The organism is Phenylobacterium sp., assembly GCF_019636135.1.
Taxonomy (GTDB): Bacteria; Pseudomonadota; Alphaproteobacteria; order Caulobacterales; family Caulobacteraceae; genus Phenylobacterium.
Genome location: NZ_JAHBYD010000014.1, coordinates 56,924 through 112,723, shown reverse-complemented (window position 1 = coordinate 112,723; position 55,800 = coordinate 56,924). Strand labels below are relative to the sequence as shown.

Genomic DNA, 55,800 nt, shown 5'->3' with positions numbered 1-55,800 from the left:
TCGGCGGCCTGGGCGGCGTCGTGGACGCCGGTGCGGCCCATGCCGACGTCGACGTCGATCAGGACCTGGACCGGCGTGGCGGCGGCCGCGGCGAGCTCGGCGGCGCCGTCGGGATGGTCGACGACGATGCGGAAGTCCGGAAGGTCGGCGGCCAGGCGCGCGGCGCGGGCGGCGCTGGCGGCGCCGGCGATGGGCGAGGTGACCAGGATCGCGCCGATCCCCTGGGCGGCCAGGGCCTCGGCCTCGGCCAGCTTGGCGCAGCAGACGCCCACCGCGCCGGCGTCGAGCTGGCGGCGGACGAGGGCGGCGCACTTGTGCGACTTGGCGTGCGGGCGGAGCGCGAGGCCGGCCTGGGCGGCGCGGCCGGCCATTCGGGCGACGTTGCGGTCGAACGCGTCGAGGTCGATCACGGCGGCGGGCGTCGGGATCGTGAGGGCCGACCCCGGCCGGCCCAGCGCTGCGAGGGCCGCGGCGATGTGCGGACGCGCTGCGAGGGGCCCGAGGCGCTCTGCGACGGCCTCGGCCGTCACGCGGCGGCCGGATGGCGCGACATGTCTCCGCGGCCCGCGAGGATGCCCTCGACGGAGATGTCTTCGTCGAGCGCCTCCCAGTGCAGGCCCTTGCCGGTTGCGCTGAGCCGGCCGGCGCTACGCTGCTCGGGGGTGGCGTTCAGCAGACGCGGGAACCAAGCGAGCGGAACACCCACGGTGCGACCGTCCTGTAGATCGACCCACAGGGTGTTGTCATCGAAATGGAAGGCCTTAGCCGAAGTACTCATGCCAACGTCTCTCGATCAGGTCCCGGTTCTGCAGGACGACGCCGATAAGCTCTCCCAGGGTGCGCCGATCGAATCCATAGCTGTCGGCCACCGTCACGTCCGGGCGAAGCCAGAACTTGGCTTCGGCGTCGCCGAGTTGCGCGTGAATATGAACCGGTTCCCGCGGGTTCCCTTCGTTCGAATAGAAGAAGTAGCGAACCCCATTGTAGCGGAAAACAACGGGCATCGCGCCTAGTCCCCCATGAACGCCGGCATCCAGCCTTCGTGGGCGGTGCGGAGGTCGGCGAGGGGCAGGTCGAGGGCGCCGTCGACGCGGATGGCGTCGCCGCCGGCCTGGCCGAGGATCGCGACGGGGATGTCGGCGGCGCGGGCGGCCTGGATCACGGGGGTCGGGTCCTTGAGCGCCACGAGGTAGCGGGCCTGGTCCTCGGCGAAGAGGGCGACCCAGGCCACGCTCGCCAGGCGGATGTCGCAGCCGACGCCGGAGGCGAGGCACATCTCGGCGAGCGCCGCGATCAGGCCGCCGTCGGAGAGGTCGTGGACGGTCTTCAGCGTGCCGGCTTCGATCAGGCCGCGGACGAGGTCGCCGGCCTTCCTTTCCAGCGCCAGGTCGACGGGCGGCGGGGCGCCGTCTTCGCGGCCGGCGATCTCGCGCAGGTACATCGAGGCGCCGAGTTCGCCCCGGGTCTCGCCGACCAGGACGAGGGTGTCGCCGGCCCGGAGGTTGGAGAAGTCGGCGCGCTTCGTGGAGTCGGCCAGCAGGCCCACGCCGCCCACGGCCGGGGTCGGCGGGATGGCGGCGCCGTTGGTCTCGTTGTAGAGGCTGACGTTGCCGCTCACGACCGGGAAGTCGAGCGCGCGGCAGGCCTCGGCCATGCCGTCGATGGCGCGCACGATCTGGCCCATGATCTCGGGCCGCTCGGGATTGCCGAAGTTGAGGTTGTCGGTGATGGCGACGGGCGTGGCGCCCACGGCGGTCAGGTTGCGCCAGGCCTCGGCGACGGCCTGCTTGCCGCCCTCGAACGGATCGGCCTGGACGTAGCGCGGCGTGACGTCGGAGGTGACGGCCAGCGCCTTTTTCGTGCCGTGGACGCGGACCACGCCGGCGTCGGCGCCGGTCGCGCTGTCCTCCAGGGTGTCGGCCATGACGTGGCGGTCGTACTGCTCCCAGAGCCAGCGCTTGGAGGCCATGTCGGGGGCGCTCATCAGCTTCAGGACGGCGGCCTTCAGGTCGCCGGGCTCATTGACGTCGGCGATCGTCAGGCGGGCCTGCGGCGTGGGCTCCGTCCAGGGCCGGTCGTAGAGCGGGGCGTCGTCGAAGAGCGGGGCCAGCGGCACGTCGCAGACCACCTCGCCCTTGTGTTTCAGGACCAGGTGGCCGGTGTCGGTGGTCGTGCCGATGACGGCGGCGTCCAGGCCCCACTTCTCGAAGATGGCGTGGCCATCCCTTTCACGCCCCGGCTTCAGGACCGCCAGCATGCGCTCCTGGCTTTCGCTCAGCATCATCTCGTAGGCGGTCATGCCCTCTTCGCGCTGGGGCACGTCGTCGAGGACGAGCTCGATGCCGACGCCGCCCTTGCCGGCCATCTCGACCGACGAGGAGGTGAGGCCGGCGGCGCCCATGTCCTGGATGGCGGCGACGGCGCCCGAGGCCATCAGCTCCAGGGTCGCCTCGATCAGCAGCTTCTCGGCGAAGGGGTCGCCGACCTGCACGGTCGGGCGCTTCTCCTCGGCGTCCTCGCTGAATTCGGCCGAGGCCATGGTGGCGCCGTGGATGCCGTCGCGGCCGGTCTTGGAGCCGAAGTAGACGACGCTGAAGCCGGCGGCCGGGGCGGCCGAGTAGAAGATCTTGTCCGCGTCGGCCAGGCCCACGCACATGGCGTTGACCAGGATGTTGCCGTCGTAGCCGCGGTGGAAGTTGGTCTCGCCGGCCACGGTGGGCACGCCCACGCAGTTGCCGTAGCCGCCGATGCCGGCGACGACGCCGGAGACGAGGCGCCGGGTCTTCGGGTGCGAGGGATCGCCGAAACGGAGCGCGTTCAGCAGCGCGACCGGCCGCGCGCCCATCGTGAAGACGTCGCGCATGATGCCGCCGACGCCGGTGGCCGCGCCCTGGTAGGGCTCGATGTAGGAGGGGTGGTTGTGGCTCTCCATCTTGAAGATGCAGGCCTGCCCGTCCCCGATGTCGATGACGCCCGCGTTCTCGCCGGGGCCGCAGATCACCTTGGGGCCCGAGGTCGGGAACTTCACCAGGTGCTTCTTCGACGACTTGTACGAGCAGTGCTCGGACCACATCACCGAGAAGACGCCCAGTTCGACGTCGTTCGGCTCGCGGTTCAGGCGGCGCACGATGAGGTCGTATTCGTCCGGCTTCAGGCCGTATTCGGCGGCCTTCTCGGCCATGGTCTTCGAGGGCTGGGCGCTCATGCGCGCGGGCTATAGCGGGACTCTCCCAGGCGCGATAGGCGGCGCGGAGGAAGTTGGGCGCGCCCGGGATTTTCGGCTATCCCGGACCGCGGACGGCTCAGGAGGCAGGTATGCGGATTCGGTTGGCGGCAGGTGTGGCGGTCGTGGCGGCGTCGATGGCGTTGGCGTCGACGGCGCAGCAACAACAGCCCGCGCCCGCGCCGGCGCCCGCCACGGCGCTCCCGCCTGGCGGATACCTGCCCAGGGGCGCGGCGCCGAACAGCCTGGCGATGATTCCGCCGCCGCCCGCGCCGGACTCGGCGGCGCAGGCCAGGGACGATGCGGCGGCCAGGGCGGCGCAGGCGCAGCAGAGCGGGCCGCGCTGGGACGTCGCCACGCTGGACGCGGACCTGGTGACGCCCGAGTCGGTGCGGGCGTTCTCGTGCGCCGCCGACGTGGACATCAGCCCCGCCACGACGCCGAAGCTCTACGCGATGATGCGCAAGACCCTGATCGACGTGGGGCTCTCGCCCTATCCGACCAAGACGAAGTACCAGCGGCAGCGGCCGTTCATGACGACATCGGTGACGACCATCTGTTCGCCGGCCTACGAGGCGCTGCTGAGGAAGGACGGCTCGTACCCGTCGGGCCACAGCGCGATCGGCTGGGGCTGGGCCCTGATCCTGGCCGAGGCCGTGCCCGACCGGATCGACCCCATCCTGGCGCGCGGGCGGGCCTTCGGGCAGAGCCGCGTGGTCTGCAACGTCCACTGGCTGAGCGACACCGAGGAGGGACGGGTGATCGCTGCGGCGACGGTGGCGAAGCTGCACACCGTGCCCGAGTTCGAGTCCGACCTGGCGGCCGTGCGCACGGAGATCGCCGCGGCCCGGGCGGAGGGCAAGCGGCCGACGCGCGACTGCGCCGCCGAGGCCGGGGCGCTGGCGGACGGCTAGGGGCAGCCCCAGACCTCCGCTCATCCCGGCATTCGCCGGGATGAGCGGAGTTGATTTCGGGCCGCGTCCATGGCCGGTTGACGCCTTCCAGAGGTGGGGAGGCGTGATGCTCAGGACGATTCTGGCGACGGCGGCGGCGGTCTCGATCATGGCGGCGGCGCCGGCCACGGCCGCGCCTTCCGCGGCGAAGCTGAAGGCCGAGGCGGCGGCCAAGGTCGAGGCGAACGCCAAGCTGGGGCAGGTGATCGTCGACACGGTCTTCAGCTTCGGCGAGCTGGCCTACCAGGAGGTCGAGACCTCCCGCTACCTGAGCGACCTGCTGGAGAAGAACGGCTTCAAGGTCGAGCGCGGCGTCTCGGGCATGCCGACGGCGTGGACGGTGACGTGGACGCAAGGAAGCGGCGGGCCGGTGATCGCCTTCGGCAGCGACATCGACGGCATCCCCAAGGCCAGCCAGACGCCGGGCGTCGGCTACCGCAAGCCGATGATCGAGGGCGCGCCGGGGCACGGCGAGGGCCACAACTCGGGCCAGGCGGTGAACATCCTGGCGGCGCTGGCGCTGAAGGACATCATGGCGCGGGACAAGATCCCGGGCACCCTGATGCTGTGGCCGGGCGTGGCCGAGGAGCTGGTGGGCGCCAAGGCCTGGTTCGTCCGCGACGGCATGTTCAGGGGCGTGGACGCGGCGATCTTCACCCACGTGGGCGACAATCTTCAAACGGGTTGGGGGCGGCCCCTCGGCACGGGCCTGGTGTCGGTGGAGTACACCTTCACCGGCGAGTCCGCGCACTCGGCCATGGCGCCGTGGCGCGGGCGCAGCGCGCTGGACGCGGTCGAGCTGATGAACATGGGCTGGAACATGCGCCGCGAGCACCTGCGGCCGCTGCAGCGCTCGCACTACGTGATCTCGGACGGCGGCGACCAGCCCAACGTGGTGCCGTCGAAGGCCAGCGTCTGGTACTTCTTCCGCGAGATCGACTTCGACAACATCGCCAGGAACTTCGCCACCGGGAACCGGATCGCCGACGCGGCGGCGCAGATGACCGACACGACCGTGACGCGCCGGATCGTGGGGACCGCGGCGCCGCGCCACTTCAACAGGCCGATGGCGGAGGCGATGAAGGCCAACATCGACAAGGTGGGCCTCCCGGCCTGGTCGCCCGACGAGCAGGCGTTCGCCAAGACGGTGCAGAAGCTGGTGGGCGGCGACCAGGACGGGCTGGCGATGAAGCTGAAGCCGCTGGGCGCGCCCACCGACCCGCCGGTCAGCGGCGGCTCGGACGACATCGGCGACATCTCCTGGACCGTGCCGACGGTGGTGCTGAACTATCCGTCGAACATCCCGAACCTGCCGGGCCACAACTGGGCGAACGCCATGTCGATGGCGACGCCGATCGCGCACAAGGGCGTGGTGGCCGGCGGCAAGGTGGTGGCGATGACGGCGCTGGACCTGTTGCTCGACCCGAAGCTGCTGCCGGCGGCGAAGGGCTACTTCACGACCGAGCAGCCGAAGGAGGGCAAATACGAGCCGGTGATCGGGCCGAACGACCAGCCGGTCATCGAGCGCAACGCCGACATCATGGCGCAGTTCCGGCCGCAGATGCGGGCGCTGTACTACGACGCGTCGAAGTACCCGACGTACCTGGACCAGCTCGGCGTCAAGTTCCCGGAATTGGCGCCGAAGTAGCCCGCGCTCCCTCAACCCTCGTCATCCCGTGGACAAGCCGTGGGATGACGATCGAAGGGTGAGGCGGAAAGTTACCGCGTCTGGCCGCCATCCACCGGGACCACGGCGCCCGTGACGAAGATGGCCTTGTCCTTCAGGCCCGGATCCATGGCGTTCCCTCCCTCGCCTTTCCTCTCAGAACGTCATGGCCGGGCTTGTCCCGGCCATCCAGACACACGGGCGCGTCCGGGTTGGTCACAGCGTCGCCAGCGCGATCTCTCGGCGCGCTCGGCGTTTATGGGTGGCCGGGACAAGCCCGGCCATGACGTTCTGGGGGAAGGGTGAGGGCTATTCCCGGCCCTCCAGGATGGCGAGGGCCTGTTCGGCGAGGGCGGGGCAGCCGTTGACGGCTTCGCTTTCGCGGGCGGAGTTGCCGGAGAGGATGCGGCGGTAGACGCCCTGGCCGATCGAGGCGAGGCGGAAGATCGAGAAGGCCATCAGGAACGGCCAGTCGGGCATCGGGCCGCGGCCCATGCGCTCGCAGTACGTCGCCACGTACTCGGCCTCGGTGGGGATGCCGCTGGCGGCGAAGTCGACGCCGTCGAGGCTGCCCCAGGCGGCGCCGTGGCTGCGCCAGAGGAAGGCGTTGTAGGCGATGTCGGCCCAGGGATGGCCGATGGTGGAGAGCTCCCAGTCCAGCACCGCGACGATGCGGTTCTCGGTGGCGTGGAACATGACGTTCTCGAGCCGGTAGTCGCCGTGCGCGATCGAGACCGACTGGTCGGCGGGGATGCGCGCCGGCAGCTTCTCGATGAGCGCGTCCATGGCCGGGATCTCTTCGGTCTTGGCGTCCTGGTACTGGCGGGTCCAGCGGGCGACCTGCCGCTCGAAGTAGTTGCCGGGCCGGCCGTAGTCGCCGAGGCCCACGGCTTCGAAATCGACCTTGTGCAGCCTGGCGAGCGTCGCGTTGAGCTCGTCGTAGATCTCGGCGCGGTCCTTGGGGGCGAGGCCGGGCAGGGCCGCGTCGCGGAAGATGCGGCCCTGCAGGAAATCCATCACGTAGAAGGTCGCGCCGATGACCTCGGGGTCCTCGCAGAGGGCGCGCATCTTCGGGACCGGGATATGGCCGTCGAGCGCCTTCATGGCGCGGTATTCGCGGTCGACCTGGTGGGCGGAGGAGAGCAACTGGCCCGGCGGCTTCTTGCGCAGGACGTAGCGGCGGCCCTCGCCGTCGGTGAGCAGGAAGGTCGGGTTGGACGCGCCGCCCTGGAACTGGCGCACCGTGAGCGTGTCGCCGATCTCCGGAAGCTGGGCGCGCAGCCAGGCATGCAGCCTGGCCTCGTCGAAGCGGTGCTGCGGCAGGACTTCGCGGACGGGGAGGTCCTGGCCGGGGACGGGGTCTGTCATGGGCCGACATGCTGGCCCTCACGCTGCGGCGGTCAACCACGACGCCACGGAAGGGGCGGTTGACCTCTCCCTGCGGAAGGGGCGGAGTCTTCGCGGAAAGCCGCCGTGAGCGCGGGCCGGGAGGACGGCGATGTATACGCTGCCGCATCACTTCGAGTTCCTGTCCGACGCCTGGATCGACGAGGCGCGGGCCTGGTTCGCGCAGCGCCGCGACCGGCTGGGCGCGCCGTTTTCGGTGAGCGAGCGGATGACGGATGCGCCGCCGCACCTCGGCCTGGCCGGCGGCGTGGCGAGCTGGACCGTGCGCTGGGACGGGTCGGAGGCGAGCGTCGCGCGGGGGTTCGACGCCGGCGCCGACGCGACATGCGAGGGCGACTACCAGGCGGCGCTGATGGCGGCGCAGTGGGTGGGGCTGCTGGCGCCGGGCGCGGTCGAGGCGATGCTGCGCGAGGTGCGGGCGCTCTTCGGGGCCGACGCGATCCGGTTCGGCGGCCGGGGCCTGCCCGAAGGGACCGTCGAGCTGATGGCCCATTTCCACGACCACATGGGCCGCAAGACCGTCGAGAACCCCGACCTGGCGCACCGGGCGCGGCGCCTGGGCCTGACGCGGCACGTCCGCGAGATGGAGGACCAGGGCTACACCATCGTCGAGCGGGCGATTTCGGACGGCTTCGCCGACGAGGTGCGCGAGGCGACGATCCGGGCGCTCAGCGAGAACCAGGCCGGCGCGGCGCTGAACTGGATGACGTACCAGGGGCGCGAGTTCGAGCGGCTGGTGCAGAACCCGCTCCTGATGACCCTGATCGACGCCTCGCTGGGGCGCGGGGCGGTGATCGCCTCGATCTCGGCGATCAAGCGGGGGCCGGGGCCGGGCTTCATCCCGATGCACACCGACTACGCCCACGTGCCCGAGCCCTATCCGGAGTTCTCGCTGACCGGCGTCGGCGTCTGGGCGCTGGAGGACTGGACGGTGGCGAGCGGGCCGACGTGGATCGTGCCGGGCAGCCACAGGCATCGCCGGCCGCCGCGCGAGGGCGAGGGCCATAACCAGGGCGTGCCGGTCGAGATGCCGAAGGGCAGCGTCGTCTACTTCCACCACGGCGTCTGGCACTGGCAGGGCGACCGCACCGAGGCGGGCGAGCGGGTGACCATCCACAGCCACTTCAACCGCGGCATCCTGCGCAGCCTGGAGCCGAAGAAGACCGACGTGCAGATGCTGCACCGCAACCCGCCGCGCCTGGGCGAGATGCTGGGCGAGGACGACTGGTTCGACAAGATGAGCGCCCACGGCCGCGACTACGGCCGCTTCGCCTACATGGAGCGCCTGCTGCGCTTCAACGAGGCCGGCAGGCGCGAGATCCTCGGCGAGGCGGAGCCGCCGCGCGGCCAGGACCTGGCGGCGCTGGTGAGTTAGCGCCCGATCCCCTGGAAGAGCTGGAGCAGCAGCGAGGGCTGCTGGTTGGCGATGCGCATCGCCACGATGGCGAGCTGCTGGCGCACCTGCAGGGCCTGCAGGCGGGCGGACTCCTTGGCGAGGTCGGCGTCGACGAGGTTGCCGATGCCCGCTTCGATCGTGTCCTGCAGCTTGCCGATGAAGGTGAGGTGGCGGTCGAGGCCCTTCGACCCCGTGCCCAGCCGCGACAGGGCCGCGTTCGCGCCGCTGATGGCGGCGGTGAGGTCGGCGACGCCGGTCGGCCCGAGGCCGCCCAGCAGGTCGGCGGGCATGCCGCCCAGGATGGCGCCGCCGACCGAAAGGTCCTCGCCCCCCACGTCGACGGTCTGGGTGGCCGAGGTGTTGGCCAGCGCCCGCACCTGGCCGCCTGCCAGCAGGTTCGTGCCGTTGAAGTCGGCGTTGCGGACGGCCAGGTCGATCTGGCGCTTGAGCGACTGGTAGTTGTCGTTGATGGCGATGCGCGCCGGGTCGGTGACGGCGTAGTCCTGGGCCGAGACGGCCAGCGCCTTCATGTCGTTCAGGAGGTCGGCGATCTGTTCGGCCGCGCTCATCGCGACGCTGACCACCGACTGGCCGCGGCTGATCGAGGACTTCACGGCGTCGAGCGCGCCGAGCTCGCCGCGCTGGTTCTGGGCGATGGCCCAGATGGCGGGGTTGTCCTTGGCGCTGTTGACCTTCTTGCCGGTCGTGATGCGCATCTGCACCACGTCCATCTCGGCGTTGATCGCGTTGAACGTCGCGATCGCCTGCATCGCGGCGACGTTCGTGTTGATGCTGTTGAACGCCATACGCTTGACCCAACCCATCGCGGGACGGCCGATCTGGCCGCAGGGACGTTCTGCCCCCACGACCACCTTGCTCGCTCAGCCTTAGCCAAGCGTTACCTCGGAGGAATTTCCCGTAACGCGTTCGCCGGTGTCAGCTCGCCGGCACGACGGGAAGCTCGATGGAACTGGCGGTGTCGCCGGTGAGGTAGATGCGTTGCGTGGCCTTGCGGTAGTCCGACGGCTTCGCGGTGAAGATGTTGGGCGTGAAGGTCTGCGGGTTGCGGTCGTAGAGCGGGAACCAGGTGGACTGGACCTGCACCATGATCCGGTGGCCCGGCAGGAAGACGTGGTTCGCCGGCGGCAGGTCGAAGCGGTACTTCTGGACCTTATTCGGCGGGATGGCCGTGGGCTTTTCGAAGGAGTCCCGATACCGGCCGCGGAAGATGTCCATGCCGACGCCGAGCTGGTAGCCCGCCATCTGCGGATCGGAGGGTACGGCGTCGGGATAGACGTCGATCAGCTTCACGACCCAGTCGGAATCCGTGCCCGAGGTGGAGGCGTAGAGGTTCACCACCGGCTCGCCGGCGATCTTCAGAGGCGCCTTCAGGGGCTCGGTGACGAAGGTGACGACGTCGGGGCGGCCGTCGACATGGCGCTGGTCGGAGACCAGCCAGTAGCGCCACTGGTCGGCGTCGTCCAAGCGGACCGGGCGGCGGACGTAGGGCACGGGCTTGGCGGGGTCGGAGACGTACTCCTCGTAGGCCGCGCCCGAGGTCGCCCGCGTGAAGGCGAGGCCGAGGCCGGGCGTGAGGTAGATGGGCTTCATCTTCACGTCGCACTCGGCGCAGGCCTGGGGCCACCTGTCGTACCGCCGCCAGCGCATCGTGCCGGTCTCGAAGATGGTCACCGGCGGCGTCGCGGCCTTCGGCGCGCCCGTCTTCAGGTGGCTGTCGAGGAAGGGTTTCAGCACCGTCAGGCGGAACTCGGTGGCGGTGTCGCCGGGGAGCTTGAGGGCCGGCCCGAGCTGGCGCTGCTCGTAGTTGGTTCCCGAATGACGCCAGGGGCCTAGCGCCAGGAAGTTCATGTCGTTGCGGACGTCCTTGGGCTCGACGGCCAGGTAGGCGTGGATCGCGCCCCACATGTCCTCCTGGTCCCACAGCGCGCCCATCCAGAGGGTGGGGACCTTCAGCGGCCGCTTCGCCAATATCCGGTCCAGCGCCTGCTCCTGCCAGAACCCGTCGTAGGCGGGGTGCTCGCGGATCTTGCGGTAGGCGGCGATCTGCTCCAGGCCCGCGGCGCGGGCGAAGTCGTCGAACGAGCCGGCGCGCAGGAAATTCTCATAGTCGTCAGAGGTTTCGCGCGGGATATTGTCGCCGGCGCCCTTCCGGGTCATCTGGCTGGTGAACCAGTCCACGTTGCGGGCGCGGAAGGCGCCGTAGTGGAACCAGTCGTCGCCCATCCAGCCGTCGATCATCGGGCTCTGCGGCACGGCGGCCTTCAGCGCGGGGTGCGGGTCGACCAGCGCCATGGCGGTGGTGAAGCCCGGATAGGACGAGCCGATCATGCCGACGCGGCCGTTGCTCTCGGGCGTGTTCTTCACCAGCCAGTCGATGGTGTCCCAGGCGTCGGTGGAGTGGTCGACCCTGCTGTCGTTGAGCGGCCCGACCAGCGGCCGGGTCAGCACATAGTCGCCCTCGGATTCGTACTTGCCGCGGACGTCCTGGTAGACGCGGATGTAGCCGTCCTCCAGGAAGGGCTCGTCCATCTGCGCGCCGGTGGCGGCGGCGTACTGCGAGATGCTCCGCTCGGCCGAGCGCTTGGCGTTGTAGGGCGTGCGCGTCAGCAGGATCGGCGCGTCCTTCGCCCCCTTCGGGACGATCAGCACAGTGTAGAGCTTCACCCCGTCGCGCATGGGGATCATGACCGTGCGCTTGACGTAGTCGTAGCGCCCGGTCGGCCACTTGAAGTCCTTGGCGATGTCGGGGGTCAGCGGCGGGGTCTGTGCGGCGGATGCGGCCGGGACGAGGGCGAGGAGGGCGGCGCAGCACGCGGCCGCTAGCGGAAGTTGCGGATTCATGCTCCGACCCTAGCAAACGGGCCGCGGTCGGCGACAGTGCCTGGAGGGGCGTGGGATGATGCGCGCAGTGCTGCTGGCGGGCCTGGCGGCCGTCGTGGTCGGGCTCGCGGGGCCGGCGTCCACCGCGCCGGCGGACGCGAGGTTGCCGGCGGACGCCCGGTTCAAGGCGCTCTACGAGAAGGAATGGGCCTGGCGGCAGGCCGAGCTCGCGCGCAGCGACAGCCCCGAGGACGACACCCTGGACCCGCACCTGCCGCACGTGGACGCCGCCAGCCAGGCGCGGCGGCTGGCCTACTGGCAGGACGTGAGGAGGCAACTGGACGGCATCCGCGAGGCCGACCTCTCGCCCGACGCGCGGGTGAACTATCAGGTCTACCGCGACCAGATCGACGTGCTGGTGAACCAGCAGCGGTTCCGCGAGTACGAGAAGCCGTTCAACTCCGACAGCTCGTTCTGGTCGAACTTCAACTACAAGGCCCGCCGCACCTTCATCGGCGCGCAGGACTACCGGAACTACCTGTCGCAACTCAGCGAGATTCCACGCTATTTCGACGAGCAGAAGGTCAACATGCGCGCCGGCCTGAAGCGCGGGTTCACGCCGCCCAAGGCGACGCTGGTGGGCCGCGAGGTTTCGGTGACGGCGACGGCGGACGCCAAGGCCGCCGAAGACACGCTGTTCTGGGAGCCCTTCAAGGCGATGCCGGCGTCGATCCCCGCGGCCGAGCAGGCGGCGCTGAAGGCGCAGGCGAAGTCGGTGATCGAGGGGCAGGTGAAGCCCGCCTACGCGAGCCTGCTGAGCTTCCTGCGCGACGAGTACATCCCGAACGCCACCGAGACCCTGGCGGCCGAGGCGCTGCCCGACGGCAAGGCCTACTACCAGGCGCAGATCAAGGAGTTCGCCACCGTCGACCTGACGCCGGAGCAGATCCACCAGCTCGGCCTCTCCGAGGTGGCGAAGATCCGGGCGCAGATGGAGGCGGTGAAGCGCGAGGCGGGCTTCGCGGGCGACCTGCCGGCCTTCTTCGCCTACCTGCGGACCGACCCGAAGTTCTATCCCAGGACGGCGCAGGAATTGCTGAACACCGGCGCCTGGATCGCCAAGCGCGTGGACGGGAAGCTGGAGGCCTACTTCGGCTGGCTGCCGCGCAGCCGCTTCACCATCGTGCCCGTGCCGCCGGACATGGCGCCCTTCTACACCTCGGCGCGGGGCGGCAGGACGCAATACCTGATCAACACCTACGACCTGCCCTCGCGGCCGCTCTACAACATGACGGCGCTGACCCTGCACGAGTCGGCGCCGGGGCATTCCCTGCAGGGCGCGCTGGCGGAGGAGCAGGAGGGGCTGCCGGACTTCCGGCGCTACGTCTACATCTCGGCCTTCGGCGAGGGCTGGGCGCTCTACTGCGAGTACCTCGGCCTGGAGATGGGGATGTACGACACCCCCTACGACCGGTTCGGCTATCTGACGTTCCAGATGTGGCGGGCCGCAAGGCTGGTGGTGGACACCGGCCTCCACCACAAGGGCTGGACGCGGGCGCAGGCCATCCAGTTCCTGCACGACAACACCGCGCTCTCGGACCACGACATCGAGATCGAGGTCGACCGCTACATCTCCTGGCCGGGGCAGGCGGTGAGCTACTACCTGGGCATGATGGCCATCAAGGAGGCGCGGGCGAAGGCCGAGGCGGCGCTGGGCCCGAAGTTCGACATCCGCGCCTTCCACGACACGGTGCTGTCGATGGGGAGCGTCCCGATCCCGGTGCTTGCCGCCCGCATCGACCGGTTCATCGCCGAGGGCGGGCGCGATCCGATGCCGGTGGACTTCCAGAAGTCGAAGACGCCGTAGCGAAGTAAGGGAACCACGGAAAACACAGAAGGCGCCTGCGGCGCCTACACGGAAGAAGCGGGGTCCTGGACAGCCTTCTGTGTAGCCGCCAGGGGCGGCTTCTGTGTTTTCTGTGGTTCGACAGCGCTTCGCGCGTCAGGCGCTGGCCAGGGCGCTCTGGAAGAGGAGGGCGCCGTCGGCGCTGCCGAGCTCGGCTTCGAAGGCGCGGTCGGGGTGGGGCATGAGGCCGAGCACGTTGCCCCGGCCGTTGACGATGCCGGCGATGTCGCGGGCGCTGCCGTTGGGGTTCTTGCGGTAGCGGAACACGACCTGGCCTTCGCCTTCGAGGCGGTCGAGCGTCTCGTCGTCGGCGAAGAAGTTGCCCTCGCCGTTGCCCACGGTCATCACCGCGCTGCGGCGGCCCTGGTAGCCGGCGGTGAAGCGGGTCTGGCTGTTGACGACCTCGAGCTCGACGGACTTGCAGACGTACTTCAGCGTCTCGTTGCGCAGCAGGGCGCCGGGCAGCAGGCGCATCTCGCAGAGGACCTGGAAGCCGTTGCAGATGCCGACGGTGGCGACGCCGCGCTCGGCCGCCGCCTTGACCTCGCCCATGATCGGCGAGAGCGAGGCCATGGCCCCGCAGCGCAGGTAGTCGCCGTAGGAGAAGCCGCCGGGGAGCACGATCAGGTCGACGCCGTCGGGGAGCGCGGTGTCGGCGTGCCAGACCATGTCGACGTGGGCGCCCGTGGACCGCTCGATGGCCACCTTGCAGTCGCGGTCGCAGTTCGAGCCCGGGAAGACGATGACGGCGGCTTTCATGGCGCGCGCGTTAGCATTGTTCGGAGGTGGAGTCAGGAGGCTGCTCTCCCCCCGGGGCGGGTCTCCGGCGCGGCCGGGTCTGTTACGGCCGTTCCACGACCCAGATGTTGCGGAAGCTGATCGGCGGGCTGGGGTCGCCGTGGGCCTGGAGCTTGATCGGCGCGGGGCCGTGGGCCTTGTAGGCGGGCTTGCCGATGTAGACGGTCTCGCCGGCGAGGACCGCGTCCTTCTGGACGAGGACGCCGTTCATGCGCGCGGTGACGCGGGCGGGGCTCTTGAGCGAGCCGTCGGCGTTGAAGGTGGGCGCGGTCCAGACGACGTCGAAGGTCTGCCACTGGCCGGGCGGCCGGGACGGGTTCGCGAGCGGCGGATGCTGCTTGTAGATCGCGCCGGCCTGGCCGTTGACGTAGGTCTCGTTCCGGTAGCTGTCGAGGATCTGCAGCTCGTAGCCGGCGTCGCCCGGGCCGGTGGAGGCCAGGAAGAGGCCGGAGTTGCCGCGGCCCTGGCCCTCGCCGGTGATGGTCTCCGGCGTCTTCCACTCGAGGTGGAGCCGGTAGTTCCGGAAGCTGCGTCTCGTCTCGATGTTGCCGGCGAGCTTGGCGACGGTCATGACGCCGTCGGCGACGACCCACTTGGCCGGGGACTTGTCGCGGACGCTGACCCACTGGTCGAGGTCGGTCCCGTCGAAGAGGACGATGGCGCCGCGGGGCGGCCTGGCGGGTTTCGCCGGGCCAGGGCCGGCGTCGACGACGGGGACCTTGGGCTCCCACTGCTCGGTGTCCTGCGGCTTGGGGGCCTGGGCCCAGCAGGCGGCGCCGGCGGCGACCGTCGCGACGGCGGCGGCGATCCAGATGCCCCTCTTGCTATGGTTGGCCCTCACAGCTCCCAGCCCTTGCGGTAGGTGCGGGTCAGATACTGGTTGGCGTCGGGGGCGTTGGTGACGCGGCCGGCGGCGCCGTCGTATTCGATGGGCCGGTCGGCCTTCAGGGCGACGATGCCCAGGATCATGGTCTCGTTCAGCGGCACGGCGTAGTCGAAGGGGCAGGAGGCCGGCTCCTCGCCGCGGATGGCGCGGACGAAGTTGGTCTCGTGGCCGGCCAGGCCGCCTTTGATGCGCGGCAGGGTCTGGCCGATCTTCTTCGCCTTCTCCTCCAGCCCGTCGCCGATGAGCACCGGCTTCTCGCCGTAGGTCTCGTGCATCAGCATGCCCTTGGCGCCCACGAAGAGGACGCCGCCGTCGGGGCTCATGGCGAGGTTCGCCGGGAAGCCGGGCGGCGTGGGCGGCAGGATGCCGCCGTCGTACCAGGTCATGCGGACCGGCCCGCCTTTCGCATTCCCGAACTCGTAGTGGGTGACGCAGGCCAGCGGGAAGCCCTCCAGCGGGCTGGGCCGCTTGGTGTCCCAGAGGCTGGCGCCGCCGGGCCAGCGGGAGTGGCGGGTCTCGACCCGGGTGGGCAGGCCCGGCTCCAGCGCCCAGACGGGGAAGTCGATCAGGTGGGCGCCCATGTCGCCCAGCGCGCCGCAGCCGAAGGGGATCCAGCCGCGCCAGTTGAAGTGGGCGTAGTCGGGGTTGTAGCCCCAGTCGACGTCGGCGGGGCCGAGCCACGTCTGCCAGTCGAGGTTGGCCGGCGTGGGGATGGGCGCGGGGCGCGCGACCCCCTGCGGCCAGACGGGCCGGTTGGTCCACACGTGGACCTCGCGGACCTTGCCGATCAGCCCGCCGCGGATCAGCTCGACCACGCGGCGGCCGTCGTCGCCGGAGTGGCCCTGGTTTCCCATCTGGGTGACGAGGCCGGGGTTGGCGCGGCTGAGCGCCAGCAGCCTTCGGCCCTCCTCGACGGTGTAGGTGAGCGGCTTCTGCACATAGACGTGGAGGCCGCGCTCCATGGCCATGCGGGCGGCGACCGCGTGGTGGTGGTCGGGCGTGGCGATGACGACGGCGTCGATGTCCTTCTGGGCGTCGAACATGCGGCGGTAGTCGGTGTAGCGGGTCGCCTTCGAATAGGCCGCCTTCAGCACCGCGCGCATCGGGTTCGGCTCGAAGTGGCTGTCCAGCATGCCGCGCGCGACGCGGTCGAAGTCGACGTCGCAGGCGGCGACGATGTTCTCGCCGGTGAGCTTGGCCATGTTGGCCGCGCCCTGGCCGCCCGCGCCGATGACGGCGAGGTTGACCTTGTCGTTGGGGCCGAGCTTGCGGGCCGCCGCGAACGCCGGGGCGGCCATGGCCGCGGCGCCGGCGCCCAGCAGGCCCCGGCGGGTGATGTGGTGAACCTGAGCCATCTGATGCGGCCTCCCTGTCGGCGCATTTGGCGCGGCGTCGGCGATCGGCGCAAGCGCGCCCGATTATCCAGGATCGTCATCCCCCGGCTTGTCCGGGGGACCCATTGGGCTGTGCTGTGGAGATTTCGCGCGGCGACGCCGCTGCGGATCACTGGGGGCTCACAGCCCAGTGGGTGGCCCGGACAAGCCGGGCCATGACGAGCAGGGGAACGTGGCGGGCGCCGGTCAGGCGCTTGCCCCCACGACGCCGGCGAGGAGGGTGGGGAGCATGGCTTCGGCGCCGGGCGGGTCGCCCTGGCGGATGACGACGAGGTCCTTCGAGGGCACGATCAGGACGGCCTGGCCGCCGGCGCCGAGGGCGGCGAAGGTGTCCGACGGCGATCCGGGGAAGCGCAGGCCCGGGGCGCCGCCGGCGGCGCTCACGCCGGGCCTGGCGTTCTCCCACCAGAGCAGGCCGTAGGCCGGGTTCAGCGCCTGGGACGGCGCGATCAGGGTGTCGAAGGCCTGGCGGCTCACGAGCTGCCTGCCCGCCCACTGGCCATGGCGCTGGGCGAACAGGCCGAAACGGCCGAGGTCGCGGGCCGAGCAGACGGCGGTGTAGTAGTTGGTGACCGGGCCGTTCGCGCCCTGGCCCTTGTTGGTGAGCCAGGTGGTGCGGGTCATGCCGAGCGGACCGAGGAGCTTGCGCTGGGCGTAGGCCTCGAACGGCTCGCCGACGGCGCTCGCCAGCACGTGGAAGCAGAGGTGGTAGACGGCGGTGTTGTAGTGCCACTTCGTGCCCGGCAGGTCCTTCTCGGGCGCGCCGGCGTTCAGGGCGTACTGGTCGCCGGCGACGTTGCGGAGCGCCAGGCCCGTATCGTCGAGGCCGGACGTCATGCTCATCAGGTGGCGGAGCGTGATGTTGGTCTTGGGACCGCCGCGCCAGGAGGGGATGAAGTCGGCAGCAGGCTGGTCGAGGCTCTTGATCCTGCCGTCGTCCATGGCCATGGCGATCAGGACGGCGACCATGCTCTTCCCGACCGAGGCCACCTCCTGCGACCTGTCCTCGCCCCAGCCCGCCGCATAGCGCTCCAGCACGATGCGGCCGCCCCGCAGCACCAGCACGCTGCGGCTGCGCGCGGCCATGGCGGCGTCGACGGCGGCCTCCAGCCTGCCGGCGTCGAGGCCGGCGGCGGCGGGGCCCAGCGTCTCCCAGGCCGTGGCCGACGGGCAGTAGGGCGCCAGCGAAGCGGCCAGCGCGGGCGTGGCGGCGAAGGCCGTCGCGGTCGCGAGGACCGTGCGGCGGGAGAGCGCGTCGTTCATCTCGATTTCCCCGGAAATCCGACCTCGCGCAGCGAGGCGGGCGCTTCGGCGGCCTGGAGGCCGTAGCCTCGCGAGATCATCAGCCGCATCACTTCGTTCTGCATGTAGTAGATAATGTTGCGTGCGCCCTCGGCCGCCAGCGCGCCGTCACGGGCGGCCAGACCGGCGCGAACCACGCGCCAGTGCTCGACCGGCCCCCGTCCATCGACGCTCTCGGCCAGCGCGAAGTAGGAATAGTGCCAGCGGGTCTTGCGCCGTATGGACTCGATCATCCGCTGGGCGTCGGCGCTGCCGACGCTGGAGAGGCGGCTGAAGATCACCTCGCTCTGACGGATCAGTTCTTCGGCCGGCTCATGACGCTCGGAGGCCGCCAGCAGGCCGTCGACCATCTGCAGGGTCTCGGCCATGAACGGCGGCGTCGCGCGGATGCAGGCGAAGCGGGCGGCGAGGCCGTAGAGCGCGGCGCGCACCTCGTAGAGGTCGAACACCTCCTGCACGCTGGTGGCCGCGACATAGGCGCCGCGGTTCTCCTCGATGATCACCAGGCCGTCGTCGGCGAGGGTGCGCAAGGCCGTGCGCGCGATGGAGCGGCCCACGCCGAACTCGGCGCAGATCCGCGCCTCGCGCAGCCAGGCGCCGGGTGACAGCACGGCGTCGGCGATCTGCTTGCGCAGCGCCACGGCCACGTCGCCAGCCGTCACGGGCGGCGGATCGGTCGCCATTCGCATCGACGACTTGGAGGGCATGGCGCGGGCGGAGACCTCTTGGTGGGACGGTGTTCGACTAGCGCGACTCTGACGGTTGAATCGAGCGGTGGGAAGTCCGCGCGGAATGTGGCGTCGACGCAGCCTAGCGCCGAATGTTCCACGAATGAAAGAATATTGTCGTACAATAAATTTGACATGATCGTGCAGTTCGTTGTGTCTAGCCCCCAATGGCGCGCCAAGCGCCCGATGGGAGGGAGTCATGCGCAACCTGTTCTGCTCCGCTGCGGCGGTGTCGCTTCTGGCCGCGGGCGCGGCCGTGGCCCAGCCCGTTTCGGCCCGCGTCGAGGCGAGCGACGCGAACACCATCGACGAGCTGATCGTCACGGCCACCCGGCGCGAGGAGAGCCTGCGCGACGTGCCGATGACCATCTCGGCAGTGACGGCCGAGCAGCTCGAGGCCACCGGGCCCATCGCCGGCACCGGCGACCTGCTGCGCACGGTGCCCGGCGTCCGGTTCAACGACCTGCAAAGCAGCAACCTGAGCGAGGTCTCGATCCGCGGTTCAGGCACCCAGCGGGCGACGGGCGCGGACTCCGGCGTCGGCCTGTTCGTCAATGGCGCCTACGTCGGATCGAGCACGCTGGGCGGCCGCAACTTCCGGCATGTGGACCACTTCGACGCCCAGCGGGTCGAGGTGCTGCAGGGGCCGCAAGGCGCGCTGTACGGCCGCAACTCGGAATACGGCGTGGTGAACATCGTCTCGGCCAGGCCGCAGTTCAACAACTCGGGCTATGTCAGCGGGACCTACACCGGCAAGCTGGAGCAGCGGAAGCTCATCGGGGTGGTGAACCAGCAGCTCAGCGACGAGGTCGCCGTGCGCATCGGCGTCCAGGGCGTCGATCAGAGCAAGGGCTTCTACTACAACCCGACCAGCGACAAATATTATGACTCCACCGAGGGCTGGATCGCACGGGCCCAGCTCCGCTTCAGGCGCGGGCCGCTGGATATCGATTTCCTGGTGGACGCCCAGGACCTCGACCTGCCGACCTTCCTGAACGCCTATGTCCTGGAGCCGGGCCGGGCCGCGGCGATCCCGCTGGGCTACAGGCACAACCGCTTCGTGATCCCGCACGACGGGCAGGACGGCGTCAACCAGAAGACCCATCGCGCCATGATCCTGGCCGACTACGACCTGGGCTGGGCGACGCTGACGTCGACCAGCATGGTCAGCAACTTCAAGTCGCGACAGGACTTCGCGTCCGCCATCGACCTCGCCACGGAAGCGGAATTCCAGCGGACCGGGCAGGTCGGCGTCTACCCGCTGGGCCAGACCTCGACGCTGGCGAAGGACCGCACCTTCTACCAGGACATCCACCTCGCCGGGACGGCCCTCGAGGGCGCCCTGGAGTGGCTGGTCGGCGGCGACTACCTGAACCAGGACGACCTGAACGGGACGTTCTCGGCCACCACGCCCTGCGTGCTGCGGGTGGGCGCAGGCATCTGCGGCGGCTCGCCCACCGCACCGGTCTGCTATCGCCTGCTCCCGACCTCGACGGCCTGTCCGACCCCGTTCCCGAACAGCTTCGGCACGGAAGCGCGCGCCACGCTGAAGAACGAGTCGGAGTCGGTGTACGGCTCGATGAAGTACCGTACCGGCCCATTCACCTTCGCCGGCGAGCTGCGCTACTCGCACGACGACAAGCAGGCGTCCCAGGTGTCGTTCCTGCTCTATACGACGACGCTGGCCGCGCCGTCGGCGGCCTACGACTTCAAGGCCAACCGGCTGAACTACACGGCGACCGTCAGCTACACCCTGCCAGGCGACCTGGGCGGCCTGGCCTACGCCAAGGTCGGGACCGGCTACCGCGCCGGCGGGGTCAACGCGCGCACCTCGTCGCCGTTCGCGCCGAATCCCTTCCGGCCCACCTACGGCAACGAGGACACGACCAGCTACGAGGTCGGCTACAAGGGCAACCTGGCGCGCAACATCTTCCTGCGCGTCGCGGCCTACGCCTCGCGGACCGAGGACGCGATCACCTCGATCACCGACGGCTGCGCGGTGACGAACGCCTGCGGACGCGGCCCGACGGTGTTCAACATCAACGGCGGCACGGTGCATGCGCGCGGCGTCGAGGCCGCCATCGACGGCCGCTTCCGGGTGGCCGACGGCACGCTGAACATCGGCCTGAACGGCTCGCGGCAGCGGGCGCGGTACGTCGACACGCCGAACAACTATTCCGGCCTGCCGTTGGTGGGCTCGTCGGTGGCGCAGATCCCCAAGTGGAACATGTCGGCCACGATCGGCTACCGACGGCCGCTGACCGACAAGGTCGATGGCTTCTTCAACGTGACCTACAACGGCCAGCGGGACGGCATCCAGGACACGGTGACGGCGGCGACCGGCCCGGTGTATCTGCAGGACGTCGACCTGACGAGCGCGCGGGTCGGGGTGAAGTACGGCAAGGTCGAAGCGGCGCTGTTCGTGACCAACCTGACCGACGAGACGATCGCGCTGCTGCAACTGCAGACCGGCGCCGCGCCGCTCTCGGTCCGCTACAATCAGCCCCGGACGGTCGGCGCCAACGTGATCTATCGCTGGTAGGGCGCCGGGCACGGAGAACGCCTTCTCCCACACGCAGGGCGTTCCGGTCGCGGTCCCCCAAAAAAAGCCGGTGCGTCCGGCGCATCCGCTTAACCACGCCGTCCGTAAGTGTGACGGGGGCTAATTGCGCGGGGAGGCGCAGGCGGCATGGGGTGGCGGAAACTCAGCGGCGCCGGTCACGCGGTGGTCGAGGTGGAGGGCTGCCTGGATTCCGCGAGCTGCCCCGAGTTCCAGGCCTTCCTGGCGGATGCGGCGGCCGACGCGGCGGCGCGCGACGAGGTGCTGGAGATCGACCTTTCGGGCCTGCGCGAGATCTCGTCGCACGGCCTGCGCGCGCTCGCGTGCGCGCAGCACGAGGCGCGGCGCATCGTGCTGACCTGCCCCGAGGGCCGGGTCCGCGAGATCCTGACGATCAGCCGGCTGGACAGCGTCTTCCGAGTCCGGGCGCCCACGATCCACTTCATGGGCGCGTCGAAGGCCGTGCCCGAGATGCCTACATCCGGTCCGGTGTCGCTATCCCAAGAAGGTCAAGCGCCAGCTCGAGCTGTCGAAGCGTAGCGGTGGCCAGGGTCAGGCGGCTGGCGCGGGTCGCCGGGTCCGCCGCCTGCAGGATCGGGCAGGCGGCCCAGACCTTCGACCAGGCCTGGGCGACGCGGTAGGTGTGCTCGGCGAGGATGTTCGGCGCCTTCTTGTCGTAGGCGTCGGCCAGGGCGGCGTCGAAGGCGTCGAGCGCCAGCACCAGATCCCGCTCCGCCGGCTCGGCGACGACGACCGGACCGGCCTCGGCGGCCTCCGCGGCGGCGCGGCGCAGCAGGCTCTTCACCCGCACCGCCTGGTAGAGCAGGTAGGGGCCGGTCTTGCCCTCGAAGCTGGAGAAGCGGTCGAGGTCGAAGATGTAGCTGGTGCCGCGGAAGTTCTGCAGGTCGGCGAACTTCAGCGCCGCGACGGCCACCTTGCCGGCGATCTCCTCGAACTCGTCGGCCGGGACGTCCTCGCCCAGCGACTGTTCGCGCAGGCGCTCGCGCGCCTTCTCGCGGGTCATCTCGATCAGATCGTTCAACTTCAAAACACCGCCGGCGCGGGTCTTGAAGGGCTTGCCGTCGGTCCCGTTCATGGTGCCGAAACCGACGTGGATCAACTGGCCCTCGGCGGCGTAGCCGGCGAGGCAGGCGGCGCGGAACACGATCTCGAAGTGGTCGGCCTGGCGCTGGTCGACGCAGTAGATGACCAGGTCGAAGTCGAAGGCCTGGCGGCGGTCGAGGATGGTGGCGAGGTCGGTCGTGCCGTACATCGCCGAGCCTTCGGACGAGACCACCAGCAGCGGGTCGGGCCAGGGCGCCTCGATCACCGTGCCGTCGGCGAGCTTCTTCGGCCGCGTCTCGCCGTCCCGGTCGACGCGGACGATGCGCGCGCCCTGGTCGTCGACCAGCAGGCCCTTGCCGTCCAGTTCGGCGACCATCGGGCCGATCAGGTCCTCGACGTCGCTCTCGCCCTTCCACCAGTCGAAGTCGACGCCGAGCGCGTGGAAGTCGCGGATCAGGGCCTCTCGGGTCACGTCGCGGAAACGCTCCCACAGCGCGTAATAGCCGGCCTTCTTCGACTGAAGCTCGGCGGTGAGCCGGCGCGCGCGGTTGCGGAACCCGACGTCGCTCTTCGCCCGCTCGGCGGCCGGCGGGTAGAGCGCGCCCAGGTCGTCGAGTCCCAGCGTGGCCAGCACGGCCAGGCGGCCCCTGTCGGCCTCGGTGACCTCGCCCTTGGCGTTCAGGTCCTCGACCAGCTCGGCGATGGCCGGATAGGTGTCGCAGACGGCGGCGATCAGCAGCCCCATCTGGAAGCCCCAGTCGCCGAAGTGGGCGTCGCCGATCACCTCGTCGCCGCGGAAGCGGTAGATGCGTTTCAGGCTCTCGCCGATGATCGAGGCGCGCAGGTGCCCAACGTGCATCTCCTTGGCCACGTTGGGGCCGCCGTAGTCGATGATGACGCGGCGAGGCCGGACGACCGTTTCGGCGCCGGCGCGCGGATCGGCGGCGACGGCGTTGGCGCGGTCGCTGAGGGCCGCGTCGGCGATCTTGAGGTTGATGAAGCCGGGGCCCGCGATCTCGACCGACGCCAGGCGCGGGTCGCCCTTCAGCCGCTCGGCGACGGCGGCGGCGATCTCGCGCGGGTTCCTGCCCACGCGCTTGGCGCCGGCCAGCGCGCCGTTCGACTGGAAGTCGGCGAGGTCGGGCCGGTCGGACGGCGTGACGCGGGCCAGGTCGGCGGGCACGCCTTCGGCGGCGAAGGCGGCGGCGACCGCTTCGCCCAAGGCGGTCTTGAGGTCGCTCATGGGTTCGGCGCGGCGCTCGCGGTCTGGCCGACGTTCACGCGGAAGCGCTTGCCCTCGCGGTTGAAGGCGGCCATCTGCGGCGTCACCTCGAAGCCGATCAGCACCTCGAAGTTCGAGCCCGAGACGGCGATGCCGGCGCGCGGGATGGTGATCGAGCCGATCTGCTCGGTGACGTAGACGCGGTCCTGGCCCTCGGGGAACGTGACCGGCAGGTCGAAGCTCTCCTTGTGGATGACCTCGCGGTTCCGGTCGGTCACGGCGATCCAGTACCTGTAGGTCTTCTGGCGGCCGGTCGACTGCGGGCCCTTGCCCATCTCGAACAGCACTTCCATGGTCACTTCGATCGGCTGGTCGTCCTTGTAGGAGCAGCCGGCCGATATGCCCTGGATCTCGCCGGTCCAGCCGACGTTCGCCGAGGCCTCGCGGTTGTCCTTGAACTCGACGTAGCGGGCGGCGTCGTAGAGCGATTTCACGAACGGGCAGGGGCCGGCGTTGCGCAACTGCGGCAGCGGCGCCTGGACGTCGCCCCACTCCTCGCGCTGCTTGCGCTTCTTGGCGGCGTCTTCCTGCTGCTTGCGCTGCTCGGCCTCGGGGTCGCGGCGCCCTTGCGCGTAGGCGGCGGCCGGAACGGCGGTGAAGGCCGCCATCAGGGCGGCGGCGAGAAGCATCTGGCGGCGCATGAACAGGCGTCCAACGGAAAGGGCCGCGGGAAGGCCGCGGCGGTCAGGGGCTAAGTACAGCGGGATGAATGCGGCGGCAACGCGACGGTTGGACATCGGCGGCGGGGAATGGGGCGCCACCCATCCCCGCTCGTCATCCCCGGCTTGTCTGGGGGATCCATTGGGCGGTGAGCCCGACGATCGAGCACGCGGCGGCGACGCTGCGATCCAACCTTCGACTCACAGCCCAATGGGTCACCCGGACAAGCCGGGTGATGGCGAACAAATATAGAACATATTGAGTGAGCGTTCTATCCTTCTTTGGCCGCGACGGGCTGGCGGTCGAGCCGTCGGCGCACTAGGTTCGCACGCCATGCCGCCGCGCCCCCCGCTCACCGTCCTGCTCGCCAGCCCGCGCGGGTTCTGCGCGGGGGTGGACCGGGCGATCCAGATCGTGGAGCGGGCGATCGCGAAGTACGGGGCGCCGGTCTATGTGCGCCACGAGATCGTCCACAACCGCCACGTGGTCGACCGGCTGAAGGCGCTGGGCGCGGTGTTCGTGGAGGAGCTGGAAGAATGCCCGGCGGACCGGCCGGTGGTGTTCTCGGCGCACGGGGTGCCGAAGTCGGTCCCGGCCGAGGCCAAGCAGCGGCAGATGCTGTACCTCGACGCCACCTGCCCGCTGGTCAGCAAGGTGCATGTGGAGGCCGGGCGCCACTTCGACGCCGGGCGCGAGATCGTGCTGATCGGCCACGCGGGCCACCCCGAGGTGGTGGGCACCATGGGGCAGTTGCCCGAGGGCGCCGTCGTGCTGGTCGAGACGGTGGAGGACGCCCGCGCGTTCCGGCCGAAGGACCCCGCCAACGTGGCGTTCGTGACCCAGACGACGCTGTCGGTGGACGACACGGCCGAGATCGTGGCGGCGCTCCGGGCCCGTTTCCCGGCCATCGCGGCGCCGCACAAGGAGGACATCTGCTACGCCACCACCAATCGCCAGGACGCGGTGAAGGCGATCGCAGCGCGCTCCGACGTGCTGCTGGTGATCGGCAGCGCCAACTCGTCGAACTCGGTGCGGCTGGCGGAGGTGGGGCGGCGCTCGGGCGCGCGGGCCTACCTCATCGACGACGCCTCGGCGCTGGACCTGGCGTGGCTGGACGGCGCGCGGACAGTGGGCGTGACGGCGGGCGCCTCGGCGCCGGAAGTGCTGGTCCAGGGCGTGATCGACAGGCTCGCCGCCGCCTTCGACGTGAGCGTCGAGGAAGCCGACGCGGCCCGCGAGACCGTGACCTTCAAGCTGCCGCGGGCGGTGGCTTAGGCGCTTCCTCTTCGATGGATCGTTCGCGAAGCCACGTCGCGAGCTGCTCGACGTCGCGTTGGCCCGCTGCGACAGCCAGCACGGCGCGCGCGGCGTCCGCCTGAGCCGCGACGAGCCTGCGCCCGTTCTTTCGGAGGAACAGACCGGCCGCCAGGAAGCCGGCCCGCTTGTTGCCGTCGATGAAGGGATGGTTGCTGACCAGCGCTACGAGGTAGGTCGCGGCCAGCTCGCAGACGTCGCCGACGCCCTCGTAGTAATGGCGGTTCTGCGGGCGCTGGAGCGCAGACTCCAGGAGCCCTTCGTCACGCAGGCCCGCCGCGCCGCCATGCAAGGCGAGGCTTCGATCATGAAGGACGAGAAGCGCTTCCTTGCTGATCCAGCCGGGCTCGCTCACTTCGCCAGCGCGCGGAAGGTGTCGCGGTAGTCGTCCATGAACTCTTCGCCGAGCGCGATCTCTTCGGCGACGCCGGGGCTGTAGGCCGAGATGCGCATGTCGCCGTCGGGTGCGTCGGTCAGGTAGAGCGTGTCGCCTTTCTGCACGCCGAGCTTTGCCAGCGCTTCCTTCGGCAGGAGCAGCCCGACGGAGTTGCCTACCTGAGTGAGCTTGAGTGTGATCATGTGCGCGTTATAACGCATATAATACGCGCGCGCCAGCATTTGCGGACCGTTCCGCCGCGCGACGCCCTTGACCGCCTCGCCGACGTGCCGCACTGCGACGCGCATGGCGGTCTACACCGACATCACCGACGAGGAGCTCGCGGGGCTGCTGGCCGATTTCGACATCGGGCAGGCGACGTCGTTCAAGGGCATCGCCGAGGGGGTGGAGAACTCCAACTTCCTGCTGGAGACGACGAAAGGCCGCTACTTCCTGACCGTCTACGAGAAGCGGGTGCGGGAGGAGGACCTGCCGTTCTTCCTGGGCCTGATGCAGTGGCTGGAGCGGCACGGGTTCCCGAGCGCCGCGCCGATCGCGGACCGGAACGGCGAGATCCTGAAGCGGATGCGGGGCAAGCCGTGCGCGCTGGTCAGCTTCCTGACCGGGCTGTCGGTGCGCAGGCCCACCGTCGCCCACTGCCGCGAGGCCGGGGAGAGCCTGGCGCGACTGCACATCGCCGGCGACGGCTTCCCGATGGCGCGGGTGAACGACCTGGGCCAGCCCTACTGGGCGCCGATGTTCGCGAACCTGACGGGCGATGCGGAGAAGTTGAAGCCGGGGCTGTCGAAGGTGATCGCAGGTGACCTCGAGCTGCTGGCGCGCAGGTGGCCGCGGGGGCTTCCGGAAGGCGTGATCCACGCCGACTATTTCCCGGACAATGTCTTCTTCACGGCCGGCAGGTTCGCCGCCGCCTTCGACTTCTACTTCGCCTGCACCGACGCGCTCGCCTACGACATCGCGGTGGCCCTGAACGCCTGGTGCTTCGAGCCGGACGGCAGCTTCAACATCACTGCGGCCCGCGCGCTGGTGGGCGGCTACGAGAGCCGCCGGAAGCTCACGGACGCCGAGCGCGCGGCGCTGCCGGTCCTGGCGCACGGGGCGGCGATGCGGTTCTTCCTGACGCGCCTGCACGACTGGCACGCGACGCCGGCCGGGGCGCTGGTGAAGCCGAAGGACCCGCTGGAGTACGAGCGCAAGCTGGCAGTGCATCGCTCATCGCCGGACCTGGTTCTCTTCGGGACCCCCGCATGATCCCGGGTGTCGTCATCTACACGGACGGCGCGTGCTCCGGGAATCCGGGGCCGGGCGGCTGGGGCGCGATCCTGATGCACGGGGCGACCGAGAAGGAGCTCTCGGGCGGCGAGCCGGCCACGACGAACAACCGCATGGAGCTGATGGCGGCGATCCAGGCGCTGGAGGCGCTGAAGAAGCCCTGCAAGGTCGAGCTGCATACCGACAGCACCTACGTGATGAAGGGCATCTCGGAGTGGATCCACGGCTGGAAGCGCAAGGGCTGGCGCACGGCCGACGGCAAGCCGGTCAAGAACGACGACCTGTGGCGGCGCCTTGACGAAGCGCGTTCGCGTCACGACGTGACGTGGAGGTGGGTGAAGGGCCACGCCGGCCACGAGCTCAACGAGCGGGCGGACATGCTCGCCCGTTCCGGGCTCAAGGCGGCGCTCGAGGCCGCGTCGGGCTGATCGTTCAATCTTGAACCATCGAGGCTGGCGGCTAGACTCCTCCCATCGGTGATTCGGAGGAGTGCTGCATGGCCGCGGTCATCGAGGAACATCCCGAGGTTCAGGTCTTCGACGAGATCAGCATGATCGAGCACGGGGTGCGCATGGCGATCACCCGCGCCCTGCCGGTCGGCCTGACCTATCCGCAGTACGAGGTGCTGAACCTGATCGCGCGGCGCGGCGACGACCTGACGCCGGCGCAGATCTCGGACGCGCTGAAGATGACGCCGGGCGCCATCACCAACACGCTGCAGCGGCTGGAATGCACGGCGCTGGTCTCGGTGGAGGCCTGCACGAAGGACCGGCGGCGCAAGCGCGTGCGCCTGACGCCCGAGGGCCGCGAGGCCTACAACCGCTCGATGGCGGCGATCCGGCCCAAGGTCGAGAAGCTGCGCGACGGCTTCACCCAGAAGGAGTTCCGCGAGGCGCTCCCGTTCCTGCGCGCGCTGCGCGTCTGGATGAGCGAGATCCGCTAGAACCTGGTTCTCGACACCGGGGGTCCGGGCAGGCTTCGATCCAAGGCGGCCCGACGGCGGGCGGAGGGTGCGATGAGGACGATCCTGCTGGCGTTGCTGGCCTCGCTCTGGGCGACGGCGGCCTGCGCCTATCCCGTCGGCGAACGCCAGGTCCAGGCGACCAACCCGACCGCCGCCCTGCGCGACGCCCAGCACAGGGACGCGCTGCGCGTCACGGTCTGGTACCCGGCGAACGACCTGGCGAACGAGCAGGACATCGTCATCGGGCCGCCCGGCGCCCCGCTGTTCTATGTCGGTGAGGCGGCGCCCGACGCTGGCTTCGCCGACGAGCGCCGCCGGCCGGTGATCCTCTTCTCCCACGGCTTCGGCGGCACGGCGCGGATGATGGGCTGGTTCGGCACGGTGATGGCGTCGCAGGGCTACATCGTCATCGCCGTCGACCACCCGGGCAACAACGGCATGGAGCCGATGACGGTGGCCGGCGCGACGCTCTTCTGGGAACGGCCGGGCGACCTGGCCGCGGCGCTCGCCCGCGTTCGCGCCGATCCCGAGCTGGGCCGCCGGCTGGACATGGCCAAGGTGGGCGTCGCCGGCTTCTCCGCGGGTGGGTTCACCAGCCTGGTGGCGGCCGGCGCGCGGGTGGACGTCGCGCGCTTCAAGGCCTTCTGCAAGGACCGGCCCGACGACGGCGTCTGCAAGCCGCAGAAGGAGCTGCCCACGTTGACGATGGACGCGGCCGTGGCCTTCCTGGAGAGCCCCGAGGCGAAGCCCGCCGTCGACCGCGCCGCAGGCGACCTCGGCCTGCCCGAGGTCCGCGCCGCCTTCGCCATCGCCCCCGCCATCGTCCAGGCGCTGGACCCCCGGAGCCTGCAAGGCCTGCGGATGCCCGTGGCCATCGTGCTCGGCGACGGCGACGACGTGGCCCCGCCCAACACCAACGGCAGCTATGCGGCGCGGCTGATCCCGGGCGCCCGGCTGAAGGTGCTGCCCGGCGTCGGCCACTACGACTTCCTGTCCCGCTGCACCCCGGCCGGCGACGCCGTGGTGAAGGACCTCTGCCCGGTGAACGCGCCGCGCAGCGGAACCCACCGCGCCGCCATCGAACAGGCCCTCATGCTCTTCGGCCGCACCTTCGGCCCGCCGCCGTAACTAAAGAACGTCATGGCCCGGCTTGTCCGGGCCACCCATTGGGCTGTGCGTTCGTGATGATCCGCGGCGGCGACGCAGTGCGCTTCCTGGACCGCACAGCCCAATGGGTCCCCCGGACAAGCCGGGGGATGACGATCGAGAAGGGGTGAGCGCCGCTACAGCTTGTGCCGCTGGCGCCACTGGTCGCGGGTCATCTCCCAGTAGACCGACCGCCGCACCGTGCCGTCCGGCCGCACGGCGTCGCGTCCGCCCATGCGCACGAAGCCCGCGCCGTCGATCCCCTTCTGCGCGCGCACATTGTCGAGCGCCGAGGTCAGGCACATGAGCTGCACGCCCAGGGTCTCGAAGATCCAGCCGAAGGTGTGCGCCATGCCGGCGCCGCCCTGGCCCCGGTTCTGCATGTCGGCGCGGACGGCGCCGGCCAGTTCCGCCGACAGGTGCTCGGGCCAGACGGTGATGCGGGAGTAGCCGGCCACCGCGCCGGCGTCGTCCAGGCTCACGATCAGCAGCGCCTCGCCCGCCAGCATCCGGGCCTGGCTCTCGGCCACCCAGCGGGTGACGCTGTCGGGGGTGATCGGGCGCGGCAGGTCGTAGATCGGGCCCGAGACGCGCGGGTCCGACAGGAGCTCGACCAGCCCGGCCACGTGCCGCAGGTCGGCCCGCTCGCGGCGCGGGCCCAGCGTCGCCACGTCCACGGTGCGGACGCGATGGCGAAGGGCCTCGGCCTGCTCCTGAGAGGCCTGGATGACGGTCTTCGGCGGCGCGCTCACGAGGCGGCCAGGCGCATCAGCGCCTCGCCGTCCAGCCGCCGCACGGTCCAGTCGGTCATCGCGCCCGCGCCCAGCGAGTCGTAGAAGGCGATCGAGGGCGCGTTCCAGTCCAGCACCGCCCACTCCAGCCGCCCCAGGTCGGCGTCCACGCACCGCTGCGCCAGCCGGCGCAGCAGCGCCTTGCCGGCGCCCAGGCCGCGCGCCTCCGGCCGCACGAACAGGTCCTCAAGGTAGATGCCGGCCCGCCCGCGGAAGGTGGAGTAGTTGTAGAACCACAGCGCGAAGCCGACGGCCGTCCCGCCCGCCTCGGCGATGTCGCAGAAGCAGCGCGGGTTCTCGCCGAACAGGTCCCGGCGCACGTCCGCCTCGGTCGCCTCCACCTCGTGCAGCAGCCGCTCGTACTCGGCCAACTCCCGGATGAACTGCAGGATCAGCGGCGTGTCGCCCATCGTCGCCACCCGAACGGTGACCGTGGCCTTCGCGCCGCTCCCGTCGCTCACAGCCGCGCTCCGGTGGTCTCTTCCGAGATCGCCCACAGCCGCCGGGCCGCCTCCGGGTCGAGCGCGTGCGGCATCACCCCTTCGAAGGGGCTCTCCTGGCTCCACGGAAGAGCCTGGTTGCAGTTCTCCAGATAGAGCCCGCCCACGCCCTCCAGCTCGTCGCCCACCGCCGCCCAGACGCTGGTGGCCGCGCCCTGCTCGGTGGACTTGAAGCGGTCGTTCAGCCTGCCGGTCTCGTCCATCCAGCCGAAGCCGATCATCTCCTCGCGGCTGAGGTGCCGCTGCAGCGGCGTCATGATCCCGCCCGGCATCACCGCATTGGCCGTCACGCCCAGGTCGGCGAAGCGCTCGGTGAAGCCCACGGCGAACAGCGAATTGGCCGTCTTCGCCTGCCCGTAGCTCTCCCACTTGTCGTAGGGCCGGTTGCGATAGTGGATGTCGTCGAACACCACGCCGCCCCGCCGGTGGCCGATGGACGACAGCGAGACCACCCGGCTCCCACGCCCTTCGTCGGCCGCGTTCATCAGCCCCCGCGCCAGCAGCATGGCGAGCAGGAAGTGGCCGAAGTGGTTCGTGCCCACCTGCATCTCCAGGTCCTGCGCCGTGTAGGCCAGCGGGCAGGCCATGACCCCGGCGTTGTTGACCAGGATGTTGAGCGGCCTGTCGCCCCAGGCCGTGGCGAACGCGCCCACCGACGCCAGGTCCGACAGGTCGACCCGCCCGACGCTGACCTTGCCCCCGCCCGCCCGGTTGATCTCGTCGGCGACCGCCTGGCCGGCGTCGGTGTTGCGCACCGCCAGCATGACGTCGGCGCCCGCCTCGGCCAGCGCACGGGCCGTCTCGACGCCGATGCCGGTGGCCGCCCCCGTCACGATGGCGCTGGCGCCCGCCAGGTCGTGCCCCGCCACGACCTCGCGCGCCGTGCTCCTGGCCCCGAAGTCCGAAGTGATCCGTTCGCTCATGCCATCCCCTCGCAGCCGCCTGTCCCACGGCCCTGGGCGGCAGCCTTACGCCGCCGCGCGGTACCAGTCGACGCCCGAGGCGTCCCGCTCCCGCACCGCCTGGCCGCGGGCCAGCAGGCAGTTCAGGTGGGCCAGGCCCTCGCCCGTCGCCATCCCCAGCAGGTACTCGTCGATCTTGCGCCGGAACAGCACGTGGAAGACGTCCACCACCCGCTTCGGCTCGGCGATCAGCGCGTGCAGCCGTGTCAGGCCCCGCTCATGCCCGCCGATCAGGTGGTCGATCCGCGCGTGCAGGCCCCGGAACGGGTCGTTGTGCGCCGGCAGCACCAGCACGTCGTCGGGGATCTTGCCCTTGATCCGCTTCAGCGACGTCAGCCAGTCGGTCAGCGGGTCGCCGTCGGGCTCGGTCGGGAACACCGACACGTTCGACGAGATCTTCGGCAGCACCTGGTCGCCCGAGATCATCAGCTTCAGGTCGGGGCACCAGAGGCAGGCGTGCTCCGGGCTGTGGCCCGATCCGACCACCACGCGCCAGGCGTGGTCGCCGATCTTCACCTCGTCGCCGTCGTTCAGCCGGTGGAAGCTGTCGGGCAGCGCGTAGAGCCCGCGGCCGAACCCGCCGAACTTGGCGCGATAGTTCTCCAGCGCCTCCTCGTCCCAGCCCGCGGCGCGGAAGAAGCGCACCGCGTCCTCCGGCGCCTCGCGCCCGGTGTCGGCCGCCAGCGAGCGGCAGGTGATGTACTCCAGCCGGGTGATCCACAGCCGCGCGTCGAACTTGCGCGTGAGGTAGCCGGACATGCCGATGTGGTCCGGGTGCATGTGGGTGACGAACACCCGCGTCACCGGCTTGCCGCCCAGCGGACCCGCCAGCGCCGCGCGCCAGGCGTTGCGCGTCTCGATCCCGCTGATGCCGGTGTCGACGATGGCCCAGCCCGCCTTGCCATCAGGCGTTTCGTCGGCCAGCGCCCAGACGTTGATCCACTGCAACGCCCCGCCCAGCGGCATGCGCAGCCACTTCACGCCCGGCGCGATGTCCACCGCCTCGCCCAGCTTCGGCGCATGGTCGAACGGATAGGTCAGCTTCGGACGGTGGCTCTCCCACGTCCCCTGTTCGATCCCGTCCCGCACGCGCCCACTCCCACGGATAGCTCGCCGCAGTATCCGCCCCTCCCGCTGCGGAGGGCAACACCACGCGCGCATTGACTGACGCGGGGGGCAGCCTGTTGGCTGCGCGCCGACAATACAGAGGAACGCCATGGTCCAGCTCGCAGAACGCCCCGATGCCGCGCTTGCCGCCCGGCTGGATCCGCTGATCGACGCCGCGATCGCCGAGGGCCGGCTCGCCGGGGGCGTCTGCCTCGTCGCCCGCGACGGCGCCCTGGCCTACGCCCGCGCCGCCGGGAAGGCCGACATCGAGGCCGGCCGCGCGATGGAGACGAACGCCATCTTCCGCGCCTCGTCGCTCACCAAGCCGATCGTCACCGCCGCCGCCCTGGCGCTGGTGGAAGACGGCCTGCTGAAGCTCGACGACCCGGTCACGAAGTTCCTGCCCGACTTCAGGCCGCAGTGGGACGGCCAGGCCCCGCCGATCACCATCTTCCAGCTCCTCACCCACACCGCGGGGCTCTCCTACGGCTTCATGCAGCCCATCGACGGACCTTATCTCCAGCTCCAGGTGTCCGACGGCATGGACCAGCCGGGGCTCGGCTTCACCGAGAACCTGAAGCGGATCACCGAGGCGGGCCTGATCTTCCCGCCCGGTGCGGCCTGGCTGTACTCGGTCGGCATGGACGTCCTGGGCGCCGCCATGGAGCAGGCGGCCGGGAAGACCCTGGGCGAGGTCGTGGCCGAGAAGGTGACGAAGCCCCTCGGCATGGCCGACACCGGCTTCCACGTCGCCGACAGCCGCCGCCTCGCCAAGGCCTACGCCGACGGCCCGCCGCCGATCCCGATGGGCGAGACCCACGTCGTCCCCTTCGCCGAGCTCTCGGGCATCCGCTTCGCCCCCGACCGCATCTTCGACAAGGCGTCGTTCCCGTCCGGCGGCGCGGGCATGGCCTGCTCGGCGACCGACTTCATCGGCTTCCTGGAGACCATCCGCCGGGGCGGCGCGCCCATCCTCTCGGGCGAGACCGCCAAGGCGATGGTGACCAACCAGACCGGCGGCCACGCCATCGTCATCAGCGGCCCGGGCATGGGCTTCGGCTTCGGCGGCGCCGTGGTGCTCGACAACGCCGCGTCCGGCTCGCCGCTGCCGAACGGCTCGTGGCTCTGGGGCGGCGTCTACGGCCACACCTGGTTCGTCGATCCCTCCCGCAACCTCACCTTCGTCCTCATGACCAACACCTCCACGGAGGGCATGAGCGGCGCGCTCTCGCAGGCGGTGGTCGCGGCGGCGGCGGCCGCCTGATCCCACACTTGTCATCCCGGTTTTGGCGCAGCCAAAGACCGGGACCCAACCATCCGGTGCTCCGCGTCGGCGCTCCGGCCCCCGCGATCGAGGCCACCCACAACGTCAGAGCGCCGGATGGTTGGGTCCCGGTCTTCGCGTGCCGCGAAACCGGGATGACAAACGAAGAGGAGGCGGTAGGAGTAGCGCATCTTCGGGAGGGGTTATCGATGTTCAGGTTCGCCGCCGCACTGGCCGCCACGGCCGCGCTCGCCGCCACGGCGCAGGCCGCCCCCAAGGCCCCGGCCGACACCGGCGAGGCGCAGTTCCGCGAGCTCTACAAGGAGCTGGTCGAGACCAACACCACCTTCTCCGCCGGCGACTGCACGCTGGCCGCCCAGCGCATGGCCGACCGCCTGAAGGCCGCGGGCTTCGCCGACAGCCAGCTCACGGTCTTCACCCCGCCGGGCAAGCCCAAGGACGGCGGCCTCGTCGCCGTCTTCCCGGGCAAGGACCCCAAGGCCAAGGCCGTCCTGCTGCTCGCCCACATCGACGTGGTCGAGGCCAGGCGCGAGGACTGGGAGCGTGACCCGTTCAAGCTGGTCGAGGAGAACGGCTACTTCTACGCCCGCGGCGCCAGCGACGACAAAGCCCAGGCCGCGATCTGGACCGACCTCTTCGTGCGCTTCAAGCGCGAGGGCTACCAGCCGCGCCGCACGCTCAAGGTGGCGCTCACCTGCGGCGAGGAAGGCGGCGGCCAGGTCAACGGCGCGCGCTGGCTGGCCGAGAACAAGCGCGACCTCGTGGACGCGGCCTTCGGCCTGAACGAAGGCGCCGGCGGCGGCCTCGACGCGCCCGGCGGCAAGCGCGTGGTCCACAACATCCAGGCCGGCGAGAAGAGCTCGTTCAGCTATCGCCTCGAGGCCACCAACCCCGGCGGCCACTCCTCCCGCCCCGTGCCCGACAACGCCATCTACCAGCTCGCCAAGGCCGTCGACCGGATCGCGGCCTACGAGTTCCCGGTGCAGATGAACGACACCACCCGCGCCTACTTCACCCGCATGGCCGGCGTGGTGGGCGGCGAGCGCGGCGCGGCGATGACCGCCATCGTGGCCAACCCCGGCGACAAGGCGGCCAACGCCCTGCTCAGCACGGACGCCAACGACAACGCCATCCTGCGCACCACCTGCGTCGCCACCCAGATCCAGGGCGGCCACGCCCAGAACGCGCTGCCCCAGCGCGCCACCGCCACCATCAACTGCCGCATCTTCCCGGGCGAGACCGCGGGCCAGGTGCGCGACACGCTGGTCAAGGTCATCGGCGACGCCAAGGTCAGTGTCTCGACCGTGCCGCTCGACCGCGTCGACGCCAAGCCCGCCCCGCCGCTCACGCCCAACGTGCTCGGCCCCATCGAGAAGGTGTCGCAGGCCATGTGGCCGGGCGTGCCGGTCGTGCCGATCCTGCAGGCGGGCGGCACCGACGCCCCGGCGTTCATCGCCGTCGGCATCCCGGTCTACGGCGTCTCGGGCCTGTTCTACGACCCCGACCTCGGCGGCATCCACGGCCTGAATGAACGCATCGGCGTCACCTCCCTGATGGAGGGCCGCGAGTTCAGCTACCGGCTGGTGAAGATGTACGCCGAGGCGAAGGACTGACCCCGCCACCTCTCCCTTTCGCTCGTCATCCCCCGGCTCGTCCGGGGGACCCATTGGGCTGTGAGCTAGAAGTCCGGTCACAGCCCAGTGGGTGGCCCGGACACGCCGGGCCATGACGTTCCTGAGGGTCTGCAATTGACCACCCGCCTCTGGATCGCCTCCCATCACGACGCCGGCCTGGGGCACGGCGGCTGGGCCTTCGTGCGCGCCGATGCGGCAGGCCCGGTCGGCTGGGCCGGCGGCGAGCGTCGCACCACCCGCGCCCGCATGGCGCTCAGCGGCTTCGCGGCGGCGCTGAAGGACGCACCTGGCGGCGCGCCGCTGGCCGTCGTCGCACCCCGCGCCGACGCGCTGGTCCTGCACACGCTCCTGAAGCCGCCTGCCGACCCACCGCAGGACGACCCCGACCTGCGCGCCACGCTGGCCAAGGCGCTCGCCGGCCGCGCCTGGACGCTGGCCCTCGGCGACCCGGCGGGCCCCACGCCCGCCGCCTTCGCCGCCGCCTGGGCCGAGACCGCCGCCGCCAAGGCCAGGCGCGGCGGCGCCTTCGCCGTGGCCATTCCGAAGGTCAACCTGGCCAAGGCCAAGGGTCTGTAGCCGATCCGAAGGGATTGTTAGCCTTTCGGGCGCAACCTCACGGCGACCCGTGTCCCACAGGAGCTTGCGCCCATGGCCAAGCTGATCGGCGCCCGCCGCACCCCCAGCGACCATTTCGAGCCCGACGACGACGTCGATCCCAAGGCCCAGCGCAACCTGCGCGGCCACCTCGAGCAGATCGACTACGCCGCCTATGCCGCCAACAGGAAGCTCCTGAGCGGGGCCATGGGCGCCGTCGAGGGCGAGCGCATCCACAAGCTGGCGTCGGCCTGCGCGCTCGCCCGCACCCGCTGGGTCGTGGCCGCGCTCGCCATCAGCGAGGAGGCCGGCGCCCCGACGCGCGAGCAGATCGCCGGCCTCGTCCACCTGCGCGCCACCTACGACGAGCTCGCCGCCGCCTACGACGGCCTGCGCCGCATGGTCGAGCGCGGCTACCTCACCTACGCGCCCGCGGAGGAGTAGGGCCGGCGCCTCAGGCCGCCCAGGCGGCGGCGAAGCGGCGGAGGAGGGCCATGGCGGCGCTGTCGGCGACGCCGGGGGCGGCGGTGAGGCGCACGAACAGGCAGCCCCGGGCGCGGCGGCCGCGGGCCGGCAGGCCCTCGCCCTCGACGCGGACCAGGCCGCGCTCGGCGGCCCTGGCGTCGATCCAGACGCTGCGCGGCCCGATCGGCGTGTCGAGGCTGATCCGGCCGCCCTTCTTCAGCGTGGCGGCGGGAACCGTCACGGTCATCCAGACGTCGTCGCCACGGACCAGTACGCCGTCTTCGGCGCGGATGTAGACGCAGAGCTCGGCGCCGCCGGCGGCCACCTTGTCGCCCGAGCGGAGGCCCGGCGGCAGCGTGATGCGGATGGCGCGGCCGTCCGGGAAGTGGTGGTCGACGTCGCCGCCCTCGAGGGCCAGCTTCGGCGTGATCTCGAGGTCCGGATCGGGCGCGGCGCGCGGGCGGACCGGCGGGGCGACGTAGCGTTCGGGGTGCTGCAGGCGCTGGTAGGCGTCGACCACCTGGCGGAAGGCGCCGGCGTCGCCGCCGGTGTCGGGGTGGGCCCTGCGGGCGGCCTCGCGGAAAGCGGCGCGGACCTCGGCGGGGGTCGCGGCCGCCGTCACGCCCAGCACCTCGCGGGCGTCCCTCATCGACATCTCGGGCATCGGCCGAGTCATGAGCCCGGACGTTAGGGTGAACGGCGTCAACGCGCGGTTAAGGCCAGTTCGGCGCGCGCGCCCCCTCGCAACGCCGGGGGCGGGCGCGGTATAGGGCGAGGGTGACCGACAAGACCCTCATCCCCGCGTCGCCCAGCGAGGACGACTACGTCCGCCAGGTGGCCGCCGCCGAACCGCCGCCGCTGCTGAGCGAGGCCGACCCGATCGCGCTGTTCAGGGACTGGTTCGCCGAGGCCGTGGCGAAGGAGGCCAACGACGGCAACGCCATGGCGCTGGCCACCGTCGACGCGGACGGCATGCCCGACGTGCGCATGGTGCTGCTGAAGGACGTCGATGCCTCGGGGTTCGTCTTCTACACCAACCTGGAGAGCGCCAAGGGCCGGGAGCTGGCGGCGCATCCGAAGGCGGCGCTGCTGTTCCACTGGAAGTCGCTCAGGCGGCAGGTGCGGGTGCGCGGGGCCGTGACCCGGACGACCGACGCCGAGGCCGACGCCTACTTCGCGACGCGGGCGCGGCCGGCGCAGATCGGGGCGTGGGCGAGCGACCAGTCGCGGACGCTGCCGGACCGCCTCGCGCTGGAGAAGAGGATCGCCGAGATGGGCCTGCGGTTCGGGCTGGGGAAGGTGCCGCGGCCGCCGCACTGGTCGGGCTTCCGGATCGCGCCGCAGTCGATCGAGTTCTGGCGCGACAGGCCGTTCCGGCTGCACGAGCGGCTGGTGTTCGAGGCGGCGGATGGCGGATGGACGACGCGCAGGCTGTTTCCTTGAGCTTCGCCAGGCCCACGGCGCTGGAAGCGGAGCTGATGGCGTGGTTCGCCGGGCGGACCGAACGGACCATCGACACCGCCTGCGCCCACGTCTTCCTGGGGGCCGAATCAGCCTGGAAGATCAAGCGCCACGCCGACCTGGGCTATGCCGACTTCTCCACCCCCGGACTGCGCAAGTGGGCGCTGGACCGCGAGCTGGAGTTCAACAGGACCGCCGCGCCCGACATCTACCGCGCGGTGCGTCCGATCACCCGTGAGGCCGGCGGCGGCTTCGCCATCGACGGGTCGGGCGAGACGGTCGAGCACGTGTTGGAGATGCGCCGCTTCGACGAGCGCGAGGTGCTGGCGGCCAGGCCCGAGGCGGTGGACGGCGACCTGGCCGAGGGGCTGGGCCGCACCATCGCGGGCTTCCACGCCGCGGCGCCGCTCAGGCCCGAGGGCGGGTTGACGGCGCTCAGCTTCACGGTCGGCTCGAACGCCAGGCTCCTGCGCGAGACCTGCGACGGGCTCGACCAGGGCCGCGTCGAGGCGATGATCGCGCTGACCGAGGCCGAGCTGGAGAAGCAGGCGGCGATGCTGGCCCGGCGGGCGGCGAACGGCTTCTCGCGCCGGTGCCACGGCGACCTGCACCTGGGCAACATCCTGATGGAGAACGGCCGGGCGATCCTCTTCGACTGCATCGAGTTCAGCGACGTGCTGTCGGACCTGGATGTCCAGTACGACCTCGCGTTCCTGCTGATGGACCTCGACTTCCGCGGGCGGCGCGACGCGGCGGTGCGCGCGCTGTCGGGCTACATGGACGAGGCGGCGCGGCGGTTCCCGGCGGAGATCTGGGACGGGCTGGCGGCCCTGCCGCTGATGCTGTCGGTGCGGGCGGGCGTGCGCGCGCACGTCTCGGCGCACTCGGGCGATCCGCAGACCGCGCGGGCCTATGTCGAGGCGGCGATCGCGCACCTGTCGCCGGCGGCGCCGGTGCTGGCGGCCGTGGGCGGGCTCTCCGGTTCGGGCAAGTCGCGGTTCTCGCGGGCGATCGCGCCGGCGCTGGGCGCGTCTCCGGGCGCGGTGATCCTGCGCACGGACGAGGTGCGCAAGCGGCTGCTGGATATTCCGCCCACGGCGCCCCTGCCGGGCGAAGCCTACACGCCCGACGCCCAGGCGCGGGCCTACGACGCGCTGTTCGACAGCGCGCGCGCCATGCTGCGGGCCGGCCGCGCGGTGGTGCTGGACGCGACGTTCCTGGACCCGGCGCTGCGGGCGCGCGCCGAGGCGCTGGCGGCGGCGTGCGGCGTCCCCTTTCGCGCCGCCTGGCTCGACGCGCCGCTGGCCGTGCTGGAGGCGCGTGTGGCGAACCGCAGGGGCGACGCTTCGGACGCCACCGTCGAGGTGCTGCATCAGCAGGTGGAGCGCCTGAAGGCCCAGACGCTCGCCTGGCCGACCGTCTCCACCGAAGCGCCCAAGGACGCGGCGGCGAAGGCGTGGCTGAGCTCCACCCCTTGAACGTCATCCCGGGCCATGACGTTCAGTTGTGAGGGGGCGGGCGTTGCGGAACCGGCGTCGGCTCTCTAAGCGTAGTCAGTAACTTACAAGCGATAAGTTTCGGGAGGCGCGCCCATGCTGGGGCTGATGCAGAACTGGCCGCTGACGGTCGACAAGATCCTCGACCACGCCAGGAACTGGCACGGCGACCGCGAGATCGTGACCCGCTCGGTCGAGGGGCCGGTCGTGCGCACCACCTGGGCGGGCGTGCATGGGCGGGCCAAGCAGCTTTCGAACGCGCTGAAGGGGCTGGGCGTGAAGCACGGCGACCGGGTCGCCACCCTGGCCTGGAACACCGGCCGCCACCTGGAGGCCTGGTACGCCATCATGGGCATGGGCGCGGTCTGCCACACGCTCAACCCGCGCCTCTTCGCCGAACAGCTCTGCTACATCGTGGGCCACGCCGAAGATCGGATCATCTTCACCGACCTGACCTTCGTGCCGATGCTCGCCGAGAACCGGGACAAGATGCCGAGCGTCGAGCACGTCGTGGTCATGACCGACCGCGAGGGCATGAAGGGCGTGGACCTGCCGGGCGCGCTCTGCTTCGAGGACCTGGTCGATAGCGGCGCCCCCGACTTCGAATGGGGCGGCTTCGACGAGAACATGGCGGCGGCGCTCTGCTACACCTCGGGAACGACGGGCAATCCGAAGGGCGTGCTCTACTCGCACCGCTCGAACTTCCTGCACACGCTGGTGACGCTGGGCGTCGACGTGATGGGGCTGTCGGCGAAGGACACCGTGCTGCCGGTGGTGCCGATGTTCCACGCCAACGCGTGGGGCCTGGCGTTCAGTTGCGCCGCGGCCGGCTGCAAGCTGGTGATGCCGGGGCAGAAGCTGGACGGGCCGTCGGTGCATGAACTGCTGGAGACCGAGGGCGTGACCTTCTCGGCGGCGGTGCCGACCGTGTGGCTCGGCCTGCTGCAGCACCTGCGCGCCACGAACGGCAAGCTCTCGACCCTGAAGCGCGTGGTGATCGGCGGCTCGGCGGTGCCCGAAGCGATCGTGCGCGGCTTCCGCGACGAGCACGGCGTCGACGTGACCCACGCCTGGGGCATGACCGAGATGTCGCCGATGGGCACGCTGTCCGCGCCGACCGCGAAGGTGGCGGCGATGAGCGACGAGGACCAGCTCCGCTACAAGCTGAAGCAGGGCCGCCCGCCGCTGGGCGTGGAGATGAAGCTGGAGGACGACGCCGACAAGCGCCTGCCGCACGACGGGGCCACCTTCGGCCGCCTGCTGGTGAAGGGCCCCGCCATCGCCGGCGGCTACTTCAAGGGCGACGGCGGGAATATCCTGGACGCTGAGGGCTTCTTCGACACCGGCGACGTCGCGACCATCGACGGGCAGGGCTACATGCAGATCACCGACCGCGCGAAGGACGTGATCAAGTCGGGCGGCGAGTGGATCTCGACCATCGAGATCGAGAACATCGCCGTCGGGCATCCGACCGCCGCCAACGCCGCGGTGATCGGCGCCTATCACCCGAAGTGGGACGAGCGGCCGGTCCTGCTGGTGCAACTGAAGCCCGGCGAGACGGCGACCCGGGACGACTACCTCGGCTTCCTGGAAGGCAAGATCGCCAAGTGGTGGACCCCCGACGACGTGGTCTTCGTCGACGACATCCCGCTGGGCGCCACCGGAAAGATCGACAAGAAGCTGATCCGCGACCGGATGAAGGACTACGTGCTCCCGACCGCGAAGGTGGCGGAGAAGGCGTAGCGCCGCCGACGCCGGAATGATCGCGCTCACCGAAGCCGCGCCGGCCGACCACCCGGCCGTCATCGCCATGACCAACCGGGCCTACCGCGCGCCGGCCGGGCAGGCGGCGTGGAAGGTCGAGACGCTGGTGGGCGGGCAGCGGATCGACGCCTCGCTGCTGGCCGACGACCTGGCGCGGCCCGGCGCGCGGCTGCTGATCTGGCGCGAGGGCGGCGAGCACCTGGGCCATGTGCGGCTCGACGCGGCGGACGGCGCCTGGCGCCTGGCCATGCTGACCATCGACCCCGACCGCCAGGACGGCGGCCTGGGGCGAACGCTGCTGGCGGCGGCCGAGGCCTTCGCCCGGGCGCACGGCGCGCGGACCATGCGCCTGAGCGTGGTGCATCAGCGGCCCGAACTGATCGCCTGGTACGCGCGGCGCGGCTATGCGGTCACCGGCGAGACCGAACCCTGGCCCGACGGCGACGACCGCTTCGGCGTCCCGACCCAGCCGGGGCTCTATTTCAACGTGCTGGAGAAGGCGCTGTGAGCGCTGATGCGACGGGCGACGCGGCCGCGCCCTACCACGCGCACATCTACCACGAGCCCGGCCAGCGGGCGGTGTCCGACGCGCTGCACGCGCGGCTGACGGCGCTGATGGCGACGCTCCCCGGCCTCGCAATGGTGGGCAAGCTGCGCGAGGAACCGGTGGGGCCGCACCCGCTGCCGCAGTTCGAGGTCCATTTCCTGGCGCGGGTGCGGCCGCAGATGGTGGCGCTGATCGAGGCCTCGGGCCTGCGGGCGCTGGTGCATCCGCTGACCGACGACGACCTGGCCGACCACACGACGCTCGGGACCTGGCTGGGCGGCCCGCCGCTGGACCTCGACCTTTCGGTCATGGACCCGCCCGGCCGGAACCAGGGCGTCCCGCGCTTCGGCAAGGTCGACTTCTAGCCGCCGCAGGCCTTGCGGCGGTCGAAGGCGAAGCCGCCTTCGCCGTGGGCGCCGACCACCGACGGCCTGCGCATCTCCCTGGGCGGCCCGGGCAGGCGGTGCTGCGGAGCGCGCTGGAGGGCGTCGCGGCGCTGGTCAGCGGGACGCCGGCGCCGCGGACGGTGGCCTGACTCCAATATCTTGAACGTCATGGCCGGGCTTGTCCCGGCCATCCATAGACGCCGACTGGTGGAAGTGCATGGCGCCGCCGCTCAGCCCCGTCCGGCCCGCTCAGTGTTCATGGGTGGCCGGGACAAGCCCGGCCATGACGTTCAGAAGGGGAGGCGCCTAACCCGCAAGCCGGTAGACGCTGTCGGGGCCTGGCGGGCCGTCGGTGGCGAGGGCGCCCTCGCGGACGAGGTGGATCAGGCCGGCCAGCATGGAGCGGGCGGCGGCGGGGTGGAGGCGCGGGTCGACGTCGGCGTAGAGGCGCGGGACGAGGTCGTTGATGCGGGCGGGGCCGGCCGCAAGCGCCGTCGTGAGCTGGTCCAGGCGTTCCTGGCGGTGCTCGGCATAGGCGGCGATGAAGGCGTCAGCGTCGCGGATCGGCGGGCCGTGGGTGGGCCAGAGCACGTCGAACCGGCGACGCCGGATGTCGGCGAGGCTGGCGAGGTAGTCGGTCATGTCGCCGTCGGGCGGGGTGATCACGGTGGTCGACCAGCCCATGATGTGGTCGCCGGTGAAGCAGGCGTTCTCTTCGCGCAGGCCGAAGCAGATGTGGTTGGAGGTGTGGCCGGGGGTGGCGATGGCGTCCATCGTCCAGCCGGCGCCTTCGATCACCTGGCCGCCGCCGCAGAGGCTGATGTCGGGCGAGAAGCCGAGATCGTGGCCGGCCTCCATCCTGACCCCGCCGTCGTCGTGGTCGTGCGCGGCCACCGCGCAGCCGTGGATCGGCGCGCCCGTCGCGGCCTTCAGCGGCCCGGCGAGCGGCGAGTGGTCGGAATGATGGTGGGTTATCAGGATGTGGCTGACGGTCTCGCCCTCCACCGCCTTCAGGATGGCGTCGAGGTGGGCCGGATCGTCCGGGCCGGGGTCGATCACCGCCACCTGGCCCCTGCCCACGATGTAGGTGCCGGTGCCCTTGAAGGTGAAGGGGCCGGGATTGTCGGCGGTGACGCGCCGGATCAGCGGCGAGACCTGGTCGCAGCGGCCGTATTCGATCTCGATGTCGCGGACGTAGGGGATGCTCATCCCAGGACCCCGGAGAGGTCGTAGCCGGCGTCGCGGCCGAGGGCGATCAGCTCGCTGCGGCTCTTCTCGCCCGCGCTCGCCTGGCCGAGCGACCACGTCACGATCGAGCGCGTGCCCGAGCGGCAGAAGGCCAGCACCGGCGCCTCGGCCTCGGCCAGCAGCGCCTGGGTCTGCTCCACCTGCGCCGGCGTCGGCCCGCCGCTCACCGGGATGTGGTGGTAGGCGAGGCCGGCGGCCTTCGCGGCGGCCTCCATCTCGGCGCTCGTCGGCTGGTCGGGCGATTCGCCGTCGGGACGGTTGTTGATGATCGTCCTGAAGCCCTGGCGGGCGGCCTCGGCCACGTCGGCCACGCTGATCTGCGGGGCGGTCGTGAACTCGTCGGTGACACGTCGGAAGTCGCTCATGCGGAAGCCTTAACAGGAGGGCGGAGGTTTCGTTGACATCATCGGGGGTGGGTGGAAGTTTCGCAACGTCCCGGCCGCGCGCGGCCCATTCTCCCGCAAGGCGTCCCGAGCCCCATGCTGCGATACATCGGCCAGCGGCTCCTCGTGGCGATCCCGACGCTGTTCCTGGTGGTCACCGCGGCCTTCTTCATGATGCGCGCGGCGCCGGGCAGTCCGTTCGACTCCGACCGCAAGCTGCTGCCCGAGATCGAGGCCAACGTCCTGGCGCAGTACGGCATGAACAAGCCGCTGGGACAGCAGTACGTCGACTATCTGGCCGGCGTCGCGAAGGGCGACCTGGGGCCGTCGCTGAAGTACCGGGACAAGAGCGTCCTCGACATCCTGAAGGAGAACTACGAGCCGTCGCTCAAGCTGGGCCTGTCGGCGATCCTCATCGCCGCGATCGTGGGCGTCAGCCTGGGCGTGATCGCGGCGCTGCGGCAGAACCGGACGGCGGACAACGTGGTGATGGCGGTGGCGATCCTGGGGGTCTGCATCCCCACCTTCGTGACGGCGCCGCTGCTGGTGCTGGTGATCGCGTCCAAGCTCGGGTGGCTGCCGACCGCGGGGTGGAACGACGGGGCGCTGGCCAACCTCGTGCTGCCGGTGACGGTGCTGGCGCTGCCGCAGATCGCGATCATCTCGCGGCTGACGCGGGCGGGGATGATCGAGGTGCTGGGCGCCAACTACATCCGCACCGCCCGCGCCAAGGGCCTGCCGGAGAGCCTGATCGTGCGCAAGCACGCGCTGCGCGCCGCGATCCTGCCGCTGGTGAGCTACCTCGGCCCGGCCTGCGCGGGGCTGATCACCGGCTCGCTGGTGGTGGAGAAGATCTTCAACCTGCCAGGGCTCGGGAAGTTCTTCGTCATCAGCGCGCTGCAGCGCGACTACACGGTGGTGATGGGCATGGTGATCTTCTACGCCGCGCTCATCCTGGTGCTGAACCTCCTGGCCGACCTGCTCTACGCCGTCCTCGATCCGCGGGTGCGGCTGGCATGAGGCGCGCGCCCGTCGCCTCCGCCCCCGCCGTGAAGGGCCGCAGCCTGTGGGACGACGCGCGGCGGCGGCTGCTGCGCAACAGGGCCGCGGTGGCCAGCGTGGCGACGCTGGCGCTGCTGGTGCTGGCCGCGGCGGTCGGGCCGTATCTCACGCCCTTCGCCTACGACCAGGTCGACAAGGCCGACGTGTGGATGCCGCCGCTCACGAACGGGCACCTGCTGGGCACGGACGCGCTGGGGCGCGACCTCCTGGCCCGGCTGCTCACGGGCCTGCGCGTCTCGCTGGCCATCGGGCTGGTGGCGACGACGGTCTCGCTGCTGATCGGCGTGGCCTGGGGCGCGACCGCCGGCTACGTGGGCGGCAAGCTGGACGAGGCGATGATGCGGATCGTCGACGTCCTCTACTCGCTGCCCTTCATCTTCTTCGTGATCCTGCTGATGGTGACCTTCGGGTCGAACATCGTGCTGATCTTCGTGGCCATCGGCGCGGTCGAGTGGCTGACCATGAGCCGGATCGTGCGCGGCCAGACCCTCACGCTGAAGAACAAGGAGTTCGTGGAGGCGGCGCGCGCCGCGGGGCTCGGCCGAACGGCGATCGTCGCGCGGCATATCGTCCCGAACCTGCTGGGACCGGTGGTCGTCTACGTGACGCTCACGATACCAGCGGTCATTCTCGCGGAGAGCTTCCTGAGCTTCCTCGGGCTGGGGGTGCAGCCGCCGATGGCGTCGCTGGGCGTCCTGATCGCGGGGGGCGCCTCGGACATGGAGCTCGCGCCCTGGCTGCTCGTGTTCCCGTCGCTGGTGATGGTCGTGACCCTGATGTGCTTCAACTTCATCGGCGATGGCTTGCGGGACGCCATCGATCCCAAGGACCGGTGAACGTGGTCGGGGGGCCGCAGTCGTCACCGGAGCAGCATCTGGCCGACGCCGTGGCGGCGATGCGGCGGGGCGATTCCGCCGGCGCCCTGCGGTGCGTCGGCGAGGCCGAGGCGCTGGCGCCGCACGATCCGCACGTGAAGATGCAGAAGGCGCTGATCTTCCGCATGAGCGGGGCGCTGCCGGCGGCGCTGTCGGCGCTGGACGAGGCGCTGGCGCTGGATCCGTACAACTTCCTGGCCCTGCTCTCGAAGGGCGCGGTGGTCGAGAAGCTGGACGGCGCGCGGGTGGCCGCGAAGGTCTACGAGAACGCCCTCAAGCTGGCCCCGGCCGAAGCCAACCTGCCGCCGAACCTGAAAAGCCCGCTGGCCCGCGCGCGCCAGGTGGTGGAGGAGACCCGCGAGGCGCTGGCCAGGTATCTCGCCGACCAGGTGGGGTCCATCGACGCCGCCGGCAGCGAGCTGGCGCAGAAGCGGCTGGAGGAGGCGATCGGCGTCTACGCCGGCGTCCGCAAGGTCTACCAGCACGAGCCGCTGCTGCTGCACTACCCGCGCCTGCCGGCCATCCCGTTCTATCCGCGCGAGCTGTTCCCCTGGCTGCCCGAGCTGGAGGCGGCGACGCCGGTGATCCAGGCCGAGCTGGCGGGCGCGCTGGCGACGCGGATGGACGCGTTTGCGCCCTACATCCAGTTCCCGGCCGACGCGCCGGTGAACCAGTGGGAGGAGCTGAACCACTCGCGGCGCTGGAGCTCGCTGTTCCTCTGGAAGGACGGGGCGCGCAACGACGCGGTCTGCGCGGCGTGCCCGGAGACGGCGGCCTTGCTCGAGAAGCTGCCGCTGGCGCACCAGCCGGGCTTTGCGCCCACGGCGATGTTCTCGGCGCTGGAGGCCAGGACGCGCATCCCGGCGCACACGGGCTCGACCAACGTGCGGCTCCTCTGCCACCTGCCGCTGGTGCTGCCGGGGCCGGCGCGGTTCCGGGTGGGCAACGAGACCCGCGCCTGGGAGATGGGCAGGGCCTGGGTGTTCGACGACACCATCGAGCACGAGGCCTGGAACGACGCCGACCAGCTCCGCGTGATCCTGATCCTCGACGTCTGGAACCCCTACCTGGAGCCGGGCGAACGCGAACGCATCAACGCCATGATGGCGGCGCGCAACGCGTTCTACCGCGGCTAGAAACCTGCCCTGCGCAGCAGGGCAATCGCATATGGATGCGGGCGGCCGAAAGGCCGTCAGTCGAACCGCAGAGATCGAGATACGCGGAGGCTTTCCCCGTTTGTCATCCCGGTTTGGGCGTAGCCCAAGACCGGGACCCAACCGTCCGGTGCGTCGATGGTTGGGGGCCGGCCCCTGGCGAGCGGGGCCGGATAACAACCTCAGAGCACCGGACGGTCGGGTCTCGGTCTTCGCCTGCGGCGAAACCGGGATGACAATCGTGGGAGAGCTTCTCTGCGCATCTCCGCGATCTCTGCGGTTCATGACTCGGGCGGACAAGCCGCCCACAAGCCATATGCGATCGCCCTCCCCTGCGCAGCGGGGGAGGTTCGCCGCTAGTCCGTGCGCTTGGCGCGGAAGGCGCGCTGGTTGTCGACGGTCATCAGGAAGCTGCCCAGCGAGGCCTTGCGGATCTTCACGGGCATGCCCTGCTTGGGCGTCTTGAAGAGTTCGGTGGCGTCGATCTGGGCCCAGGTCGCGCCGTCCTCGAGCTTGATGATCCAGCGGCCCATGCTGTCCTGGCGCGCCGCCATGACGACGCCGGTGACGTTCTCCAGGTCCTCCTGCGTCTCGCCCTTCTCGAAGAGGGTGATCGAGGGCAGGGAGAAGCCGAAGGCCTGGCGGCGCACCTTGCGGGCCTGCTCGCGGTCGACGACGACGATGTCGCCCTTGGCCTCGGCCTGGTCGAGCGCGGCCGTCGCCTCGTCGTAGCAGGCGAGGCGGGCCGCATCCTCGGTCAGCTTCCGGCAGTCCACGAGCGCCTGGACGATCGCGGCGCGGCCGCCCTCCGCCTTCGGCTGGGCGCCTAGGGACGCCACGCCCGTCACGGCCGCCAGAACCAGGCCGAACGCGGCCGCCGCAAAGCGCTTCATGGACCAAACCCCGATTGACGCACCGCCCCATTAAGCGGCGCCCGGCGGCCGGCGCAACGGGGCGTGTCGAAGCCCTGCCGCCTGCGGCTGCGGATTCGCGGTTCCGCATGGGGAAGCGGGGTCGGAGCCGGCCCTCACCGCCACAATCCTTGACGAAACCTTGCCGGATTTCGCCTCGACTGCGGCAATCTGTGACCAGAATGCGACAGGTGGGCGCCCGAAACATTTCCGACGGCTAATGTTCGTTGACCGTCCGTCACACTGAACCGTAACTCCGCCGTAACCGGAGACGTCAGCGTCCCCGGGACCGACTCTTTTTGTGGGGAGCGGCCGCCCTGAGGGGTGGTCTGCTGGAGGATCCAGACCGTGAAATTCAAGTCCATGCGGGAACGCCTTTTGGCGTCTTCTATGATCGGCGGCGTGGCCCTTCTGGGCGTCTCGTCGCAGGCGATGGCCCAGGCCGGTTCTTCGGACGAAGTGTCCGAAGTGGTGGTGACGGGTACGCGCATTCCGTCGCCGAACCTCGAAAGCGTCAGCCCCGTGACCGCCATCGGCGCTCAGGAGCTGAAGGCGCAGGGCGTGACCCGCGTCGAAGACATGATCAACACCCTGCCCCAGGCCTTCGCGGCCCAGGGCGCGGCGCTCTCCAACGGCTCGACCGGCACCGCGACGATCAACCTCCGCGGCCTGGGCGCGACCCGCACCCTCGTCCTGGTTGACGGCCGCCGCCTGATGCCCGGCACGCCGAACACCAGCGGCGGCGCCCTGGCCGCCGACATCAACTTCATCCCCGCCGCCCTCGTGCAGCGCGTGGACGTGCTGACGGGCGGCGCCTCGGCCGTGTACGGCGCCGACGCCGTGGCCGGCGTCGTCAACTTCATCATGCAGAAGAACTTCGAGGGCGTGCGCGTCGACGCGCAGTACGGCCTCTATCAGCATGACAACGGCAGCCCGATCGCCGACGTCGTCCGCACGGCCGCCGCCGCCGCCGCCAGCCCCGAGTTCTTCGCCCTGCCGAAGGACAACGTCCGCGACGGCGAAAGCTCGGAAGTGACCCTGGTGATCGGCGTCAACGCGCCGGACGGCAAGGGCAACGTCACCGCCTACGCCGGCTATCGCCACGTCGAGCCGATCCTGCAGGGCAACCGCGACTATTCGGCCTGTACCCTGAACTCGGACACGACCTTCAGCTCCTGCGGCGGTTCGGGCACGGCCTTCCCGGCCCGCGTCGGCAACTTCGTCGTCGACGTGACGAGCGCGGCGCAGCAGTTCCGCCCGCGCGTCGCCGCCCGCGACGTCTACAACTTCGGCCCGTCGAACTACTACCAGCGTCCCGACGACCGCTACGTGATGGGCGCCTTCGCCCAGTACGAGATCGCCCCGTGGGCCACCGCCTACGCCGACATGATGTTCATGGACGACACGTCCACGTACCAGATCGCGCCGGGCGGCATCTTCGCCGGGACCTTCTCGATCAACTGCGCCAACCCGCTGCTCTCGGCCCAGCAGAAGGGCCTGCTGGCCGCCACGGCCGCGTCGGGCGGCGGCACCTGCGCCACCAACCCGAACGGCACGTTCACGGGCACTGTGGCCCGCCGGAACACCGAGGGCGGCGGCCGTCAGGGCACCACCGAGCACACCCAGTACCGCTACGTGGTCGGTCTGCGCGGCGACCTGAACGACAACTGGAACTACGACTTCTTCATGCAGTACGGCCGCGTGAAGTTTAAGCAGGTCCAGACCGGCTTCTTCCGCACCAGCGCCATTCAGAACGCCCTGAACGTCGTCAGCGTGAACGGCGTGCCGACCTGCCAGAGCGTGGTGGACGGCAGCGACCCGGCCTGCGTGCCCTACAACATCTTCGCCAACGGCGGTGTGACCCGCAACCAACTGAACTACCTCGAGACGCCCAGCTTCTCGACCGGCAACACCTACGAACGCGTCGTCAACTTCTCGATGGGCGGCGACCTCACCGACTACGGCGTGAAGAGCCCCTGGTCGGAAGAAGGCGTGGGCGTGTCGTTCGGCGCCGAGTACCGCCGCGAACAGCTCGACTCCGCCGCCGACTACGTGTCGTCGGCCGGCCTGCTGAACGGCTCGGGCGGCGCCTCGCCGCCGGTGAACGGCTCGTTCGACGTCTATGAGGCCTTCGCCGAAGCCCGCCTGCCGATCATCACGGACATGGCCTTCGCCAAGCGCGTGCAGGTCGAACTGGCCTACCGCTACTCGGACTACTCGACGAGCGTCACCACCGACACCTACAAGATCGCCGGTGACTGGCAGTTCGACGACAACCTCCGCGTGCGCGCCAGCTACCAGCGTGCGGTCCGTGCGCCGCACGTGCTCGAGCTGTTCTCGCCGCAGAACGTCGTCCTCGACGGCACGCAGGATCCCTGCGCCGGCCTGACGGCGGGCAACGCGCTCGTCGCGCGCTGCGCCCAGGCGTTCAACCTGACGACCGCGCAGGTCCTGGCGATCGAAGCGAACCCGGCCAACCAGTACAACGGTCAGACCGGCGGTAACCCGAACCTGGATCCGGAAACCTCGGACACCTTCTCGTTCGGCTTCGTCGCCACGCCGACCTTCCTGCCGGGCTTCAACCTCTCGGTCGACTACTTCGACATCAAGGTGAAGGACTACATCAACGGCATCGGTGCGGACATCATCATCAACCGCTGCGTCAACACCCTCGATCCGTTCTTCTGCGGCCTCGTGAAGCGTGACGCGGCCGGCTCGATCTGGCTCTCCAACCAGGGCTATGTGGTCGACACCACGCTGAACACCGGCGCGCTCCGCACCAAGGGCATCGACATCAACGCGGGCTACCGCACCGACCTCGAGACCCTCGGCCTCGAGAACGCGGGCGGCATCTCGCTGTCGTTCGTCGGCACCTATCTCGACAAGCTGCAGACGAAGCCGCTTCCGGGCGACGCCTACTATGACTGCGCCGGCCTGTACGGCACCGTCTGCGGCGTCCCGGCTCCGGAATGGCGCCACAAGGTCCGCCTGACCTGGAACACGCCGTTCGAGTACGGCGACTGGATCAAGAGCCTCGGCCTCTCGATCCAATGGCGTCACTTCAACAAGGCGACCCTGGACGCCTACTCGAACGATCCGCAGCTCAACAACACGGGCATCCAGTACCAGTCCGACCGTGTTCTCGGCTCGCGCGACTACATCGACCTGACGGCGACGTGGACCGTGAAGGACAACCTGAACTTCCGCTTCGGCGTCAACAACGTGTTCGACAAGGATCCGCCGCTGACGGGTTCGTCGAACTGCCCCAGCGGCCCGTGCAGCGGCAACACCTGGCCGCAAGTGTACGACTCGTTCGGCCGTTACGTCTTCCTGGGCCTGACCGCCGACTTCTAGTCGCGCGACAGATCTCAGAGATGGCCTTCGGGGGCGGCGGAGCAATCCGCCGCCCCTTTGGTTTTCGGGGCCGCGCACTGGTAAGGAAGCGCATGAGCAACTGGTCGAGCGGCAAGTTCACGGTGCGCGTGGGCGGCCTCGCGCCGTCGCCGCCCGCCGCGACCTCCGCCGACCTCGCCGCGGCGGCGCGGCATCGGGCCGAGGGCGACCGGCTGCGGCTGGCCGGCGACGTGGCCGGGGCCGATGCGGCCTATGCGCGGGAGATGCGGGCCACGGTCTCCGATCCCGCGCTCGTGCGCTGCGCCGACGCCCTCGTGGCGGGCCGCTTCGCCGAGGCGCATGCCGCGCTCCGCGAGGTGGTCGCGGCGCGGCCCAGCGACGTCCACGCGCTGTGGATGCTGGGCGACCTCTGCGCGCGGGCGGGGCGCAACGCCGAGGCCGAGGACCTGCTCGCCCGCTGCCTGGCGCTCGCGCCCGGCTTCACCTCGGCGCGCTACGCCTACGCCATGGTGCTGAACTGGCGGAACAAGGTGGAGGAGACGCTGGCCGAGGCCGAGACGCTGCTGGCGGCCGATCCGGCCAATCCGGTCTACCGGCACCTCAAGGCCTCGTCGCTGCTGAGGCTGGGCGACGATCCGGGCGCGGTCGCGGGCTACGCCTCGGTGCTGGAGGCCGATCCGGACCAGCCGCTCACCCTGATGAGCTATGGCCATGTGCTGAAGACCGTCGGGCGGCAGGCCGAGGCGGTGGCCGCCTATCGCCGCGCGATCGCGCTGTCGCCGGGGCTGGGCGAGGCGTGGTGGAGCCTGGCCAACCTCAAGACCGTGACCTTCCCGCCCGAGGACGTGGCGGCCATGGAGCGCGCGCTGGGCGGCCGGCTGGCCGAGGTCGACCGGCTGCAACTGCACTTCGCGCTGGGCAAGGCGCACGAGGACGCCGGCCGCTACGCCGAGGCCTTCGCGCACTACGAGCGCGGCAATGCGCTCCAGCGGCCGCGGGTGGACTACGTGGCCGACGAGACCACGATCCAGATGCGGCGCACGAAGGCGGTGCTGAGCGTGCCGTTCCTGGCCGCGAGGGCCGGGCAGGGGAGCCCGCGCCCCGACCCGATCTTCATCCTGGGGCTGCCCCGTTCGGGCTCGACCCTGGTGGAGCAGATCCTCGCCAGCCACAGCCAGGTGGAGGGGACCCACGAACTGCCGCATCTGCCCAATCTCGCGGCGAAGCTGGCCGGCCCGGCGCGCCGCGAGGCCGAGGGCGTCTATCCCGACGTGCTGGCGGCGCTGCCGCCCGGCGAACTGCGGGCGCTGGGCGAGGCATACCTCGATCGCGCCCAGGTCCACCGCAAGCTCGGGCGGCCGTTCTTCATCGACAAGCTGCCCAACAACTGGATCCACGCGGGCTTCATCCACCTGATCCTGCCGAACGCGAAGATCGTCGACGCGCGCCGCCATCCGCTGGGCTGCTGCTTCTCGGGCTACAAACAGCATTTCGCCGTGGGACAGGCGTTCAGCTACGACCAGACCGATCTCGGCCGCTACTACCGCGACTACGTGGAACTGATGGCGCACATCGACGCGGTGCTGCCGGGCCGCGTGCATCGGGTGATCTACGAGCGGATGGTGGCCGATCCCGAGGGCGAGACGCGCCGGCTTCTGGACCATTGCGGCCTGCCGTTCGAAGCCAACTGCCTGAAATTCTACGAGAACGACCGCGCGGTGCGGACGGCGAGCTCGGAGCAGGTACGCAAGCCCATCTTCACCGACGCGGCCGAGCACTGGCGCCATTTCGAGCCGTTCCTGGAGCCGCTGAAGGCCGCGCTCGGCCCCGCTCTCGCCGCCTACCCCGACGCGCCATCCATCTAGACGCGCGCGTTGGCACGCGGCCTGCTAGGTTCCGGACGAAATCGAAGTCTGGGGATTACGGCGTTGAGCGAGTGGAAGGTCGGACAGATCAAGGTGAAGGTGGGCGGCTACACGCCGGCCGCGAAGCCGGCGCAGGCCGCGCCGGCCGCCACGCCCGGCGCGCGTGACCCCGACGCCGACCGGCAGACGTTGCAGGCCATCCAGGCCGCCGCCCAGACCCGCGACTTCGCACGCGCCTCCGCCATGGCCGAGCAGGCCTGGCAGGGCGGCCTGGAGCACCCGATGGTGCTGAACCTGGTCGCACTGAAGTGCGAGCAGGAGGGCCGGTTCGACGACGCGCTGAAGGCGCTGGGCCGGGCGGTGGAGATCGCGCCGAACGACATCGGCGCGCGCAATGCGCTGGGCCTCGTGCTCACCCGCATCGAGCGCTACCGCGAGGCGCTGGGCGTCTTCGAGGGCGTCTGCGCCATGGCGCCCGAGTTCGCCGGCGCGCACTGTGCGCGGGGCGCGGCGCTGGAGTCCCTGGGCCGGCTGAAGGAGGCCGAGGCCGCCTACCGCCGCGCCGAGGAGTTGCAGCCCGAGAACCTGGGCGCGGTCCAGGGCCTGGCCAACCTGCTCAGCCGCCGCGGCGCGCACGCCGAGGCGCGGCCCCTGGCCGAGGACGTGCTGGACGCCCAGCCCAACTTCCCGGACGCCGTGATGGTGCTGGCCGCGGCCGACGCGGCCGAGGGCGCGGGCGAGCGGGCCAAGCAGCGGCTCGACCTCCTGATCGCCGACGAGCGGGTGACGCCGGTGCAGCGGGCGCTGGCCCAGGGCCTGCTGGGCGACGTGCTGGACACCATGGACCTGCCGGCCGAGGCGTTCGCGGCCTATGCCGCCTGCAACATGGAGCTCTGGCGGGCCTATGCGCCGGTCTACGGGCAGCGCACCAGCGCCCTCGACTTCGCCCGCGCCATGATCGCCGAGCTCGACAACATCCCGCCCGACGCCTGGACGTCGGCCGGCGGGGCCGCGCGGGCCGACGCGCCGAAGACCCACGTCTTCCTGCTGGGCTTCCCGCGCTCGGGCACCACGCTGCTGGAGCAGGTGCTGGCCAGCCACCCGGACGTGGAAGCGCTGGAGGAGCGCGAGACGCTGGAGGCCGCGCAGCGCGCCTTCCTGAGCCAGCCGCAGGACCTCATCCGGCTGGCGAAGGCCGGCGAGAGCGAGCTGGCGCCGCTGCGCGAGGCCTACTGGGAGCGCGTGAAGGCCGAGGGCGGGAGCCCCGCCGGCAAGGTGTTCGTCGACAAGCATCCGCTGAACACCTTCCGCCTGCCGCTGATCCTGAAGCTGTTCCCCGACGCGAAGATCCTGTTCGCGCGGCGCGACCCGCGCGACGTGGTGCTGTCGTGCTATCGCCGCCGCTTCGTGATGAGCGGGTCGGCCTATCAGCTCCTGACGCTGCCCGGCGCGGCGGGGCACTACGACGCGGCCATGCGGCTCACCGAGCGGCTGGACGCGCCGATGGCCGCCCGCACCCGCGTGGTGCGCCACGAGGCGCTGATCGAGGACTTCGACGCCGCGGTCCGGGAGGTCTGCGACTTCCTGGGCCTGCCGTGGGACGACGCGATGCGCGACTTCGCCGAAAAGGGGCGGGACCGCGCGGTGGCGACGCCCAGCGGCGCCCAGCTCAGCCGCGGCCTCTCTGCCGAGGGCGTGGGCGCGTGGCGGCGCTACGCGACCGAACTCGCGGCGGTGCAACCGCAGCTCAAGCCGTGGGTCGAGGCCTTCGGCTACCCGCGCGAATGACGCTGTCCCGCCGCGGCGCGGTTCAGGGCGCCTTGGCCTTCGGGCTCGGCGGCGTGACGGCGGCGTGCGCGGGCAGGCGCGAACCGGTCTTCTCGATCAATCTGGCCGCCGAGCAGGCCGAGGCCCCGGCCACGGGCACGCGGCTGGAGACCGCGTTCGACCAGGCGCTGCGGATGACCGTGCCGGTGCATCTGGCCAACCACGGCCCGTTCGCCTTCGTGGTCGACACGGGCGCGAACCACACCGTGGTGGGCGTGGAGACGGCCGAGCGGTGCGGTCTTCCGACGGACGGCGTGGCCGAGGTCCACGGGATCGCGGGCGCGCAGCCCGCGCCGCTGGTGAAGGCGCCGCTGCTGCGGGTGGGGCAGGTGCAGTCGAGGAACCTGCGGCTGCCGGCGCTCCCGAAGTCGGCGCTGGGGGCCGACGGCCTGCTCGGCATCGACGTGCTGAAGAACCGGCGCATGCGGCTCAACTTCCGCGCCAACACGTTCGAGATCGGCCCGTCGGGCGTCGGCGCCCAGATCGGCAGGGCGATCGACACGCGCATCCCCGACCCGACGAAGGGCATCGTGGTGCCGGCGCAGTACCGCTCGGGCCAGCTCGTCATCTTCGACGCCGACGTGGCGGGCATCCCCGTGCGGGCGTTCCTGGACTCCGGCTCGCAGATCACCTGCGGCAACCCGGCGCTGGAGGACGCGCTGGTGCGGCTGCGGCCCGGGCTCGCGGCGCGCCTGACGCCGACCGAGCTGATCAGTGCGACCGGCCAGACCTCGCCGGCGACGCTCGCGGTCCTGCCGCGCCTGCGCCTGGGCGGCATGGGGCTGGACAACATCCGCGCGGCCTTCGCCCCGTTGCACATCTTCAACCTCTGGGGCCTGAACGACCGGCCGGCGATGCTGGTCGGCATCGACGTGCTCCGGAACTTCGAGGAGGTCACCCTCGACTTCGGCCGCCGCGAGGTGACCTTCATCCGCGCCCGCCGACGGACGGCCGCTTAGGCGCGTCAGC

General features: G+C 70.8%; 52 protein-coding genes (1 of these 52 running past the window's edge). 27 read left to right on the top strand and 25 right to left on the bottom strand.

Features of this window, described 5'->3' with window-relative positions; all coding sequences use genetic code 11:
• The 4 genes in view from KF737_RS11765 to purL are tightly spaced (at most 5 nt apart) and all read right to left on the bottom strand, a layout consistent with a single transcriptional unit that may run on beyond the window.
• On the bottom strand, positions 1-530 hold the 5' end (the start) of the coding sequence (locus tag KF737_RS11765; protein WP_296454648.1) for an alanine racemase. The gene continues 640 nt to the left of window position 1, outside the view; the window shows 530 of its 1,170 coding nt (coding positions 1-530); it begins with the start codon at positions 528-530; its stop codon lies off the left edge, out of view.
• Complete coding sequence (locus KF737_RS11760) at positions 527-778, bottom strand: DUF2442 domain-containing protein (protein WP_296454647.1); 252 nt, start codon at positions 776-778, stop codon at positions 527-529. The genes KF737_RS11765 and KF737_RS11760 overlap by 4 nt, the downstream gene beginning before the upstream one ends.
• The gene (locus KF737_RS11755; RefSeq protein ID WP_296454645.1) at positions 762-1,004 is read right to left on the bottom strand and encodes a DUF4160 domain-containing protein; all 243 of its coding nucleotides are present in this window, start codon (positions 1,002-1,004) and stop codon (positions 762-764) included. The genes KF737_RS11760 and KF737_RS11755 overlap by 17 nt, the downstream gene beginning before the upstream one ends.
• Positions 1,005-1,009: 5 nt before the next feature.
• Entirely contained in the window at positions 1,010-3,205 is a 2,196-nt protein-coding gene (gene purL, locus KF737_RS11750; RefSeq protein ID WP_296454643.1) for a phosphoribosylformylglycinamidine synthase subunit PurL, read from the bottom strand.
• A 110-nt stretch (positions 3,206-3,315) separates the two neighbouring features.
• On the opposite strand from purL, the gene KF737_RS11745 reads away from it, so the two are divergent.
• Positions 3,316-4,137 carry a phosphatase PAP2 family protein gene (locus KF737_RS11745; RefSeq protein WP_296454641.1) on the top strand — a complete coding sequence of 274 codons (822 nt, stop codon included), beginning with the start codon at positions 3,316-3,318 and terminating at the stop codon, positions 4,135-4,137.
• Between the two features lie 106 nt (positions 4,138-4,243).
• Positions 4,244-5,824: an amidohydrolase gene (locus KF737_RS11740; RefSeq protein ID WP_296454639.1), complete on the top strand. Its 1,581-nt coding sequence runs from the start codon at positions 4,244-4,246 to the stop codon at positions 5,822-5,824.
• Positions 5,825-6,151: 327 nt separating this feature from the next.
• Here KF737_RS11740 and KF737_RS11735 read toward each other — a convergent pair whose 3' ends face one another.
• Positions 6,152-7,210, bottom strand: a complete 1,059-nt coding sequence (locus tag KF737_RS11735) for a phosphotransferase family protein (protein WP_296454637.1) — start codon at positions 7,208-7,210, stop codon at positions 6,152-6,154.
• A 130-nt stretch (positions 7,211-7,340) separates the two neighbouring features.
• Between KF737_RS11735 and KF737_RS11730 the strand changes: the two genes are divergently transcribed.
• Positions 7,341-8,624: a phytanoyl-CoA dioxygenase family protein gene (locus tag KF737_RS11730; protein ID WP_296454635.1), complete on the top strand. Its 1,284-nt coding sequence runs from the start codon at positions 7,341-7,343 to the stop codon at positions 8,622-8,624.
• On the opposite strand, the gene KF737_RS11725 is transcribed toward KF737_RS11730, so the two are convergent.
• Positions 8,621-9,451 (bottom strand): flagellin, encoded by an 831-nt coding sequence (locus tag KF737_RS11725; RefSeq protein WP_296454633.1) that lies wholly within the window; start codon positions 9,449-9,451, stop codon positions 8,621-8,623. The genes KF737_RS11730 and KF737_RS11725 overlap by 4 nt on opposite strands.
• A gap of 130 nt (positions 9,452-9,581) precedes the next feature.
• A complete protein-coding gene (locus KF737_RS11720) occupies positions 9,582-11,507 on the bottom strand; it encodes a CocE/NonD family hydrolase (RefSeq protein ID WP_296454631.1) in 1,926 nt (641 codons plus the stop codon).
• A gap of 55 nt (positions 11,508-11,562) precedes the next feature.
• On the opposite strand from KF737_RS11720, the gene KF737_RS11715 reads away from it, so the two are divergent.
• Positions 11,563-13,353 carry a DUF885 family protein gene (locus tag KF737_RS11715; RefSeq protein WP_296454629.1) on the top strand — a complete coding sequence of 597 codons (1,791 nt, stop codon included), beginning with the start codon at positions 11,563-11,565 and terminating at the stop codon, positions 13,351-13,353.
• Positions 13,354-13,488: 135 nt separating this feature from the next.
• Here KF737_RS11715 and purQ read toward each other — a convergent pair whose 3' ends face one another.
• The 5 genes from purQ to KF737_RS11690 all read right to left on the bottom strand — a co-directional run bounded on the left by purQ (position 13,489) and on the right by KF737_RS11690 (position 18,434).
• Entirely contained in the window at positions 13,489-14,151 is a 663-nt protein-coding gene (gene purQ / locus KF737_RS11710) for a phosphoribosylformylglycinamidine synthase subunit PurQ (RefSeq protein WP_296454628.1), read from the bottom strand.
• 82 nt (positions 14,152-14,233) lie between these two features.
• Complete coding sequence (locus KF737_RS11705) at positions 14,234-15,031, bottom strand: DUF1080 domain-containing protein (RefSeq protein WP_296454627.1); 798 nt, start codon at positions 15,029-15,031, stop codon at positions 14,234-14,236.
• A complete protein-coding gene (locus KF737_RS11700; RefSeq protein WP_296454625.1) occupies positions 15,028-16,431 on the bottom strand; it encodes a Gfo/Idh/MocA family oxidoreductase in 1,404 nt (467 codons plus the stop codon). The genes KF737_RS11705 and KF737_RS11700 overlap by 4 nt, the downstream gene beginning before the upstream one ends.
• A gap of 225 nt (positions 16,432-16,656) precedes the next feature.
• A complete protein-coding gene (locus KF737_RS11695; protein WP_296454623.1) occupies positions 16,657-17,733 on the bottom strand; it encodes a serine hydrolase in 1,077 nt (358 codons plus the stop codon).
• Positions 17,730-18,434, bottom strand: coding sequence for a GntR family transcriptional regulator (locus KF737_RS11690; RefSeq protein ID WP_296454622.1), 705 nt, complete (start codon positions 18,432-18,434; stop codon positions 17,730-17,732). Before KF737_RS11690 ends, KF737_RS11695 begins: the two co-directional genes overlap by 4 nt.
• A 265-nt stretch (positions 18,435-18,699) precedes the next feature.
• Here KF737_RS11690 and KF737_RS11685 point away from each other — a divergent pair, with 265 nt between their 5' ends.
• The gene (locus KF737_RS11685; RefSeq protein ID WP_296454620.1) at positions 18,700-21,042 is read left to right on the top strand and encodes a TonB-dependent receptor; all 2,343 of its coding nucleotides are present in this window, start codon (positions 18,700-18,702) and stop codon (positions 21,040-21,042) included.
• Positions 21,043-21,189: 147 nt separating this feature from the next.
• Entirely contained in the window at positions 21,190-21,600 is a 411-nt protein-coding gene (locus KF737_RS11680) for an STAS domain-containing protein (protein WP_296454618.1), read from the top strand.
• On the opposite strand, the gene argS is transcribed toward KF737_RS11680, so the two are convergent.
• Positions 21,536-23,368, bottom strand: coding sequence for an arginine--tRNA ligase (gene argS / locus KF737_RS11675; protein ID WP_296454616.1), 1,833 nt, complete (start codon positions 23,366-23,368; stop codon positions 21,536-21,538). The genes KF737_RS11680 and argS overlap by 65 nt on opposite strands.
• Entirely contained in the window at positions 23,365-24,048 is a 684-nt protein-coding gene (locus tag KF737_RS11670) for a Tat pathway signal sequence domain protein (RefSeq protein WP_296454614.1), read from the bottom strand. Before KF737_RS11670 ends, argS begins: the two co-directional genes overlap by 4 nt.
• 352 nt (positions 24,049-24,400) lie before the next feature.
• Between KF737_RS11670 and ispH the strand changes: the two genes are divergently transcribed.
• A complete protein-coding gene (gene ispH, locus KF737_RS11665) occupies positions 24,401-25,342 on the top strand; it encodes a 4-hydroxy-3-methylbut-2-enyl diphosphate reductase (RefSeq protein ID WP_296454612.1) in 942 nt (313 codons plus the stop codon).
• Here ispH and KF737_RS11660 read toward each other — a convergent pair.
• Together KF737_RS11660 and KF737_RS11655 are read right to left on the bottom strand one after the other, a co-directional pair.
• The gene (locus KF737_RS11660; protein WP_296454609.1) at positions 25,317-25,736 is read right to left on the bottom strand and encodes a type II toxin-antitoxin system death-on-curing family toxin; all 420 of its coding nucleotides are present in this window, start codon (positions 25,734-25,736) and stop codon (positions 25,317-25,319) included. The two genes, ispH and KF737_RS11660, sit on opposite strands and share 26 nt — an antisense overlap.
• A complete protein-coding gene (locus KF737_RS11655) occupies positions 25,733-25,960 on the bottom strand; it encodes an AbrB/MazE/SpoVT family DNA-binding domain-containing protein (protein WP_296454668.1) in 228 nt (75 codons plus the stop codon). The genes KF737_RS11660 and KF737_RS11655 overlap by 4 nt, the downstream gene beginning before the upstream one ends.
• Positions 25,961-26,063: 103 nt before the next feature.
• On the opposite strand from KF737_RS11655, the gene thrB reads away from it, so the two are divergent.
• The 4 genes from thrB to KF737_RS11635 all read left to right on the top strand — a co-directional run bounded on the left by thrB (position 26,064) and on the right by KF737_RS11635 (position 29,142).
• Complete coding sequence (thrB, locus tag KF737_RS11650; protein ID WP_296454608.1) at positions 26,064-27,029, top strand: homoserine kinase; 966 nt, start codon at positions 26,064-26,066, stop codon at positions 27,027-27,029.
• Positions 27,026-27,478 (top strand): ribonuclease HI, encoded by a 453-nt coding sequence (gene rnhA, locus KF737_RS11645; protein WP_296454606.1) that lies wholly within the window; start codon positions 27,026-27,028, stop codon positions 27,476-27,478. The genes thrB and rnhA overlap by 4 nt, the downstream gene beginning before the upstream one ends.
• A 68-nt stretch (positions 27,479-27,546) precedes the next feature.
• Positions 27,547-27,993, top strand: a complete 447-nt coding sequence (locus tag KF737_RS11640; protein ID WP_296454604.1) for a MarR family winged helix-turn-helix transcriptional regulator — start codon at positions 27,547-27,549, stop codon at positions 27,991-27,993.
• Between the two features lie 72 nt (positions 27,994-28,065).
• Positions 28,066-29,142, top strand: a complete 1,077-nt coding sequence (locus KF737_RS11635; protein ID WP_296454603.1) for a hypothetical protein — start codon at positions 28,066-28,068, stop codon at positions 29,140-29,142.
• 155 nt (positions 29,143-29,297) lie between these two features.
• Here KF737_RS11635 and KF737_RS11630 read toward each other — a convergent pair whose 3' ends face one another.
• From KF737_RS11630 to KF737_RS11615, 4 genes are read right to left on the bottom strand one after another with little or no spacing between them, the layout of a single operon-like run.
• A complete protein-coding gene (locus tag KF737_RS11630) occupies positions 29,298-29,912 on the bottom strand; it encodes a GNAT family protein (protein ID WP_296454601.1) in 615 nt (204 codons plus the stop codon).
• Positions 29,909-30,361 (bottom strand): GNAT family N-acetyltransferase, encoded by a 453-nt coding sequence (locus KF737_RS11625; RefSeq protein ID WP_296454666.1) that lies wholly within the window; start codon positions 30,359-30,361, stop codon positions 29,909-29,911. The genes KF737_RS11630 and KF737_RS11625 overlap by 4 nt, the downstream gene beginning before the upstream one ends.
• A gap of 47 nt (positions 30,362-30,408) precedes the next feature.
• Positions 30,409-31,374, bottom strand: coding sequence for an oxidoreductase (locus tag KF737_RS11620; protein ID WP_296454599.1), 966 nt, complete (start codon positions 31,372-31,374; stop codon positions 30,409-30,411).
• A 45-nt stretch (positions 31,375-31,419) separates the two neighbouring features.
• A complete protein-coding gene (locus KF737_RS11615; RefSeq protein WP_296454597.1) occupies positions 31,420-32,502 on the bottom strand; it encodes an MBL fold metallo-hydrolase in 1,083 nt (360 codons plus the stop codon).
• Between the two features lie 127 nt (positions 32,503-32,629).
• Here KF737_RS11615 and KF737_RS11610 point away from each other — a divergent pair, with 127 nt between their 5' ends.
• The 4 genes from KF737_RS11610 to KF737_RS11595 all read left to right on the top strand — a co-directional run bounded on the left by KF737_RS11610 (position 32,630) and on the right by KF737_RS11595 (position 36,477).
• Positions 32,630-33,784, top strand: a complete 1,155-nt coding sequence (locus KF737_RS11610; RefSeq protein ID WP_296454594.1) for a serine hydrolase — start codon at positions 32,630-32,632, stop codon at positions 33,782-33,784.
• 209 nt (positions 33,785-33,993) lie between these two features.
• Positions 33,994-35,418 (top strand): M20/M25/M40 family metallo-hydrolase, encoded by a 1,425-nt coding sequence (locus KF737_RS11605; RefSeq protein WP_296454592.1) that lies wholly within the window; start codon positions 33,994-33,996, stop codon positions 35,416-35,418.
• A gap of 135 nt (positions 35,419-35,553) precedes the next feature.
• Positions 35,554-36,015 (top strand): hypothetical protein, encoded by a 462-nt coding sequence (locus KF737_RS11600; RefSeq protein WP_296454591.1) that lies wholly within the window; start codon positions 35,554-35,556, stop codon positions 36,013-36,015.
• A 72-nt stretch (positions 36,016-36,087) separates the two neighbouring features.
• A complete protein-coding gene (locus tag KF737_RS11595; protein ID WP_296454588.1) occupies positions 36,088-36,477 on the top strand; it encodes a hypothetical protein in 390 nt (129 codons plus the stop codon).
• A gap of 10 nt (positions 36,478-36,487) precedes the next feature.
• Here KF737_RS11595 and KF737_RS11590 read toward each other — a convergent pair whose 3' ends face one another.
• Entirely contained in the window at positions 36,488-37,174 is a 687-nt protein-coding gene (locus KF737_RS11590; protein ID WP_296454586.1) for a DnaJ domain-containing protein, read from the bottom strand.
• Positions 37,175-37,275: 101 nt separating this feature from the next.
• Here KF737_RS11590 and pdxH point away from each other — a divergent pair, with 101 nt between their 5' ends.
• From pdxH to KF737_RS11565, 5 genes are all read left to right on the top strand, one after another.
• On the top strand, positions 37,276-37,941 hold the full coding sequence (gene pdxH, locus KF737_RS11585; RefSeq protein WP_296454584.1) for a pyridoxamine 5'-phosphate oxidase: 666 nt from the start codon (positions 37,276-37,278) through the stop codon (positions 37,939-37,941).
• Positions 37,938-39,437 (top strand): bifunctional aminoglycoside phosphotransferase/ATP-binding protein, encoded by a 1,500-nt coding sequence (locus tag KF737_RS11580; protein ID WP_296454582.1) that lies wholly within the window; start codon positions 37,938-37,940, stop codon positions 39,435-39,437. Before pdxH ends, KF737_RS11580 begins: the two co-directional genes overlap by 4 nt.
• A 114-nt stretch (positions 39,438-39,551) precedes the next feature.
• Positions 39,552-41,198 carry a long-chain-fatty-acid--CoA ligase gene (locus tag KF737_RS11575; RefSeq protein ID WP_296454580.1) on the top strand — a complete coding sequence of 549 codons (1,647 nt, stop codon included), beginning with the start codon at positions 39,552-39,554 and terminating at the stop codon, positions 41,196-41,198.
• 16 nt (positions 41,199-41,214) lie between these two features.
• Positions 41,215-41,727, top strand: coding sequence for a GNAT family N-acetyltransferase (locus KF737_RS11570; RefSeq protein WP_296454578.1), 513 nt, complete (start codon positions 41,215-41,217; stop codon positions 41,725-41,727).
• Complete coding sequence (locus tag KF737_RS11565) at positions 41,724-42,131, top strand: DOPA 4,5-dioxygenase family protein (RefSeq protein WP_296454576.1); 408 nt, start codon at positions 41,724-41,726, stop codon at positions 42,129-42,131. Before KF737_RS11570 ends, KF737_RS11565 begins: the two co-directional genes overlap by 4 nt.
• Here the strand turns inward: KF737_RS11565 and KF737_RS11560 are convergent.
• The 3 genes from KF737_RS11560 to KF737_RS11550 all read right to left on the bottom strand — a co-directional run bounded on the left by KF737_RS11560 (position 42,128) and on the right by KF737_RS11550 (position 43,765).
• On the bottom strand, positions 42,128-42,322 hold the full coding sequence (locus KF737_RS11560; protein WP_296454574.1) for a hypothetical protein: 195 nt from the start codon (positions 42,320-42,322) through the stop codon (positions 42,128-42,130). The two genes, KF737_RS11565 and KF737_RS11560, sit on opposite strands and share 4 nt — an antisense overlap.
• A gap of 136 nt (positions 42,323-42,458) precedes the next feature.
• On the bottom strand, positions 42,459-43,361 hold the full coding sequence (locus KF737_RS11555; RefSeq protein ID WP_296454572.1) for an MBL fold metallo-hydrolase: 903 nt from the start codon (positions 43,359-43,361) through the stop codon (positions 42,459-42,461).
• Entirely contained in the window at positions 43,358-43,765 is a 408-nt protein-coding gene (locus KF737_RS11550) for a TIGR01244 family sulfur transferase (protein WP_296454570.1), read from the bottom strand. Before KF737_RS11550 ends, KF737_RS11555 begins: the two co-directional genes overlap by 4 nt.
• A 114-nt stretch (positions 43,766-43,879) precedes the next feature.
• Between KF737_RS11550 and KF737_RS11545 the strand changes: the two genes are divergently transcribed.
• The 3 genes from KF737_RS11545 to KF737_RS11535 are packed head-to-tail and all read left to right on the top strand — an operon-like array spanning position 43,880 to position 46,856.
• Positions 43,880-44,803, top strand: a complete 924-nt coding sequence (locus tag KF737_RS11545; RefSeq protein ID WP_296454568.1) for an ABC transporter permease subunit — start codon at positions 43,880-43,882, stop codon at positions 44,801-44,803.
• Positions 44,800-45,681 carry an ABC transporter permease gene (locus tag KF737_RS11540; RefSeq protein ID WP_296454566.1) on the top strand — a complete coding sequence of 294 codons (882 nt, stop codon included), beginning with the start codon at positions 44,800-44,802 and terminating at the stop codon, positions 45,679-45,681. Before KF737_RS11545 ends, KF737_RS11540 begins: the two co-directional genes overlap by 4 nt.
• Positions 45,678-46,856 (top strand): aspartyl/asparaginyl beta-hydroxylase domain-containing protein, encoded by a 1,179-nt coding sequence (locus tag KF737_RS11535; RefSeq protein ID WP_296454564.1) that lies wholly within the window; start codon positions 45,678-45,680, stop codon positions 46,854-46,856. Before KF737_RS11540 ends, KF737_RS11535 begins: the two co-directional genes overlap by 4 nt.
• A 374-nt stretch (positions 46,857-47,230) precedes the next feature.
• Here KF737_RS11535 and KF737_RS11530 read toward each other — a convergent pair whose 3' ends face one another.
• Positions 47,231-47,767, bottom strand: coding sequence for a hypothetical protein (locus KF737_RS11530; protein ID WP_296454562.1), 537 nt, complete (start codon positions 47,765-47,767; stop codon positions 47,231-47,233).
• A 420-nt stretch (positions 47,768-48,187) separates the two neighbouring features.
• Between KF737_RS11530 and KF737_RS11525 the strand changes: the two genes are divergently transcribed.
• The 4 genes from KF737_RS11525 to KF737_RS11510 all read left to right on the top strand — a co-directional run bounded on the left by KF737_RS11525 (position 48,188) and on the right by KF737_RS11510 (position 55,790).
• Complete coding sequence (locus KF737_RS11525) at positions 48,188-51,139, top strand: TonB-dependent receptor (protein WP_296454560.1); 2,952 nt, start codon at positions 48,188-48,190, stop codon at positions 51,137-51,139.
• Positions 51,140-51,231: 92 nt separating this feature from the next.
• Complete coding sequence (locus tag KF737_RS11520) at positions 51,232-53,004, top strand: tetratricopeptide repeat-containing sulfotransferase family protein (protein WP_296454558.1); 1,773 nt, start codon at positions 51,232-51,234, stop codon at positions 53,002-53,004.
• A gap of 63 nt (positions 53,005-53,067) precedes the next feature.
• Positions 53,068-54,792, top strand: coding sequence for a sulfotransferase (locus KF737_RS11515; protein WP_296454555.1), 1,725 nt, complete (start codon positions 53,068-53,070; stop codon positions 54,790-54,792).
• Positions 54,789-55,790, top strand: a complete 1,002-nt coding sequence (locus KF737_RS11510) for an aspartyl protease family protein (RefSeq protein WP_296454553.1) — start codon at positions 54,789-54,791, stop codon at positions 55,788-55,790. The genes KF737_RS11515 and KF737_RS11510 overlap by 4 nt, the downstream gene beginning before the upstream one ends.
• The last annotated feature ends 10 nt before the right edge of the window (positions 55,791-55,800 follow it).

Excerpts from the sequence above, each read along its gene's own strand:
- KF737_RS11760 (WP_296454647.1), bottom strand. The coding sequence starts at position 778 with ATGAGTACTTCGGCTAAGGCCTTCCATTTCGATGACAACACCCTGTGG.
- KF737_RS11755 (WP_296454645.1), bottom strand. The coding sequence starts at position 1,004 with ATGCCCGTTGTTTTCCGCTACAATGGGGTTCGCTACTTCTTCTATTCG.
- purL (WP_296454643.1), bottom strand. The coding sequence starts at position 3,205 with ATGAGCGCCCAGCCCTCGAAGACCATGGCCGAGAAGGCCGCCGAATAC.
- KF737_RS11745 (WP_296454641.1), top strand. The coding sequence starts at position 3,316 with ATGCGGATTCGGTTGGCGGCAGGTGTGGCGGTCGTGGCGGCGTCGATG.
- KF737_RS11740 (WP_296454639.1), top strand. The coding sequence starts at position 4,244 with ATGCTCAGGACGATTCTGGCGACGGCGGCGGCGGTCTCGATCATGGCG.
- KF737_RS11735 (WP_296454637.1), bottom strand. The coding sequence starts at position 7,210 with ATGACAGACCCCGTCCCCGGCCAGGACCTCCCCGTCCGCGAAGTCCTG.
- KF737_RS11730 (WP_296454635.1), top strand. The coding sequence starts at position 7,341 with ATGTATACGCTGCCGCATCACTTCGAGTTCCTGTCCGACGCCTGGATC.
- KF737_RS11725 (WP_296454633.1), bottom strand. The coding sequence starts at position 9,451 with ATGGCGTTCAACAGCATCAACACGAACGTCGCCGCGATGCAGGCGATC.
- KF737_RS11720 (WP_296454631.1), bottom strand. The coding sequence starts at position 11,507 with ATGAATCCGCAACTTCCGCTAGCGGCCGCGTGCTGCGCCGCCCTCCTC.
- KF737_RS11715 (WP_296454629.1), top strand. The coding sequence starts at position 11,563 with ATGATGCGCGCAGTGCTGCTGGCGGGCCTGGCGGCCGTCGTGGTCGGG.
- purQ (WP_296454628.1), bottom strand. The coding sequence starts at position 14,151 with ATGAAAGCCGCCGTCATCGTCTTCCCGGGCTCGAACTGCGACCGCGAC.
- KF737_RS11700 (WP_296454625.1), bottom strand. The coding sequence starts at position 16,431 with ATGGCTCAGGTTCACCACATCACCCGCCGGGGCCTGCTGGGCGCCGGC.
- KF737_RS11695 (WP_296454623.1), bottom strand. The coding sequence starts at position 17,733 with ATGAACGACGCGCTCTCCCGCCGCACGGTCCTCGCGACCGCGACGGCC.
- KF737_RS11685 (WP_296454620.1), top strand. The coding sequence starts at position 18,700 with ATGCGCAACCTGTTCTGCTCCGCTGCGGCGGTGTCGCTTCTGGCCGCG.
- KF737_RS11680 (WP_296454618.1), top strand. The coding sequence starts at position 21,190 with ATGGGGTGGCGGAAACTCAGCGGCGCCGGTCACGCGGTGGTCGAGGTG.
- argS (WP_296454616.1), bottom strand. The coding sequence starts at position 23,368 with ATGAGCGACCTCAAGACCGCCTTGGGCGAAGCGGTCGCCGCCGCCTTC.
- KF737_RS11670 (WP_296454614.1), bottom strand. The coding sequence starts at position 24,048 with ATGCGCCGCCAGATGCTTCTCGCCGCCGCCCTGATGGCGGCCTTCACC.
- ispH (WP_296454612.1), top strand. The coding sequence starts at position 24,401 with ATGCCGCCGCGCCCCCCGCTCACCGTCCTGCTCGCCAGCCCGCGCGGG.
- KF737_RS11655 (WP_296454668.1), bottom strand. The coding sequence starts at position 25,960 with ATGATCACACTCAAGCTCACTCAGGTAGGCAACTCCGTCGGGCTGCTC.
- thrB (WP_296454608.1), top strand. The coding sequence starts at position 26,064 with ATGGCGGTCTACACCGACATCACCGACGAGGAGCTCGCGGGGCTGCTG.
- rnhA (WP_296454606.1), top strand. The coding sequence starts at position 27,026 with ATGATCCCGGGTGTCGTCATCTACACGGACGGCGCGTGCTCCGGGAAT.
- KF737_RS11640 (WP_296454604.1), top strand. The coding sequence starts at position 27,547 with ATGGCCGCGGTCATCGAGGAACATCCCGAGGTTCAGGTCTTCGACGAG.
- KF737_RS11635 (WP_296454603.1), top strand. The coding sequence starts at position 28,066 with ATGAGGACGATCCTGCTGGCGTTGCTGGCCTCGCTCTGGGCGACGGCG.
- KF737_RS11625 (WP_296454666.1), bottom strand. The coding sequence starts at position 30,361 with ATGGGCGACACGCCGCTGATCCTGCAGTTCATCCGGGAGTTGGCCGAG.
- KF737_RS11620 (WP_296454599.1), bottom strand. The coding sequence starts at position 31,374 with ATGAGCGAACGGATCACTTCGGACTTCGGGGCCAGGAGCACGGCGCGC.
- KF737_RS11610 (WP_296454594.1), top strand. The coding sequence starts at position 32,630 with ATGGTCCAGCTCGCAGAACGCCCCGATGCCGCGCTTGCCGCCCGGCTG.
- KF737_RS11605 (WP_296454592.1), top strand. The coding sequence starts at position 33,994 with ATGTTCAGGTTCGCCGCCGCACTGGCCGCCACGGCCGCGCTCGCCGCC.
- KF737_RS11595 (WP_296454588.1), top strand. The coding sequence starts at position 36,088 with ATGGCCAAGCTGATCGGCGCCCGCCGCACCCCCAGCGACCATTTCGAG.
- KF737_RS11590 (WP_296454586.1), bottom strand. The coding sequence starts at position 37,174 with ATGACTCGGCCGATGCCCGAGATGTCGATGAGGGACGCCCGCGAGGTG.
- KF737_RS11575 (WP_296454580.1), top strand. The coding sequence starts at position 39,552 with ATGCTGGGGCTGATGCAGAACTGGCCGCTGACGGTCGACAAGATCCTC.
- KF737_RS11570 (WP_296454578.1), top strand. The coding sequence starts at position 41,215 with ATGATCGCGCTCACCGAAGCCGCGCCGGCCGACCACCCGGCCGTCATC.
- KF737_RS11560 (WP_296454574.1), bottom strand. The coding sequence starts at position 42,322 with ATGACGTTCAAGATATTGGAGTCAGGCCACCGTCCGCGGCGCCGGCGT.
- KF737_RS11555 (WP_296454572.1), bottom strand. The coding sequence starts at position 43,361 with ATGAGCATCCCCTACGTCCGCGACATCGAGATCGAATACGGCCGCTGC.
- KF737_RS11550 (WP_296454570.1), bottom strand. The coding sequence starts at position 43,765 with ATGAGCGACTTCCGACGTGTCACCGACGAGTTCACGACCGCCCCGCAG.
- KF737_RS11545 (WP_296454568.1), top strand. The coding sequence starts at position 43,880 with ATGCTGCGATACATCGGCCAGCGGCTCCTCGTGGCGATCCCGACGCTG.
- KF737_RS11540 (WP_296454566.1), top strand. The coding sequence starts at position 44,800 with ATGAGGCGCGCGCCCGTCGCCTCCGCCCCCGCCGTGAAGGGCCGCAGC.
- KF737_RS11530 (WP_296454562.1), bottom strand. The coding sequence starts at position 47,767 with ATGAAGCGCTTTGCGGCGGCCGCGTTCGGCCTGGTTCTGGCGGCCGTG.
- KF737_RS11520 (WP_296454558.1), top strand. The coding sequence starts at position 51,232 with ATGAGCAACTGGTCGAGCGGCAAGTTCACGGTGCGCGTGGGCGGCCTC.
- KF737_RS11510 (WP_296454553.1), top strand. The coding sequence starts at position 54,789 with ATGACGCTGTCCCGCCGCGGCGCGGTTCAGGGCGCCTTGGCCTTCGGG.